The sequence below is a fragment of the [Pseudomonas] carboxydohydrogena genome, from assembly GCF_029030725.1.
In the GTDB taxonomy this organism is placed as follows: Bacteria; Pseudomonadota; Alphaproteobacteria; order Rhizobiales; family Xanthobacteraceae; genus Afipia; species Afipia carboxydohydrogena.
The window spans coordinates 1-57,451 of sequence record NZ_CP113162.1 but is presented as its reverse complement, the minus strand read 5'-3'; the positions used below and the strand labels follow the sequence as shown (position 1 = coordinate 57,451).

The window sequence follows — 57,451 nt, the reverse complement described above, 5'->3', positions numbered from 1 at the left end:
GCATCAGTCCGACTTCGGTCATCATCGCGTCGAAGTCGAATTCCGGGATTTGGTAGGTGATCTTGGGCGCGAGCGGCAGCGTATCCGGCAGGTCGATGCCATGGAGTGCGGCAAGCATCACCGCCGCTGCCTGATAGCGCTCGATGATAGGTCCGGGCGGATCGCCCTGCACGAACGTCGCGCCACCGAGATCCTCGAGCAGCAGAAAACCCGCATCGAGATCGGCGTGATACACCGCGGGCGCGGAGAAACCCTGGCGGCGAAGGCCGTTGGCGAGCGCGACGAAGGGGCGGACATCTTCGGCGAGATGCACGGCGGCGCTGTAGGATTTGCCGTTGTGGATCGCGGGGCCGTCGGGGCGCGGCGGCGAATTCATCAGCACCAGCGAACCCTGGTCGCCGATCACGCGCGCATAGGAGCGCGTCGAGGCGTCGCCCGCCATGCGTTGCCGGTCAGAGGTGGCATGACCGGACAGATCGAGGAAACGCCGCAGCGCCGCGAGGCGCGCGACCTTGGCGACGGCTTCGCCGTGCCCGGTGATTTCGGCGGCGCGCGCCGATGAGCCGAGCGAGGGCCTGTGGCTGAAGGCGATGTCGATGCGGTCGTCAGGCATCGCTTCGGGCGCGCGTTCGGGCCACTCGATCAGCGCCAGCGTGCCCTCGGGCAACGGCGAAAGCCCGATCTCCTCCAGTTCTGTCGCGTCGGCGATGCGGTAGAGATCCGCATGCAGCACGGGGCAGGGCGGCAGATCGTAGGTTTGTGTCAGCGTGAAGGTCGGGCTCGGGACTTCGTAGGTCTCGTCGCCCGCCAGATAGCGGATCATCGCGCGCGCCGCGGTGGTTTTGCCAGCCCCGAGATCGCCGGACAGCGTGATGGTGTCGCCGGGGCCGACCAATAGCGCGAGATCGGCCATCAGCTGGGCCGTCGCGGTCTCATTGGGAAGGGCAACCGAGAAGGATGTGGGTTCGGTCATTCAGCGGCGCTGCGGTGGGCGGTCTGGTCGGCGGGGAATTCGCACGTCACCGTAGTGCCTTCACCCACCACCGAGTCAACCCTCACCCGGCCGCCATGCAGTTCGACAAAGGAGCGCACCAGCGACAGGCCAAGCCCTGCGCCACGATGGCGCGAGCCGTTGGCGCGGCTTTCGAACCAGTCGAACACCTTGTCGCGGACGTCGTCGGGAATGCCGGGACCGGCATCGGCGACGGCGCAGCAGATCAGGCCGTTCGCGCGCCACGCGCTGAGGCGGACGGTGCCGTTGGTGGGCGAGAAGCCGATCGCGTTGGCGAGCAGGTTGTAGAAAATCTGCACGATGCGCCGCTCGTCGGCGATGAAGCCTGCGACGGATGGATCAATATCGATCACGAGCCGGATGTTGTCGTGCACCAGGCGATCCTGCAATCCGGCGGTCGCTTCCTCCACGGTCTTGCGCAGATCGACCGGCCCGAGGTCGAGCGTCATCGCGCCAGCGTTGATGGTGGCGAGATCGAGAATATTGTTGATGATCGCGAGCAGCGCATTGGTCGAGGTGGTGATGTAGTTGAGATACTCGCTCTGCTTCACCGTCATCGGCCCGGTCGCGGGGTCGCTGAGGAAGTGGGCAAAGCCGATGATGGTGGTCAGCGGCGAGCGCAGTTCGTAGGAAACGTGGTGGACGAAATCCACCTTCATCTGGTCGGCGGCCTCCAGCGCATCGTTGCGTTCGCGCAGCGCGCGCTCCACGTTCACGCTGTCGGTGACGTCTTGGAAGGCCAGCATGGTGGCGCCGTCAGGCAGCGGCATCGTGGTGCAGTCCAGCACGCTGCCGTCCTTGCGCTCGATCCGGGTTTGCAGCGCGGCGCGGCTGTCGATGCCGGTGATGGCGGCGCGGATGGTTTGCCATGTTGCGGCATCCTCGAACAGCGGCCTGCACCATTGCTCGATGGTCTCGATGTGAGGCTGCTGCCGAAGCGCTTCGGTTGAGAGTTTCCAGAGCTGCGCGAAAGGCGGGTTGAACAATTGCGCGCGGCCATTGCCGCCGAACACCGCAACCGCCTCCGACAGGTTGTCGAGCGTCTCGCGCTGGACGCGTAGCAGCCCGTCGTGCTGGCGCTGTAGCTTGAGGCTCTCGGTGACATCGTCGAACAGGTAGGTCACGCCGCCTTCGGGATTGGGCGTGGTGACGATGCTGACCGCGCGCCCGTCCGGCAGGTACCAGGTTTCCTTGGCGGGTTCGATGGCGCGGTAGGCTTCGTGCAGGCGGGCCTTCCAGGCCCGGAAATCCGGCTGCTCGGAAATCTTGCGCTCGGCGCGCAGTTTTTCCAGCACGCTGGAATCGCTCGGACTGGAATCGAGGAACGCGCGGTCGAGATCCCACAGCCTGCGGTAGGAATCGTTGTAGAAGGCGAGGCGCTTGTCGGCATCGAACACGGCGACGCCGGAGGAGAGCTGATCGAGCATCCGCCGGTGCGCATCCGCCATCCGCGTCAGGGCATCCTTGAACGCGACGGTTTCGCTGCAATCGACCGCCATGCCGACGCTGCCATCGGCGACATTGCAGGCGAATATATCGAAGATGCGGCGCTCGCCCCCGATCGCGACCGGCAGGCGCGCGCGATAAGGCTTGCCTTCGGCAAGAGTCCGGCGCATCGCCGCGCGGTCCTCGCTGTCGAGCAGTTCGATGCCGTGTTCGACGGCGTCGGACGAATTTGCCGCTTCCGCCGCGCGGGCATAGGCGGCATTGGCATAGCGCAGCGTGCCGTTGGCGCGCCTCGCCCACAGGGGATACGGGATTTCGGCGGCGAAGGCGCGCAGGGCGTCGGTTTCTTCGATGAGGTGCAGGTGACGTTGCGTCATCTCCGCGAGTTCGAGCCGCACGCCGCTCAACTCGCGAATGCGCACGATCGCCTGCCCGCCGACCGCGCGCCCTATCGCCTCGATGGCGCGGCCGTTCGAGGCGGACATTGTCAGCAGGAAGCTCTCGCCGCGCTCACGCAAAGCATCGACGGCATGGTCCATCGCAAGCGCCTGCTCGGGCAATAGCCAGGTGCCGAACGCCAGAACGCGTTGGGCGGCCGCAGCCTGGCCCTGTGGCATCAGCAATGCGATGTCGCCGGTGATGTCGGGCCGCTCGTCGCCGGCGGACCACGCAATCAGGACCTGCGGCTCGGCGAACAGCAAGGCGCGCAGGCGATCGGATTCATGTTGCAGCGATTGGTTGTCGGCGCGCAGTTGCGCCTCCATCGCTTCCGCGCGTAGCCGCGTGCGCATCAAAAGGATCGCCGACACCACCGAGAAGCAGAGGACGGAGACGGAGAGCGCGAGCCCCGTGATTTCGGGCCGGCTCAGGCTGCCGAGGATGGCAAGTGTGGTGTCGATGGCGCCATTCCCCGCGGCGTGTGCGGGAACCGTTCCTGCGAGGATGGCGAAGCCGCCCTGCACGATCGACGTGCATGACAACAAGCTTCGACGCATCGTCCCAAGGACGCCTGACATTCCTGATTCTCAACCACCGCCCGCGAATCAAAACACAATAACCTCCCGGGGACTCGGGGGGTAAGAGTCCAGACCGTGAACGTGGATGTAGAACGTCGATTAGCGGCGTGCCGTCGGGAGAGAGCGGCGAATTCAGCGCCCCGTGGAGCCGAAACCGCCCGCGCCGCGCGCGCTCGGCGGAAGTTCCCCGACAGGCTCGAACGCCACCTGCACCACCGGCGCCACCACCATCTGCGCGATGCGCTCGCCGCGCCGGATCGTGAAGGGTTCATCGCCATGGTTGATGAGGGGCACGCCGATCTCGCCGCGATAGTCGGCGTCGATAGTTCCCGGCGAATTGAGAACGGTCACGCCGTGCTTGACGGCGAGGCCCGAGCGTGGGCGCACCTGCGCCTCATAGCCCGCGGGCAGAGCGATCGCGAGTCCGGTCGGAACCAGCACGCGCTGGCCGGGCGCAAGCTGCATCGGCTTGTCCTCCGGCACGGCGGCCAGCAGATCGAGACCGGCGGCGTGTTCGGTCTGGTAGGCGGGCAGGGCAAGGCCCTCGCCATGCGGCAGTTGGGTGACGGCGATCCGCAGCGGTCCGGTCATGGGCGTGGAATGCTTTCGGTGGGAGAAAATGTTTCGGCGATCCGGGCGATCAGCCGGGCCGCGACCTCGTCCTTGCTCATGGCGGGCCAGATTTCCGGCGCGGCGTGGTCTTTCATGAAAACCTGCACGGCGTTGCTGTCGCCGCCCATGATGCCGGTCGCGGGCGACACATCATTGGCGACGATCCAGTCGCAGCCCTTGCGGGCGAGTTTCGCAGCAGCGTTGTCCGCGACATGCTCGGTCTCGGCGGCGAAGCCGATCACCAGCGGCGGCCGGTTCGATGCGCGTCTGGCGATGGTGGCGAGGATGTCGGGATTTTCCACCATGTCGAGCGGCGGCATGCCGTGCGCGGTTTTCTTGATCTTCTGCGCGCCCGCATTGGCGACGCGCCAGTCCGCGACGGCGGCGGCGAAGATCGCGATGTCGGCGGGAAGCGCGCGTTCGACCTCGGCGAGCATGTCGCGCGCGGCTTCGACGCGAATGGTCCTGACGCCTGCGGGATCGGGCAGGTTCACCGGACCGGAGACCAGCACCACCTCTGCGCCTGCGGCCGCTGCGGCGGTGGCGATGGCGTAGCCCTGCTTGCCGGAGGAGCGGTTGGCGATGTAGCGCACCGGGTCGATCGGCTCGTGCGTCGGGCCTGCGGTGATCAGTACGCGGCGGCCTTTGAGTGTTTGGGCCTGTGAAGGCTTTAGCAGAACAAGCGCGCGTGATGCGATCTCCACGGGCTCCGCCATCCGGCCGAGGCCGGCTTCGTTGGCTTCCGCCATCTCGCCGCGATTGGGGCCGATGAGAACACGTCCGTCACGGGCGAGCTGTGCGACGTTGCGTTGCGTGGCGGCGTTATTCCACATCGCCGGATTCATCGCGGGCGCGATCAGCACGGGCTTGTTGGTTGCAAGCAGAACGGCGCTGGCGAGATCGTCGGCGAGGCCATTCGCCATCTTCGCCATCAGGTCGGCGGTGGCGGGCGCGACTATCACGAGATCGCAATGGCGCGCGAGGCGAATGTGTCCGGCGTCGAACTCGCTCTGCGGATCGAACAAATCGGTGTAGCAGCGGGTGTTCGCGAGCGCGCTGGCGCTCAATGCGGTGACGAATTTTTCCGCCGCGCGTGTCAGCACGCAGCGAACCTCGCAGCCGCGCTCTTTCAGGCGGCGAATCAGGTCGAGCGCCTTATAGGCGGCGATGCCGCCGCCGATGATGAGGGTGACGCGGTGGCGTGTCTGTCCCGGCTGGGATCGTGGCGCTTCCGGTGAGGAGGGAAGCGGGGGGAGTGCCGCCGGTTCACTGTGTGTCGCGGCCTGCCGCAGGATGACCCGCACCTCGTCCTCGACCGAGCGGCCGCTCTGGGCCGCGCGCAGCTTCAGCGCGGTCTTGATGTCGTCGTCGAGCTTGCGGACGGTCAGGCTGGCCATGCGTCAGCCTAGCATTTGATTGCAATGCAATCAAATGTACTCAAAAATGATTGCAATCAGCGCGACAGCCAGAGAAATACGAGCAAACTCAAAGCGATAATCCAGAGCGCCACGGTCTCCCAGCGCCGGTGATGGGCCTGCTGGCGGCTCAACGCGGCGATGGTCTGGGGCGATAGCACCAGTCCTTCGCGCGTCATTCCCTCGAACTGCTCAAGTGCGGCGACCGAGCGCGCCGCGATGGCGGGCAGGCCCGAGAGAATGCGGCCAAGGTCGCCCGCTCCGCTCGCGGCCTGCTGGATGCGGCCGAGCGGACCGAGATTGCGCTCGATCCAGTCGCGCACCACGGGTTCGGCGGTCTTCCAGATGTCGAGCTTGGGATCGTAGGAACGCGCGACGCCTTCCACCACCACCATGGTTTTTTGCAGCAGGATCAGTTCGGGCCGCGTGCGCATGTCGAACAGGCCGGTGACCTCGAGCAGCAGCGTCAGCAGCTTCGCCATCGAGATTTCGTCGGCGGCGCGGTTGTGGATCGGCTCGCCGATGGCGCGAATGGCTTGCGCGAAGTTCTCGACCGAATGATGCGAGGGCACGTAGCCTGCCTCGAAATGCACTTCGGCGACGCGGCGATAATTGCGGGTGATGAAGCCGTAGAGGATTTCGGCGAGGAACTGCCGCTCCTTCAGCCCGAGCCGGCCCATGATGCCGAAATCGACCGCCACCAGCCGTTCGTCCTTGTCGACGAACAGATTACCCGGATGCATGTCGGCGTGGAAGAAGCCGTCGCGCAACGCGTGGCGCAGGAAATTCTGGATCACCTTGCGCCCGAGCGCGGGCAGGTCGATGCCCGCCGCTTCCAGCCTCGCGCGATCGTTGAGCGCGATGCCCTCGATCCATTCCATCGTCAGCACGTTGTGGCTGGTGCGATCCCAATCGACAACAGGCACGCGGAAGTCGGTATCCTCGCGCGTGTTCTCCGCCATTTCGGAGAGCGCCGCCGCCTCGATGCGCAAATCCATTTCCATCGCGACCGAACGCGCCAGCGTCTCGACAATCTCGGTCAGCCGCAGACGCTGCGCCTCCGACGAAATTCCCTCCGCCTTGCGGGCGGCGTAGCGGAAAGCGTTGAGGTCGTTGTTGAAGCGCGCGCCGACATGCGGGCGCAGAATCTTCACCGCGACGGAGCGCGTGCCGTTGGCATCCTTCACTTCCGCGCGGTGCACCTGTGCGATGGAGGCGGCGGCGACCGATTCGCCGAAATGCGAAAACACCGATGAAACGGGCTTTTCCAGCCCGGATTCAACCACGGCGATGGCCTGACTCTGCGGGAAAGGCGGCAGGCGATCCTGCAAATTCTCAAGGTCTCGCGCCATCGCCACCCCGACCACATCGGGACGGGTGGCGAGAAACTGCCCGAGCTTGACGTAAGTCGGGCCAAGCCGCGTCAGCGCGTGCGACAGCCGCGCGCCGGATTTGGTGCCACGGCGCTCGATCAAGCGCGCAATACGGATCGCTCCCTGCGCGGGCGGCGGCAACGGCGAGGAATCGACGATGCCGAACACGCCTTCGCGCGCGAACACGAAGGCTGCGTGCGTCAGCCGGACGATATGCGTCAGAGAAGCGATCACAGGCGCCAGCCCGAATGCAGCGCGACGATGCCGCCCGAAAAAACCTCGTGGGTCACACGCGCGAATCCGGCTTCGCGGATCATCTCCGCGAAGGTATCGGGCTTCGGAAATTGCCGGATCGATTCCACCAGATAGCGATAGGATTCGGCATCGCCCGTCACGGCCTTGCCGATCTGCGGAATGACGTTGAACGAGAAGATGTCGTAGATCCTGTCGAGGCCCGGCATGGTGACCGAGGAAAATTCCAGGCAGAGAAAGCGCGAACCGGGCTTCAGCACGCGCCAGGCTTCGCGCAGCGCCAGCGGAATCTGCGGCACGTTACGGATGCCGAATGCAATGGTGTAGGCGTCGAAATTCCTGTCGGGGAAGGCGAGCGCTTCTGCATTGCCCTCGACGAAATCGACGCGATCATCCAGCCCTTGCGTCTGTGCCCGCTCGCGGCCCACCGCCAGCATGTCGGTGTTGATGTCGCAGACGGTGGAATGGAAATTCGGTCCTGCCGTTTTCGCCGCGCGGAAGGAGATGTCGCCGGTGCCGCCCGCGACGTCGAGCATTCTGAAGGGGGCATCCCCGCGCGGCGGATTCAGCGTCTCCACCATCAGATTCTTCCAGACCCGGTGCAGCCCGCCCGACATCAGGTCGTTCATCAGGTCGTAGCGCCTGGCGACATTGTGGAAGACCTCGTTGACGAGGCCCTGCTTTTCGCCGGGCGAAACCTCCCGATAGCCGAAATGTGTCGAATTATCTGGCGCTTGGCTCATGTTGGGCTCTCCGGCGGGCACCATAGCGTGGCGGGCGCAATCGCGCTATCACCTTGGGCGCTCAAGGTGAATCCGAAATGCCCGAATTACCCGAGGTTGAAACGGTTCGTCGCGGTTTGATACCCGCCATGGAAGGGGCGCGGATCGTCCGTGTCACGGCCCATCGGGGCGATTTGCGCTTTCCGCTGCAAAAGGATTTCGCCGCCCGCCTCAATGGCCAGAAAGTGACCGGACTGGGGCGCCGCGCCAAATACCTTCTGGCCGATCTGGAGTCGGGCGAGGTGCTGCTGATGCATCTCGGAATGTCCGGTTCGTTCCGGGTCACGCTGGGCGATGGCGGCAAGATTCCGGGCTCGTTTCATCATCCGCGCAGCGAGAACCGCACCCACGACCATGTCGTGTTCGAAATGGGCAATGGCGCGACGATCTCGTTCAACGATCCGCGCCGTTTCGGCTACATGAAGATCGTGCCGCGCGCCGATCTCGAGGACGAACCGTTTCTCAAGGCGCTGGGGCCGGAGCCGCTCGGCAATGCGTTCGATGCCGCGATGCTGGCGCGGGCCTGCGCGGGCAAGAAGACGTCATTGAAGGCGGCCCTGCTCGACCAGCGCGTGGTCGCGGGGCTCGGCAACATCTATGTCTGCGAGGCGCTGTTTCGCGCGCATCTGTCGCCGAAGCGGCAGGCGTCCACGTTGGCGGTGAAAAGTGGCGCGCCGGCCGATCATGCCGTGCGGCTTGTCGCCGCGATTCGCGCCGTGCTGAACGCGGCCATTGAAGCAGGCGGCTCGTCGCTGCGCGACCATCGCCAGACCTCGGGTGAACTCGGCTATTTCCAGCACTCGTTTCAGGTCTACGATCGCGAGGGCGAACCATGCCGCACGCGCGGTTGCCGTGGTACCGTGAAGCGGTTCACCCAGAACGGTCGCTCGACGTTCTGGTGCCCGAGCTGCCAGAAGTAGGTTGATCTCATGCTGACCTCCGAAGAACTCGAACGCTATGCCCGCCACATCGTGCTGCGCGAAGTCGGCGGACAGGGGCAGGCCGCGCTCAAGGGCGCGAAGGTGCTGGTGATCGGCGCGGGCGGATTAGGTGCGCCAGCGCTGATGTATCTCGCGGCTGCCGGCATCGGCACGCTCGGCGTGGTCGATGACGACACGGTGACGCTGTCGAACCTGCAACGCCAGATAATCCACGCCACGCCCGATGTCGGCCGGATGAAAACGCAGAGTGCTGCCGACAGCGTTCGCGCGCTCAATCCGCATGTCGAATTCGTCACGCACGAGACACGCCTCACAGCTTCAAACGCGATGGAGATGATCGGCGGCTACGACATCGTCGTCGATGGTTCGGATAATTTCACCACGCGCTATCTCGTTTCCGACGCCTGCTACCTTGCGAAAAAGACGCTGGTTGCAGGCGCGCTCGGGATTTTCGATGCGTCGCTGACGACGATTCGCGCGCATGAGAGGAACGAGGCGGGCGAATTCAACCCGACCTATCGCTGCCTGTTTCCGGAAGCGCCGCCGCCCGGCACGATTCCGACCTGCGAGGAGGCGGGGCTTGTCGGCGCGTTCGCGGGCGTGCTCGGCTCGATGATGGCGCTAGAGGCGATCCGCGAGATCGTCGGCTTCGGCGAGGGGCTGGTCGGACGATTATTGATGATTGATGCGCGCGCGATGCGGTTCGAGACGCTGCGCTACGCGCGCGATCCTGCCAATCCGCTCAACGGCGATCATCCTGCGATATTCGATTTGAGCGGGCACAAATAATCTGAATGTGTCCCCGCCTTCGCGGGGACGACGAAAGTCAGAGCATCCCCGGCAGCACGCGATCCGGCGGCTTGTGGCCGTCGAGGAAGGTGCGGATGTTGATGATGACCTTCTCGCCCATATCGACGCGGCCCTCGATCGTGGCCGAGCCCATATGCGGCAGCAGCACGACCTTGTTGGCCTTGGCGAGGCGGGCGAGTTTCGGGTGCACGGCGGGCTCGTGCTCGAACACGTCGAGCGCCGCGCCCGCGATCTCGCCGTCCTCGATCAGCTTCACCAGCGTCGCCTCGTCGATGATCTCGCCGCGCGCGGTGTTGATGATGTAGGCGTCCTTGCGGATGAGCTTGAGGCGGCGGCCCGACAACAGGTGATAGGTCGCGGGCGTGTGCGGACAGTTCACCGAGATGAAGTCCATCCGCGCCAGCATCTGGTCGAGGCTTTCCCAGTAGGTCGCGCCCAACTCTTCCTCGATCGCCGGGCTGACGGGGCGGCGGTTATGGTAGTGAATCTGCATGCCGAACGCATGCGCGCGCCGCGCCAGCGCCTGGCCGATGCGGCCCATGCCGATGATGCCGAGCCGCTTGCCGCCCAGGCGATGGCCGAGCATCCAGGTCGGCGACCAGCCGGCCCAGTCGCCATTGGTGAGAATGGCCGCGCCCTCGATCAGCCGGCGCGGCACGGCGAGGATCAGCGCCATTGTCATGTCGGCGGTGTCCTCGGTGAGAACCTTCGGCGTGTTGGTTACGGTGATGCCGCGCGCGACGGCGGCCGCGACGTCGAGATTGTCCACGCCGTTGCCGAAATGGGCGATCAGGCGCAGCTTGCCGTTGGCGTGGCTGAGAATGTCGGCGTCGATCTCGTCGCTGACGGTCGGCACCAGCACGTCCGCGTTCTTGACCGCGTCGATCAGCTGGGCCTTCGTCATCGGGACATCATCGATGTTGAGCCGGGTGTCGAACAGCTCGCGCATGCGCGTTTCGGTGCTGTCCGGCAATTTGCGCGTAACGACGATCAGCGGCTTTTTCTTACCCGACATTGCTCATCCTCGAGACCGGATTGCCCGGCGTTCAGTCCGCATTAACCGGCGTGTTCGAATGTACAAATTGGACTCCGGCTACAGGGTTTCCCGGTCCTATGCCCAAGATGTCCCGTGTTGAAGGCTTCGGTCCTCTCTATCAGAAGGCCGGATCAAGACAAGAACCAGGATGGCCCGGCGAAGGCGGTTGCGGGGATGTGGCCCGCGCCTCGTCCGAACGTCTAAGGCCATGGTGCTGCGGTTAAATTACGGAATGCGGATGATGGAATTACGATCTTCGATCTGGGCGATGCTGATGGCGCTCGCAACCTGGGGAATGACGGGCGGAACCGGGCATGCGGCCAAGGATGTGCAGACCACGAGCGGGTTGCCGGTGCCGCGTTATGTCAGCCTCAAATCCGACCACGTCAATGTCCGGGTCGGCCCCACCAAGGATCAGGACGTGAGCTGGATCTACACCCGCGCGGGGCTGCCGGTGGAAGTGACGGCGGAATTCGAGAACTGGCGGCGTGTCCGCGATTCCGAGGGCTCGGAAGGCTGGGTGTATCATTCGCTATTGTCCGGCCGCCGCACCGCCGTCGTCACCATGAAGACAAAGGGCGAGCTTGCCGCGCTGCGGGATGATCCGAGCGAGGACAGCGCGGTCTCGGCGCGCCTCCAGGCGGGCGTGATCGCGCAGGTGAAGCGCTGCACCGGAAAGTGGTGCCGTATCACCGGCGACGGATTCGACGGCTGGATCGAGCAGCAGCGGCTGTGGGGCGTCTACGCCGACGAGAAGGTGAACTGACCGGCCGTCCCGCCAACGAACAGACCAATAAAAAACGCCGCTCGAATTATTCGTGCGGCGTTTTGCTTGAAAGACGGATGTCGATGCGGCGCAGCGCGCCGTTCAGCGCTTCTTGCGCAGCCGCACGACCATATCGACGCGGCTGATTTCGTAGCCTTCCGGCACGTCCGGCATCTGCTGAAGCATCAGGTTCTGGTCGGGAATGTCGACCAGCTCGTGATTGCCTTCGAGATAGAAGTGGTGGTGCGCGGTGACGTTGGTGTCGAAATAGGTCTTGGTGCCATCGACGCTGACCTGACGCAGCAGGCCCGCTTCGGTGAGCTGGTTCAGCGTGTTGTAGACGGTCGCGAGCGACACCGGCACCTTGGCGAGCGTCGCTTCCTCGTACAGCATTTCCGCGGTCAGGTGGCGGTCGCCCTTGCCGAACAAAAGCCAGCCGAGCGCCATGCGCTGGCGGGTGGGGCGCAGTCCGACAGATTGCAACATTTCGTTGACGTCATGCCACGGGCAGCCGGTGAGTACCGGTGCATGGCCATGAACGTATCCATGGACGTGACCGGCATCGGTGTGCCCCTCATGCTCGGTGCTGTCGATCTCGCTCACTTTTTCGGACCCCTGAAATACGCAACGCTTGGAAACTAAGTTTCCTAAGATATGCACCATCGTAGCGAAGGATGCAACTACATGCAAGTTTTTCGCAACTGGATCAAACACTTTGATCGAGGGTTCCGGAAAACCAATCGCCGCTTTGCCTGGCTGAAATGGCTATGTTAGGACCGGTTCGCAACCGGCATCGGGCCGATTGGGGGAGATTCGATGCGCGAGCGGCAAAACAGCTATAATTACGAGGACTTGCTGGCTTGCGGCCGCGGCGAATTGTTCGGTCCCGGGAATGCCCAGTTACCGTTGCCGCCGATGCTGATGTTCGACCGGATCACCGAAATTTCGGATACCGGCGGCGAATTCGGCAAGGGAGTGATCCGGGCGGAGCTCGACGTTAAACCGGACCTGTGGTTTTTCGGTTGCCACTTCAAGGGCGACCCCGTGATGCCGGGCTGCCTCGGCCTCGATGCGCTGTGGCAGATGGTCGGCTTTTTCCTCGGCTGGACGGGCGGCGCCGGGCGCGGGCGCGCGCTTGGGCTCGGCGATCTGAAATTCTCCGGCCAGGTGCTGCCGAATGTCACCAAGGTTCAGTATCACATCGACATGAAGCGGGTGATGCGCTCCAGGCTCGTACTCGGCGTGGCCGATGGCTGGCTTTCGACCGATGGCGAGATTATCTATCGCGCCAGCGACCTGAAGGTCGGGCTTTTTCAACAGGACGCGCCGGCACAGGCCGGAAAGTAATTCAGTGCGGGAGGCGCCTGGATTAAACTTCCAGGCCCGGTGAACGGCCGGACACAAGGCCAAACACGGAATCAGGTGAGGCGATCATGCGGCGAGTTGTCGTCACGGGGATGGGGATTGTCTCGTCCATCGGAAACAACACTCAGGAAGTTCTGGCGAGCCTGCATGAGGCGAAGCCGGGAATCACGCGCGCGGATGAATACGCCAGGCTTGGATTCCGCTCGCAGGTGCAGGGCGCGCCGACCTTGAATCCGGCCGAAGTGGTGGATCGCCGCGCGATGCGTTTTCTCGCGGAAGGCGCTGCCTGGAATCATGTCGCGATGGATCAGGCGATCCGCGATTCCGGCCTTGAGGAATCGGATGTGTCCAACGCGCGCACCGGCATCATCATGGGATCGGGCGGGCCTTCGGCGCGCACCATCGTCGAAGCCGCCGACACCACCCGCACCAAGGGGCCCAAGCGTGTCGGCCCGTTCGCGGTGCCCAAGGCGATGTCCTCGACCGCGTCGGCGACGCTTGCGACCTGGTTCAAGATCAAGGGCGTGAACTATTCGATCTCCTCGGCCTGCGCGACCTCGAACCATTGCATCGGCAATGCGTACGAGATGATCCAGTACGGCAAGCAGGACGTGATGTTCGCGGGCGGCTGCGAGGAACTCGACTGGTCGCTCTCGGTGCTGTTCGACGCGATGGGCGCGATGTCGTCGAAATACAACGACACGCCATCGACCGCATCGCGTGCCTATGACGTCAATCGCGACGGTTTCGTCATCGCCGGTGGTGCCGGTGTCGTGGTGCTGGAAGAACTGGAGCACGCCAAGGCGCGCGGCGCGCGGATTTACGGCGAGATCGTCGGCTATGGCGCGACCTCCGACGGTTACGACATGGTTGCGCCCTCCGGTGAGGGAGCCGAGCGCTGCATGCGCATGGCGCTCTCCACCGTGAAGGGGCCGATCGATTACATCAATCCGCACGCGACCTCGACGCCCGCGGGCGACCCGCCGGAAATCAACGCCATCCGCAAGGTGTTCGGTGCGGGCGACAAGTGTCCGCCGATCTCCGCCACCAAATCGCTGACCGGGCATTCGCTCGGGGCAACCGGCGTGCAGGAGGCGATCTATTCGCTCTTGATGATGAACAACGGTTTCATCTGCGAGAGCGCCAACATCCAGGAGCTGGATCCGGCGTTCGCCGACATGCCGATCGTGCGCAAGCGCATCGACAATGCCAAGGTCGGCACTGTGCTGTCGAACTCGTTCGGCTTCGGCGGCACCAATGCCACGCTGGTGTTCAAGCGGCTGGATGCGTGATCTTTCAGCCCGTCCGTCTGGATGGGCTTTCATTTGCTAGGACGAATCGATGCCGAAACTGATGCAAGGCAAGCGCGGGCTCATCATGGGCGTCGCCAACGATCACTCGATTGCCTGGGGCATCGCGAAAACGCTCGCCGCGCACGGCGCGGAGCTTGCGTTCACCTATCAGGGCGAGGCACTCGGCAAGCGAGTGAAGCCGCTCGCGGAATCGCTTGGCGCCAAGCTCGTTCTGCCCTGCGATGTCGAGGATATCGCCAGCGTCGATGCGACGTTCGATGCGATCAGGAGCGCATGGGGCAAGATGGATTTCGTCGTCCACGCCATCGGCTTCTCCGACAAGAACGAATTGAAGGGTCGCTACGTCGACACCACGCGCGCGAACTTCTCGCGCACCATGGTGATCTCCTGCTTCTCCTTCACCGAGGTGGCGGCGCGCGCCGCGAAGCTGATGACGGACGGCGGCGCGATGGTGACACTGACCTTCGGCGGCTCGACCCGCGTGATGCCGAATTACAATGTGATGGGCGTCGCCAAGGCGGCGCTGGAGGCATCGACCCGTTATCTTGCCGCCGATTTCGGCCGCGACGGGATTCGCGTCAACGCGATTTCGGCGGGGCCGGTGCGCACGCTGGCGGGCGCGGGGATCGGCGATTCGCGCGCGATGTTCGCGTTCCAGCAGAAGCATTCGCCGCTCGGACGCGGCGTCACGCTCGATGAATTGGGCGGCACCGCACTGTACCTGTTGTCGGACCTGTCGGGCGGCGTCACCGGCGAGACGCATTTCGTCGATGCCGGTTACAACATCATCTCGATGCCGCATCCCGATGCGCTGAAAAGCGACAACGGCGCAGACTAGGCTGTCAGTTTCGCCGCGGTCTGAAACGCGGGCCGCGCGGCGCAGGCATCGAGATAGCGGTCGAAGTTCGGCCGCGTCGGCACCATCCTGAACATGCGGATGGCATAGTTCATGCCCGCGCCGATGGCGACGTCGGCGGCCGTGAAGTCGTTGCCGAGCAGCCACGGACCTTTCTCCAGAGCGTTATCGAGAACATCGAAGGTCTGCGTGGTGCTGCCCCATGCGGCGCTGACGGATGGAATCTCGAGCTTGAGATAGGCTTGCAGGATCGCAGGCTCGATGCAGCTTGGCGCGAAGAACAGCCATTGCAGATATTTGGCGCGGCGCGGATCGCCGACGGGTGGCGCGAGCTTTGATTGCGGATAGCGGTCCGCGACGTAGGCACAGATCGCGGCCGACTCCGCCATCACGGCATCGCCATCGGCCAGCGCAGGCACCTTGCCCATCGGATTGATGGCGAGATACTCCGGCGTCTTGTTCGCTCCGGTGGAGATGTCGGTCAGCACGCGCTCATAGGGCTCGCCGGTTTCCTCCATCAGCCAGAGCGTGGTGAACGAGCGCGAACGCGGTGACCAGTAGAGCTTCATGATGGGAGCCTCCGGAACGGAATGTCGCGAATGCTTTGAGGCAACCATCAAAAAAGGGCAAGAGCGAGAAGGACCAATTTTCTGACGCGTTTTCTTCACGCGAACCGGTTCCCGCTTCGCTTGAAAACGCTATGAATAAAAAAACCTCCGCGAAAATCGCGGAGGTTTGTGTTTGATCGGCCTGGTGCCGATGTTATTCGGCCGCCTGCAACGTCTTCGGCTTGTCCGAAAGGTCGAAGCGGTCGGCGTTCATCACCTTGGTCCATGCCTTGACGAAGTCCTTGACGAACTTCTCCCTGGCGTCCGCGCTCCCATAGACTTCCGCCAGCGCGCGAAGCTGCGAGTGTGCGCCGAAGACGAGATCGACGCGCGTCGCGGTCCACTTCACCGCCTTGGTCGCACGGTCGCGGCCTTCATAGGTGTCGCCGGCGGGCTGCCACTCGGTGCCCATGTCGAGCAGGTTGACGAAGAAGTCGTTGGTCAGCGTGCCGGGCTTGTGGGTGAAGACGCCGTGTCTGGACTCGCCGAAATTGGCGCCGAGCACGCGCAGCCCGCCGACCAGCGCCGTCATCTCCGGCGCGGTCAGCGTCAGCAGTTGCGCGCGGTCCACCAGAGCTTCCTCGGGACGCATGAACTGATGCGCCTTGCCGATATAATTGCGGAAACCATCGGCGCGCGGTTCGAGCGGCGCGAAGGAGGCAGCGTCCGTCTGCTCCTGCGTGGCGTCCATCCGGCCCGGCGCGAACGGCACGGTGACGGATACGCCGGCATCTTTCGCCGCCTTCTCCACAGCGGCATTACCAGCCAGCACGATCAGGTCGGCGAGCGAGATCCTGTTGCCGCTCTCCTTCTGGATCGCTTCCAGCCTGGCGAGCACGGTTGCGAGTTGCTTCGGCTGGTTGACCTCCCAGTCCTTCTGCGGGGCAAGGCGAATGCGCGCGCCATTGGCGCCGCCGCGCTTGTCGGAGGTGCGGAAGGTCGAGGCGGACGCCCATGCCGTCGAGACGAGTTGCGGCACGGTGAGGCCGGAGGCGAGAATCTTCGCCTTCAGGTCCGCGATATCCTTGTCGCCGAGCGCCGCGCGGTCGTTGGCCGGAATCGGGTCCTGCCAGATCAGGATTTCCTTCGGCACCAGTCTGCCGCGATAGCGCACGCGCGGGCCCATGTCGCGGTGGGTGAGCTTGAACCAGGCGCGGGCGAAGGCGTCTGCGAACTGATCCGGATTCTCAAGGAAGCGCCGCGAGATCTTCTCGTAGATCGGATCGAAGCGCAGCGACAGGTCGGTGGTGAGCATAGTCGGGACATGCTTCTTCGACTTGTCGTGAGCATCCGGCGTGATGGCGGGCGCGTTCTTCGCCTGCCACTGATGCGCCCCGGCCGGGCTCTTGGTCAGCTCCCATTCGAACTTGAACAGGGTCTCGAAGAAGTTGTTGTCCCACTTCGTCGGCGTCTGGGTCCATGTCACTTCGAGGCCGCTGCCGATGGCATCGCCGCCCTTGCCGGTGCCGTGCTTGCTCTTCCAGCCAAGACCCTGATCCTCGAGGGCCGCGAGTTCCGGCGCAGGCCCGACCAGCGATGCATCGCCCGCGCCATGGGTCTTGCCGAAGGTGTGACCGCCGGCGATCAGCGCGACGGTTTCCTCATCGTTCATCGCCATGCGGAAGAACGTTTCGCGAATGTCCCTGGCCGCCGCGATCGGGTCGGGCTTGCCGTTCGGGCCTTCCGGGTTGACGTAGATCAGGCCCATCTGCACGGCGGCGAGCGGCTCGGACAGCTGGCGTTCGCCGCTGTAGCGTTCATCGCCGAGCCATGTGCCTTCCGGCCCCCAATAGAGTTCTTCCGGCTCCCACACATCGGCGCGGCCGCCTGCAAATCCGAAGGTCTTGAAGCCCATGGACTCCAGCGCGACGTTGCCGGTGAGGACGATGAGATCGGCCCATGAGATCTTGCGGCCGTATTTCTGCTTGATCGGCCACAGCAGCCGGCGCGCCCGGTCGAGCAGCACATTGTCCGGCCACGAGTTCAGCGGTGCGAAGCGCTGCTGTCCGGCACCCGCGCCGCCGCGCCCGTCGGTGATGCGATAGGTGCCCGCCGAGTGCCACGCCATGCGGACCATCAGGCCGCCGTAGTGGCCGAAATCGGCCGGCCACCAGTCCTGGCTGTCGGTCATCAGGGCATGCAGGTCCTTGATGACGGCATCGAGATCGAGGCTCTCGAATTCCTTGATGTAGTCGAAGCTCTCGCCCATGGGGTCGGCGGCGGGCGTATGGCCGTGCAGAATGCCGAGATCGAGATGCTCCGGCCACCAGTCGCGGTTGCTGCGGCCCCTGCCGTGCATCACCGGGCATTTGCCCGCGTTTTTGTCGTCGGTTTTGGCGTCCATGGATTCTCTCCGGGTGCTTCGTGATTTTGATTGTCCGCCGCGCTGTCCGGCTGCGGTGCGTGCCGCAATTTCCGCGCTTTGACAGGCAGCCAATTTGACGGGTTTGTATGTCGGGAGTTTGGATTTATTCCAATATTAGGTCTAGTCGAATTGCCTTTGGCTCCTGATAAGATAATCTGATCGGCATGATCACCTTGAAACAACTGCGATATCTGGCCGCGCTGGCGCAGCATGAGCATTTTGGCCGCGCGGCGGAGGCGTGCGCGGTGACGCAGCCCGCGCTCTCGATGCAGATCCGCGATCTCGAAGGGGAACTGGGGCTGGCGCTGGTGGAGCGCCGTCCGGGCGCGGTGACGCTGACCGATGCCGGACGGGAAATCGCAAGGCGCGCTGACGACGTGCTGGCGAAAGCGCGAGACCTCGTGGATTTCGCGCACCATCGCGCGCGCCCGCTCGCGGGGCGGCTCACGCTCGGCATGATTCCCTCGCTCGCGCCTTACGCGCTGCCGAAATTCCTGCCGCTCCTGCAAGCGCGCTTTCCCGACCTGCAACTTGAGTTGCGCGAGACGCAGACGCGGCAAATGCTGGACGAGGTGAAAAGCGGGGCGCTCGATGCCGCCATGCTGGCGTTGCCGGTGCAGGAGAACGACATCGACAGCATGGCCCTGTTCGATGACCCCTTTCTGCTCGCGGTGCCGGCGAACGATCCGCGCGACGAAACAAAGCGCGTCGTGGCGGGTGACATCGAGCAGGAGCGCCTGATCCTGCTCGAGGACGGCCATTGTCTGCGCGATCAGGCGCTGGCGTTTTGCGCCACCGCTTCCGGCGGCCGCAACGCGGGCGGCATGACGTTCGGCGCGAGCAGCCTTGCGACGGTGATGCAGATGGTCGCGAGCGGCTATGGGATCACGCTGATTCCGCAAATCGCCGCCGATGTCGAATTGCGGGATGAGCGCGTGAAGATATTGCGGTTCAGGGAGCCGCAGCCGGGGCGCAGCATCGGCCTTGTGTTTCGCCGCACCTCGCCGCGCAAGCAGGACTTTCAGGTTCTCAGCGATCTGGTAAAGGAATGTTTCGCGCCGCGCCGCGACAAAAGAAAAGGCGGCTGAAACCAGCCGCCTTTTGTCATTCGGCGTAACGCTTCAGAGCGTCAGCGTCCCGGCTTTTGCTGCGGCGTAGCGTTCGCCGATCTTCTGCCAGTTCACCACGTTCCACCACGCCTTGAGATAATCGGGGCGGCGGTTCTGATAGTTCAGATAATAAGCGTGCTCCCAGACGTCGTTGCCGAGCAGCACGCGCTTGCCGTACATCAGCGGCGTATCCTGGTTGGGCAGCGCCTCGATGCTGAGCTTGCCGTCCTTGGTGACGGTGACGAACACCCAGCCGGAGCCGAACTGGCCGGCACCTGCGGTATTGAACGCCGTCTTCATCTTGTCGAGATCGCCGAAGTCGCGGTTGATCGCCTCCAGCACCTCGCCCGCCGGCGCGCCGCCGTTCGGGCCCATGATCTCCCAGAACATCGTGTGGTTGGCGTGGCCGCCGAGATTGTTGCGGACGCCGACGCGGATGGCGTCCGGCACGTTGACGAGGTTGGACAGGATGGTTTCGATCGGCGTGGTGCCGAGCTGCGGCGCGGTCTTGGCGAAATTGTTCATGTTGGCGACGTAGGCGCCGTGATGCTTGTCGTGGTGGATTTCCATGGTCTTCGCATCGATATGCGGCTCCAGCACGTTGGTCGCGTATGGCAGCGGCGGCAGCTTGAAGGGCCCCTCGGCGGCAGCGGACGCGGCGGGGGCAGGGGCGGCTTGGGCGAAGGCGAGGCGGGGCAGGGCGGCAGCGGCGGCGAGGCCGGCGGCACTGGTGAACAAATGACGGCGGGAAAGGCGGATCATGCGGACGTCTCCCTGATTGATCGGCGCGACCATCGTCGCGCGATTTGTGAGGCTACGCCAGCACCGCTGCGGGCGTTGCTGTATCCCAACAAAAAAGAGGCGGCAAAATGCCGCCTCTTCGCAAATTTTTGATTGCCGGAGCGTTTGCCTTACTCGGCGGCCGGGGCGTTCTCGGCCTTCTGCTTGGCCTCGAGGTCCTCGCCGGTGGTCTGATCGACCGCCTTCATCGACAGGCGGACCTTGCCGCGATCGTCGAGGCCGAGCAGCTTGACCTTGACCTTGTCGCCTTCCTTGACGACGTCGGAGGTCTTCTGCACGCGGTTGGCCGCGAGCTGGCTGATGTGAACGAGGCCGTCCTTGGGGCCGAAGAAGTTCACGAACGCGCCGAACTCCATCACCTTGACGATGGTGCCGTCGTAGATGTGGCCGACTTCCGGCTCCGAGGTGATCGACTTGATCCACTTGATCGCCGCGCGGATCGATTCGCCATTGGCGGAAGCGACCTTCACGGTGCCGTCGTCCTCGATGTTGATCTTGGCGCCGGTCTTCTCGACGATCTCGCGGATGATCTTGCCGCCGGTGCCGATCACGTCTCGGATCTTGTCGGTCGGGATCTGCAACACCTCGATGCGCGGCGCATGTTCGCCGAGCTCCGCACGCGCGACGGTGAGGGCCTTGGCCATCTCGCCGAGGATGTGCATGCGGCCGTCCTTGGCCTGCGTCAGCGCGATCTTCATGATCTCTTCGGTGATGCCGGCGATCTTGATGTCCATCTGCAACGAGGTGACACCCTTGTCGGTGCCCGCCACCTTGAAGTCCATGTCGCCGAGATGATCCTCGTCGCCAAGGATGTCGGAGAGAACCGCGAAGCGCTTGCCTTCGAGGATCAGGCCCATCGCGATGCCCGCGGTCGGCCGCTTCAGCGGCACGCCGGCATCCATCAGCGCCAGCGACGATCCGCAGACGGTCGCCATCGAGGAGGAGCCGTTCGACTCGGTGATCTCCGAGACGACGCGCAGCGTGTACGGAAACTCGTGATGCGCCGGCAGGACCGGATGGATCGCGCGCCAGGCGAGCTTGCCGTGGCCGATTTCGCGGCGGCCCGGCGAGCCGATGCGGCCCGTTTCACCGACCGAGAAGGGCGGGAAGTTGTAGTGCAGCAGGAACGTCTCCTTGTACGTGCCAGAGAGCGCGTCGATGAACTGCTCGTCCTCGCCGGTGCCGAGCGTGGTGACGACCAGCGCCTGGGTTTCGCCGCGGGTGAATAGCGCCGAGCCGTGAGCGCGCGGCAGCACGCCGACTTCCGCCACGATCGGACGGACGGTCTTGACGTCGCGGCCGTCGATGCGGACGCCGGTGTCGAGGATGTTGTTGCGGACGACGTCGGCTTCCAGTTCCTTGAACACGCCGGCGACGCGGAGCTTGTCGAATTTCGGCTCCTGACCCTCGGGGAAGAAGTGGTCCATGACCTTCTTCTTCACCGCGCCGACCGCCGCATAGCGATCCTGCTTCACCGGGATCGCATAGGCCTTGCGCAGCTCGGATTCGCCGACCGCGCGCATGCCCTTGTCGATTTCGCTGTTGTCGATGGTCTCGATCTCGCGCGGCTCCTTGGCGGCCTTCTCGGCGAGGTCGATGATCGCCTTGATGACCGGCTGGAAGTGCTTGTGGCCGAACATCACGGCGCCGAGCATGACTTCTTCCGGCAATTCCTTGGCCTCGGATTCGACCATCAGCACCGCGTCGGCGGTGCCGGCGACGACGAGGTCGAGCTGGGTGTCGGCCATCTCGTCAAGCGTCGGGTTCAGGATGAACTCGTTGTTGACGAACGCGACGCGCGCGGCGCCGACCGGACCCTGGAACGGAACGCCCGAGAGCGTCAGCGCGGCGGAAGCGGCGACCATCGCGACGATGTCCGGATCGTTTTCCATGTCGTGCGACAGCGTGGTGACGATCACCTGGGTGTCGCAGCGATAGCCCTTGATGAACAAGGGGCGGATCGGACGGTCGATCAGGCGGGAGACCAGCGTTTCCTTCTCGGAGGGACGGCCCTCGCGCTTGAAGTAGCCGCCGGGAATGCGGCCCGCCGCGAAGGTCTTTTCCTGATAGTTGACGGTGAGCGGCAGGAAGTCGATGCCGTCCTTCGGCGTCTTGGCGGAGACGACGGTCGCGATGACGACGGTCTCGCCATAGGTGGCGATCACGGCGCCGTCGGCCTGACGCGCGACCTTGCCGGTTTCCAGCTTGAGCGGACGTCCGCCCCAGTCGAGTTCGACGGAATGGATATTAAACATTCGAGTTTTCTTTCATCGTTTTCGGAAAATCAGGCGCGGCCGGGAAAATGCAAAAGCCATGCGCAAGATTGCGAGACGTTGAGCGCGATGCGTCAGCGTCCGGCGATCCTGCCATGGCTTCTGGATTTTACGATGGCTGCCATCCTTCCGATGGTGCGGGCATCTTGCCCGTCAGACCCAGCCGCCGGATTGCTGCTGGGCTTCACGCAAGCAAGCCATGCTTTGCGTGTTCGTACAGTGTCGGCCGTCGCCGGATGCGAATTGATGTTCGCTCCGGTGGCGGCCGGGAGCGCGGCTTTAGCGGCGGATGTTGTGCTTCTCAAGCAGCGCCTTGTAACGCGCCTCGTCCTTCTTCTTGACGTAGTCGAGAAGCGAACGGCGCGTGGAGACGAGCTTCAGGAGGCCACGGCGGGAATGGTTGTCCTTGCTGTGGGTCTTGAAATGCTCGGTGAGGTTGGCGATGCGCTCGGAGAGGATCGCAACCTGAACTTCCGGCGAACCCGTGTCGCCGGCCTTCTTGGCATTGGTCTTGATGACTTCCGCTTTACGTTCTGCGGTAATCGACATCGTCAATATCCTTAACTGCGGTCCGGGTTCGCAACGAGCCCGGTGAGGTTGAACACACGCCTGGGGATGAGTTCGCCATTGCCAATCTCGGCGAGGGCCAGAAGCCTTCCTCCGACGGTGACATAGACTGTGCCGTTTAGAATTGGCGCATCCCGTCCGCGCAACAAAACCGCCTGGCCTCTTGCAAGCCTTGCGGCATCCGCCCGAGTGACGGCCAGTGCCGGGATGTCGTCCAGCGCGGTCTCAACGGGCAAAAGCGCGTCGGCGAGGCTGCCCTCGCCAGACGCGGCTCTATCGCACAAAGCCTCCAATTCCGCCAGCGGAATCATGTCGTCCTCGATGAACGGGCCGCACTGGGTGCGCCGGAGCGCCGAAATATGGCCGTAACAGCCCAAAAGGCGGCCCATGTCCCGGGCCAGCGCCCGGACATAGGTTCCCTTGCCGCATTCGGTCTCGAACACCGAATGATCGGTATCCGGTTGTTCTGTAAGGACTAATTCGTGAATCTCGACCTCGCGGGGCTGCAGCGCGACGGTTTCGCCGTCGCGGGCGAGGTCATAGGCGCGCTCGCCCTGGATTTTGATGGCCGAGAACTGCGGCGGGGTCTGCGAAATCACGCCCGTGAATTGGGGCAGCAGCGCCCGGATGGCCTCGGCGGAGGGGCGGGCGTCCGAGGTCTGGGTCGGGCGGCCCTCGACGTCGTCGGTGTCGCGTTCCTCGCCCCAGCGCACCGTGAAGCGGTAACGCTTGCGGCCGTCCATCACGAACGGGACCGTCTTGGTGGCTTCACCGAGCGCGATCGGCAGTCCGCCGGATGCGAGCGGATCGAGCGTGCCCGCGTGGCCGACGCGTTTGGCGTTGAACAGGCGCTTGAGCACCGCGACCGCGTGGGTCGAGGTCATGCCGACCGGCTTGTCGAGAATGACCCAGCCGTGAACGTCGCGGCGGTCGCGCTTGACCTGCTGCTTCTTCTGGCGCGGACGATTGCCGTCCGCGCGATCCGGGGCGGGCGTATCCGGCGAAATATTTTTTTCAGAGGCCGCGTGCGAATCGCCATGCGGCGCTTCGCGCGTGCCCTGAGCGGGTGTTGCAGTCATCAGGTGTCGTCCGAATCGTGGTTGAGATCTTTCTGGACCGCAGGTGTTCGCAATAATTTCTCGATCCGTTCCGCTTCGTCGAATCGCTCGTCGGTGCGGAAGCGAAGATCAGGTGCGAATTTCAGGTTAACGCGATGCGCAACCTCGCCGCGCAGAAATTTCTTGTTGTGCGCGAGTGCTGCGATCACCGCATCCGTGTCGTGCCCTCCGAGCGGCATCACATAGACGGTCGCGAGCTTGAGATCGGGCGACATCCGCACCTCGGGCACGGTGATGATGTGGCCGCTCAGGGTGTCGTCATGCACGCCGCCCTGCGAAAGGATGTCGGAGATGGCATGGCGGATCAGTTCGCCGACGCGCAACTGGCGCTGCGAGCCGCCGCCCGGTGCGGATGATGAAGATTTGCCGCGCTGGTGACGGGGCATGAGTTGAATTCCTGATATGAGAAGCGTCATGCCCGGGCTTGACCCGGGCATCCATCTTCTCTGTTTAAGTATAGCTTTCAGGCGGTGGATTGCCGGGTCAAGCCCGGCAATGACAGCCCCGTTTATTTCAATGCGCCCGTAAGGTTTGGACTTACAGGGAGCGCTGAATGGTCTCCACGCGATAACATTCGATCACGTCGCCAGGACGCATGTCCTGATAGTTCTCGAACGACATGCCGCATTCCTGACCGGCGACGACTTCCTTGGCGTCGTCCTTGAAGCGCTTGAGCTGCGACAGCTTGCCCTCGTGGATCACGACGTTGTCGCGGATCAGGCGGACATTGGCGCCGCGCTCGACGGTGCCGTCGGTCACGCGGCAACCGGCGATCTTGCCGACCTTGGAGATATGGAAGACCTCCAGCACTTGCGCGTTGCCGAGCATGGTTTCGCGCAGCGTCGGCGCGAGCAGGCCGGACATCGCCTTCTTCACGTCGTCCACGAGGTCGTAGATGATGTTGTAATAGCGGATCTCGATGCCGTCGCGCTTGGCGAGCGCCGCCGCTTCCTTGTTGGCGCGGACGGAGAAGCCGATGATCGCGGCGTTGAAACCTTCCGCGAGCGTGACGTCCGATTCCGAGATGCCGCCGACGCCCGCATGCAGGATGCGCGCCGCGACTTCCTCGGTGCCGAGCTTGTCGAGCGAGCCGATGATGGCTTCGAGCGAGCCCTGCACGTCGGCCTTCACCACCAGTGGGAAGTCCTTGCGGCCCGAGGTCTTGAGCTGGCTCATCATCTGTTCGAGCGAGCCGCGCATGCCTGCGGAGGTCGCCGCCGACTTCTCGCGCTTCTGGTGGGCGCGATATTCGGTGACCTGACGGGCGCGGGCTTCGTTCTCGACCACCGCGAGGCGGTCGCCGGCTTCCGGCGGGCCGTTGAAGCCGAGGACTTCGACCGGCATCGAAGGCCCGGCTTCCTGAATGGTCTGGCCCTGATCGTTGATGAGGGCGCGTACGCGGCCCATTTCCGCGCCCGCGACGATGATGTCGCCGACGCGCAGCGTGCCGCGCTGCACGAGCACGGTCGCGACCGGGCCGCGGCCGCGATCGAGCTTGGCTTCGATCACGGTGCCTTCGGCCGGGCGATCCGGATTGGTCTTGAGTTCGAGCAGTTCGGCCTGCAACGCGATCATCTCGAGCAGCTTGTCGAGATTGGTCTTGTTCTTGGCCGAGACCTCGACATCGACAACTTCGCCGCCGAAGGATTCGACCTGGACTTCGTGCTGCAACAATTCGGTGCGCACGCGCTCGGGCTTGGCATCCGGCTTGTCGATCTTGTTGATCGCCACGATCATCGGAACCTTGGCGGCCTTGGCGTGATTGATGGCCTCGATGGTCTGCGGCATCACGCCGTCGTCGGCGGCAACGACGAGGATGACGATGTCGGTGACCTTGGCGCCGCGCGCGCGCATCGCGGTGAACGCGGCGTGGCCGGGGGTGTCGATGAAGGTGATCTTCTTGCCGCTCTCGGGCGAGGTCACCTGATACGCGCCGATGTGCTGGGTGATGCCGCCGGCTTCGCCGGACACCACGTTGGCCTGACGCAACGCGTCGAGCAGCGAGGTCTTGCCGTGGTCGACGTGGCCCATGACGGTGACGACGGGCGCGCGCGGCGTGGTGTCGGAAGCGCGGTCCTCGGCGACGTCGAACAGGCCTTCTTCCACGTCGGATGCGGCGACGCGCTTGACGGTGTGGCCCATTTCCTCGGCGATGAGCTGCGCGGTATCGGCGTCGATGGTGTCGGTGATCTTGACGAGCTGACCCTGCTTCATCAGCAGCTTGACGAGATCGACCGAGCGCTCCGCCATGCGGTTCGCCAGTTCCTGCAACGTGATCGCTTCAGGAATGATGACTTCGCGAACCAGCTTTTCCTTCGGCTCGTTCGACTGATGGCCCTTGGTCAGGCGCTGGGTGCGGCGGCGGAACGAGGCGATCGAACGCTCGCGCACGTCGTCGGCATTCAAAGCGGTGGTCAGCGTCAGGCGGCCGCGCTGCTTGGCGGGGCCGGGCTTCTGCGTGGTTTTCGGTGGCGTGACGGCGCGGATCGCACCGCCGGGTCCGCGACGGACGCGCGGCGCCTCGTCTTCATCGGAGCCGTCGGCGGCGACAGGGGCGCGCGCGGCCGGTGCACCGGCGCGTGCGGCTGGCGCCGCAGCCGTGGCCGTAGCCGGCTTGGCCTCGGCTTCGCCGAACCGCTTCTTGGCTTCGCGCTCGGCCTTGGCCTTGGCCTCGGCCTCGACGCGATGGCGCTCTTCCTCGGCCTTGCGGCGGGCTTCGGCAGCCTCGCGTTCCTGCTGCTCCTTGTATTCCTTGGTGTTACGGCGCGCGGCTTCCGCTTCCGCGGCGCGGCGTTCTTCTTCCTCGCGCACGCGTGCATCGGCGAGCGCGTGAGCGCGCGCGCTTTGCTCGTCATCGGTCAGGGTGCGCAGAACCATCCCGGAGGGACGGGCGGGAGCCTTCGGCGCGGGCGCGCGTGGTGCGGCGGGAGGGGCCTTCGGCGCGGCAGGAGCCTCGGCGACAGGGGCCGGTGCGGCATCGCCCGCGAGGCGGCGCTTGGTTTTCTTCTCGACCACCACCGATTTGCTGCGGCCGTGGCTGAAGCTCTGGCGCACCACGCCGGTCTCCGTGCGCGGTTTCAGCGACAGAGTTTTCGAACCGACGCTCAGCGGCTTGTCGCCAGGGTTTTTCGTATCAGCCATTCAACAGTCCAATCTCGTTCGGTGCGCCGCGACGCGGCCCGTTAGTTGCCATCCGTCTTGCCGTCTCCCGTGCCGTCCGCGTTGCGAAAACGGTCGAGGGTTCGCCAGCGGGACAGGAAGGTTTTCGTCGCAGGCCCTGAAAGCAGGGCTGCATGTACCACATTTGAGCGCCCAAGGGCCAAATCCAATTCGTCGGTTGTGAAGCCCTGAATCCTTGGTGAATCGGCCATTTGCGGGTTTTTCCCCGCGGCGGCGGCCGATTTGGCGGCGAGTTTGCGAATTCCGTCGTCCGCGCCGTCGCTGGCGTGGATCAGGGCCACGGCCGCTCCGGCCGCGATCGCATCCTCGACCTTGCCGTAACCGCAGACGATTTCGCCTGCCTTGCCCACCATCGCGAGCGCATCGAGCGCGCCGCGCGCCAGCAGGGTATCGGTCAGCGCCGCGAGGTCCGGCGGCAGCGTGACGACGCGCCTGAACGCCTTGGCGAACAGGCCGCGTTTCGCCGCTTCACCGACCATGGCCCGCGACAGCGACACCCACAGCCCCCGGCCCGGCAGCTTGCGCCGCACGTCCGGGACCACCTCGCCCGTGGGCGAGAGCACGAAACGGATCAGATCATCGGTGTCCTTCACCTGCCGCGAGACGGCGCACGTCCGCGCGCTCCCGGGCCTGGCCCGGGGACCGCGATCGAGGTCCGTTGTCTCGGAGGTGGCAAACATCGATGGGCATGTCCTTTACGCCGGATGATCTTCGGACGCGGCTTCTTCCGCTTCCGCAGGCAGGTCACTGGAAGACTTGGCGAGATCGGCTTCGGTGATCCAGCCAGCCGCGAGGCGCGCCTGCATGATGATCGCCTCCGCCTCGTCGCGCGATGTTTCGCTCGCATCGAGGAAGCCCGCATGCTTGACGGTCTCGCCGTCCTTGCGCTCCACCCAGCCGACCAGATCGTCGGTGGCGCAGCCGGCGAGATCCTCGACCGTCTTGACGTCGTTCTCGCCGAGCTTCACCAGCATCTTGCCGGTGACGCCCGGAATGTCCTTGAGGGCGTCATCGACGCCGAGTTCCTTGCGCTTCGCTTCCAGCTCGGCGTCGAGCTGTTCGAGATATTCACGCGCGCGGCTCTGCAATTCGTTGGCGGTTTCCTCGTCGAAGCCCTCGATGCCCGCGAGTTCGCGCACATCGACCAGAGCGAGTTCCTCGACCGAGGAGAAGCCTTCGGAGGCCAGCAACTGGCCGACCACTTCGTCGACGTTGAGGGCTTCCATGAACACGCGCGTGGAATTCTCGAAGTCCGCCTGGCGGCGTTCCGATTCTTCCTGCTCGGTCAGGATGTCGATGTCCCAGCCCGTGAGTTGCGATGCGAGGCGCACGTTCTGGCCGCGACGGCCGATCGCAAGGGATAATTGGGTATCCGGCACCACGACTTCAATGCGTTCGCGGTCTTCGTCGATGACGACCTTGGCGACTTCCGCAGGTGCCAGCGCGTTGACGACGAAGGTCGCGATGTCGGGCGACCACGGAATGATGTCGATCTTCTCGCCTTGCAGTTCGTTCACCACCGCCTGCACGCGCGAGCCGCGCATGCCGACGCAGGCGCCGACCGGATCGACCGAGGAATCGCGGGAAATCACGCCGATCTTGGCGCGCGAACCCGGATCGCGGGCGACCGCCTTGATCTCGACGATGCCGTCGTAGATTTCCGGCACTTCCTGCGCGAACAGCTTCGCCATGAACTGCGGATGGGTGCGCGACAGGAAAATCTGGGGCCCACGGGTTTCGCGGCGCACGTCGAAGATGTAAGCGCGGATGCGGTCGCCGTTGCGCAGCGCCTCGCGCGGCAGCATCTCATCGCGGCGCACGATGGCTTCGCCTCGTCCGAGATCGACGATGACGCTGCCGTATTCGACGCGCTTGACGATGCCGTTGACGATCTCGCCGATGCGGTCCTTGAATTCCTGATACTGCCGGTCGCGCTCGGCCTCGCGCACCTTCTGCACGATCACCTGCTTGGCGGACTGCGCGGCGATGCGGCCATATTCCAGCGGCGGCAGGGTGTCGGCGATGGTGTCGCCGATCTGCGCGGTCGGATTGGCGCGCTGCGCGTCCTTCAATGAGATCTGGTTGGCGGCGTTCTCGACCGTCTCCACCACCAGCATGTGGCGCGACAGGCGAAGCTCGCCCTTCTTGGCGTCGATCTCCGCATGCACGTCGGTTTCGGAACCGTAACGGGCGCGCGCCGCTTTCGCGATGGCGTCTTCCATCGCGGCGATCACGATTCCACGGTCGATCGACTTTTCGCGTGCGACGGCATCGGCGATTTGCAGCAGTTCCAGTTTGTTGGCGCTGACAGCGGCCATGGCTTACTCTCCTTCGTGGGAATCGGATAAGGCTGCGCGCCGTTTGGCGTCGGCTGCAAGCCTGTGAGCTTTGGTGTTCTGCGGCAGCGGCTTCTTCGCCGGTTTCCTGGCTGCCTTCTTGTCGGCTTTCGATTGATGCGGCTTCGCCTTGCCGCGCATTTCGCGCGCCTTTTGGGCGTGGGGCGGCGGAGGCGGCAGCACGCCTGCATTCTCAAGCTGCTCGCGTTCGGCGTCGCGGCCGCGGCGCATGGATTCGGCGATCAACTGGTTGGTCAGGACGAGATTGGCGCTGGCGATATCGGAAAGCGGCAACTGCACGTCCGCCTCCTGCGCGCCCTCGTGGTCCTTGGCGTCATCGCGCGTGACGCGCACGAGTCCGCCCTCGATGCCTCCCAGCGTGCCGCGAAAACGCTTGCGGCCGTCGTGCGGCACGGACATCTCGATCTTCACGAGGTGGCCGGTGTAGCGTTCGAAATCGGACTGGCGCACCAGCGGCCGGTCGATGCCGGGCGACGAAATCTCCAGCCGGTAGGCGCGCTGGATCGGATCGGCGACATCCATCACCGGCGACAGCGCCTTGGAGATGGCTTCGCAATCGTCGATCAGCATGGTGCCGTCGGGCCGCTCGGCCATGATCTGCACGGTGCAGCCGGCCTCGCCTGAAATCTTGATGCGCACCAGCTGATAGCCGAGACCCTCGAGCACCGGCTCGGCGACCGCCGCCACCCGCGCTGCGACACCCGGTTCGACCACCAGGCGGCGTTCGACCGCAGGCATAGTCTCGGCAGACATGGCGGTCTCGGGAATGGAAGCGGGTGCGGTCATGTCGGGCGTCAGCGGGTCCGTCTCTATGGTTAAGAAAAGGTTCCATGGCGTTGCCGGGGCAGCGCCGGTTTGTCGCGGCGGGAGGATCGCTTCTCCCGCGGCTCAGGCGATCGCGCCGGGTAACAAAAAAGAGCGGGTCCGGAAGGGCCCACTCTCCTACGTGATCGTATGAGATGATTAGTTGGCAGGGATATACGCCGTTTCCGGGCTCCCGGCAAGGGGTGGTGCGGGCAGGCGCCGCTGGCAGAGAGGAATTGAAGGGCCGGCTAAACCCTTCATTCATGAGCAGTCTCTAGATTGGAAACCGCGCTTGAACCCCGCGCGGACCCGATTTGATGGCAGCAACGTCCCTGATCCCCGAACTCGACGCGATCGCGAAAAGCGGCTCCGCGGAAAAGCGCGCGACCGCGATCACGAAGCTTGCCGAACTGTTCGTGCAGGGCGCTCCGATCTTCGGTCCGCAGCATGTCGAACTGTTCGACGGCATCCTGATCGGTCTCGTGCCTGCGGCCGAGCCTGCGGCGCGCGCCGGTGTGGCTGCGCGTTTTGCGAGCCTGTCCAACGCACCGCCCGGCGTCGTCAATTATCTCGCGCGGGAAGATGAAATCCGTATCGCGGGTCCTATCCTGAGCCGCTCGCCCCTGATCAACGAAGATCTGCTGATGGAGATCGCGCGCGCCAAGGGGCAGGCGCATCTCGCGGCGATCTCCGAGCGCGATACGCTTGCGGCACCCCTGACCGATGTGATCTTGCGCCGCGCCGATCGCGAAGTGGTGCGCGTGCTGGCGAAGAATTCCGGTGCTGCGTTTTCCACGGCCGGATATTCCGGCCTGATCAATCGCGCCGCCGATGACGGCGTGCTGGCGCTGTCGCTCGGCCAGCGCGAGGACATTTCGCCTGACGGCCTGAAGGAGTTGCTGTCGAGGTCGGTGGACATCGTGCGCCGCCGGATGTTCGAGACGGCGAAGCCGAAGCAGCGGCTTGCGATCAACCAGGCGATGCTGGAAATTTCCTCGGCGCCGCGCGCGCGAATGGTGAAGCGCGACTTCGCCCCGGCGCAGCGGCTTATTCTCGCGCTGCATCAGTCCGGCGGCCTGAACGAGGCGGCGCTCTTGAATTTCGCCAAGGAGCACAAATACGAAGAAGCCGTCGCCGCGCTTTCCGCGATGTCCGGCGTGCGCCTTGCGACGGTCGATCAGTTGATCCTCGGCGATCGCTACGATCCGATCCTCCTGATCGCGCGCGCGATCGGTCTCGAATGGGCGACGGCGCGCGCGCTGATCGTTCTGCGTCTGGGGCCGGGCAAGATGCCTTCGCCGCCGGATATCGAAGAAGCGCGCCTCAACTACGAGCGGCTCTCCACCACGACGGCGCAGCGCGTGCTGGTGTTCTGGCGCGCGCGCGAAAAATAAGCCCGCGAATTAAATCATCAAAGCCGCTGAAACCGCAGGTAAGTCGCCTTACGGCCTTCCCGTGTCGCCTTCGCGCCGTAGCGCGTCATGGTGTAGCCCGCCCATGGCGCGCGCCAGTCGCCGGCGCGCTCAGCAAGCCAGAGGAAATCCTCGGCGCGTTGCAGGTGCCACAGCGTCCATGACGTGTAGTCGTCGATGTCGCAGACGAAACGGAACTCGCCATGCGGCGTCAACGCACGCGCCATCGCCTTGATCGTGGCGTCCTGCACGAAGCGGCGCTTCCAGTGCCGCCGTTTCGGCCATGGGTCGGGATGGATCAGGTCGATCCGCGCCAGCGAGTGTTGCGGTACCCATGCGAGAAGCTCTGCGGCGTCGCCGGCGAACAGGCGGATGTTGGAAAGACCGCGCGCCTCGATCTGCGCGAGAATCTTCGCCATGCCGTTGACGTAGGGCTCGCAGCCGATGAAGCCGGTGCCCGGAAATGCCGACGCTTCGGCAAGCAGATGCTCGCCGCCGCCGAAGCCGATCTCAAGACGAACGGCATCGGTACCTGCGGGGAACAGCGCGGTCAAAGTTGCGGGCGGCGGCGCGCCGATGCCGAGCACAAGGCGCGGCAGCAAGTCCTCGATCAGCGAGGCGTGATGCGGGCGCAGCTTGTGTCCCTTGCGGCGTCCGAAAAAGGACCGCGAGGGCGCGTCATGGTTATGGTTGTCCGGCATGTCGGAGCGAGCCTTGCAGGAATGGAGCGCAGGAAATGACGCAAGGAAAATCCTGCATCATGGATGCTCGCAATAAAAGGCTCGGGGCAAAAAGGGAAATCGAAAATCGCAAGCCAAGCCTGTTGCAAGCCAAGCCTGCTGTCAGGACGGGTTCTGCGTTCCGGCGATCTGCTCGACGAGGTCGACGATGCTGCGGCGGAGCTTCGCGTCCGTGATCTTCGTGAATGCGCGCGTCAGAGCCAGCCCCTCGGAGGTCGCGAGAAAGTCCGAGACGTAAGCCGGAGAGGGCGCTTCGCCGAGGCCCTCGACGCTGGTGCTGTTGGTCGGTCCGCCCTCGAACAGAAACGAGACCGGCACTTGCAGGATATCGGCGATCTGATGCAGGCGGCTTGCGCCGATGCGGTTGGTGCCTTTTTCGTATTTCTGGATTTGCTGAAACGTTAGCCCGAGCGCATCGCCGAGCTTCTCCTGACTCAGTCCCAGCATGATGCGACGCATCCGCACGCGGCTGCCGACATATTTGTCAACCGGGTTTGGTGTTTTCGCCGACATCACAAGTTGTTCCCTGACCGACCGTGAAAAGGAGCACGATACTCTTCGAGTAAGCTGCTTTTTCGAATTTCGTCAAATTTCCGCTCTGACCCATATGGTCGCAATGGCCGATCGTGCCGACCATAGAGCAATTTTAAGCTGATAGAATGGGCTAAATAGAGTCGGAGCGGCGCCGTCTCATTATTTGATATTGATCCCGGCGAGATGAACGAGCGGCGGATTAATCTTCACGCCGGCGCCGGACGAGCACGACAAGCCCGGCAAACAAGACCATCACGCCGAGGGGGATATGCCGCCAGCGTGAAAAAACGGTGGGCGGTAACGCCACGGGTAGGGCGGAATCCAGAACGGCTTCTTGACCAAGCGCAAGGTGGCCGACCTCACGTCCCACGGGATCGATCACCGCGGAAATTCCGGTATTGGCGCTGCGTACGATCGGCAGCCCTTCCTCGATGGCGCGCAGGCGCGCCATCTGAAGATGCTGATAGGGGCCCGTGCTGTTTCCGAACCAGCCGTCATTGGTCAGGTTGACGATCCAGCCTGGCCGCTCGCCCGCGGGCACGATGGCATTGGAAAAGGCGACTTCGTAGCAGATCAGAGGGAGGACGCGCGGCGTGCCGGGAATGGCCATGGTGCGCCGGCGGGAACCCGGAATGAAGCCGCCTTGCACCTTGGTGATCTGCTGGAACCCGATTTTCTCCAGCATATTCTGGAACGGGAGGTATTCGCCGAACGGCACGAGATGAAGCTTATCGTAGACCGATAGAATGTCGCCGTCGTGGTTGATGACGTAAATCGAGTTGTAGGCCCGGGTCGGCTTCACGGCAGGCGACAGGTCGGGTGCGCGGACCGCGCCGGTGATCAGCGTGGTCTGCGGCGGCAGGAAGCCCGCGATCTTGGCAAGTTCCGCCGGTTCGCGCGTCAGGAAAAACGGAAATGCCGATTCCGGCCAGATCAGGATCGTGGCGTCGCGCACGCCGCTGGTCTGCGGGCCGGTGGCGCGGTCCGACAGCGCCATGTATTTCGCGATCACGTCGTCCTTGGCGGAGTAGTTGAACTTCACGTCCTGTTGCAGGTTCGGCTGCATCAGCCGCAGCTTCACGCCGCCGACGAATTGCGTCGGGTGTTGATCAAGCCGCCATGCGCCGTAGCCACCGCTTGCCGCGAGCAGGAGGATCGAGACGGCGAACGGCAGCCATGGCCAAGTCGTGCGGGCGCGATCGTCGATCAGGGTCGCGGGGCTGGCAAAGATCGCGATCGCGAGGAAACTCACGCCCCAGATGCCGATCAATGACGCGGCCTGCGCCATCGCCAATGGCTCGGCGAGCGCATAGCCGAACAGGTTCCACGGAAAGCCGGACAGGATATGGCCGCGCAACCATTCGCTGACGGTGAGCGCCACCGCGAGCGACAACAGGCGCGACCAATCCCTGGTCCAGATCAGCCGCGCCAGCGCGCAACCCGCCGCCATGAACAGCGCCAGCAGCGCGGGCAGCCCAAGGATCGCGAGCGGCAGCAGCCAGGCGAAGGTGTCGGCATCGACGAGGAGCGCGTTGCCGATCCAGTATAGTCCGGCGACGAAATAGCCGAGGCCGAACCACCACCCGGCGATGGCGGCGCTGGTCACGCCGCGCCGGCCGGTGCCGGTGCCGTCAATCAGCCACACCAGCACCGGGAAGGTGATGAACAAAACCGGCCATGCATTGAAGGGGGCCATCGCCAGCGCGGAGATCGCGCCCGCGGCAAGGGCGATAGCCGCGCGCCGCCAGCCCCAGCTCAGGATGATGGCGCGTGCTGGCGAATGCAGGGCGGTGGCCACGCTCATGGACTGGTCTCTCCACCCGGCGGCGATTTGGCAGGCGCCTGCTCGGCGGATGGTTCGCGGCGGCGTCCGTCGCGCGGCGGGCGGCCGCTGGCTTCTTCCTTGCGGATGCCGATGCGCACGCGCTTGACGCGGCGCGGATCGGCGTCGAGCACTTCGATCTCGAATTCGCCGGGGCCGGGAATGATTTCACCGCGCACCGGGAAGCGGCCGATCTGGTTGACCAGATAGCCGCCGAGCGTATCGACGTCCTCACCGGCCTCGCCGGCATCGAACGCCTCGCCGACCACGGACTTCACATCCTCAAGGCTGGCGCGGCCGTCGGCGATGAAGGAGTTATCGGCCTGGCGCACCACGGAGGGCGCTTCATCGCTGTCGTGTTCATCGTCGATCTCGCCGACGATCTGCTCGACGATGTCCTCGATCGAGACGAGGCCGTCGGTGCCGCCATATTCATCGACCACGAGCGCCAGATGAATGCGTGTCGCCTGCATCTGCGCCAAGAGGTCGATCGCGGGCATCGACGGCGGCACGTACAGAAGCTCGCGCATGATCGCCGCATCCGCCAGCGGAATGGCGAGATTGACGGATTTGAGGTCGAGGCCCGCCGGAAACGGCTTCTTGCGCCTGGCGTTGGCCTCGGGGTCCACCTTCGCCTTCGAGGTGATGAAGGCGACAAGGTCGCGGATGTGGACGATGCCCTCGGGTTCGTCGAGCGTGTCGTTGTAGACGACGAGGCGCGAATGGCCCGCGCTCTCGAACAGCAGCATCAGTTCGGCCAATGAAATGTCGCGGCGGACGGCGACGATATCGGCGCGCGGCACCATGACATCGGCGATGCGGCGATCGTGCAGCGACAGGATGTTGCGCAGCATGGTGCGCTCGACCGCGGTGAAGCTGGTCTCGTCGTCGGGAGCGGTGGCGTCAAGCACGACCTGAATATCGGCGCGCGCGGAGCCGGCCTTCCAGCCGAATAATGAGCGGATCGCGCGCGACAGCCAGGATTCGGCGGCCGGGCGCAGCACCTCGCCTTGTTGCACCGGCACGGGCAGCGTGGTGCTCGAAGGGATAGGTGGGGTCGCTGGGTCGTCGGAATCCGGGGGCACGTTAGGTCGCCTGATCGTTGATGAGGTAGGGGTCGGCGATGCCGAGGCTTGCCAGAATCTCGCGCTCCAGACCTTCCATCTCCTCGGCCTCAGTGTCGTCGAGATGGTCATAGCCGAGCAGGTGCAGGAAGCCATGAATGGCGAGATGACTCAAATGGTTTTGAAACGGCTTGCCTTCGGTCTCCGCCTCAAGGCGCGTCGTCTCATAGGCGATGGCGATGTCGCCGAGCATCAAGGGCTGCGGCGTTGCGCCGGGCGGCTGCGCGGCCGGAAAGGACAGCACGTTGGTCGCCTTGTCCTGCCCGCGCCATTCCTTGTTCAGTTCGCGGACGCGCGCATCGTCCGCCAGCATCACCGCGACCTCGGTGTCCTCCGCAGGCAGTTCGACCAACGCGGCGGCTGCGGCGATGGCGCGCTGGACGACCTCTTCGGCGTCAAGCTGCTCCTGCCAGCAATCGGCAGCGATCAGAATATCGGCGGTGGGAGGTTGCGGCATGATCTCAGGAGGGCTTGGCCGGAGAAGCCGTGCGCGGGCCGCCTTCATATGCGGCGACGATGCGCGCGACCAGTTCGTGACGGATCACGTCCTCGGCGGCGAACGTCACCTGCGCGATGCCTTCGACGCCGGCAAGAAGTTTCGAGGCTTCCGCGAGACCCGATTGCTGGCCGTTCGGCAGATCGACCTGGCTCGGATCGCCGGTGATGATCATGCGGCTGTTTTCGCCCAGACGCGTCAGGAACATCTTCATCTGCATCGACGTGGTGTTCTGCGCCTCGTCGAGAATGATCGCGGCATTGGTCAGCGTGCGGCCGCGCATGAAGGCGAGCGGCGCGATCTCGATCTCGCCGCTTTGCAGCGCGCGCTCGACGACGCGCGAATCCATCAGGTCGTAGAGCGCGTCGTAGATCGGCCTTAAGTAAGGATCGACCTTCTCGCGCATGTCGCCCGGCAGGAAGCCGAGCCGTTCGCCGGCCTCGACGGCGGGCCGCGACAGGATGATGCGATCGACTTCCTTGCGCTCGAACAACTGGCAGGCCTGCGCCACCGCGAGCCATGTCTTGCCGGTGCCTGCGGGGCCGATGCCGAACACGAGTTCGTTGCGCTTGAGCGCGCGGATATAGGCGTCCTGCGCGGCGGTGCGGGCGCGCACCGGGCGCTTGCGCAGGTTGATTTCCTCGAACGAGGTTTTTCCGGCGCGGGTTTCGAAATCGAACAGCGAGCCTTGCGCGAGGATGGCGCGGATCGCGCCCTCGACATCGCCATGGCTGATGTCGGTCGAGGCCAGCGCCTGCTTGTAGAGCGTTTCGAGCACGCGCCGCGCCGCGTCGCAGCCGTCGCGCGACCCCGCGATGGTGACATGGTTGCCGCGCGAATCAGCGACCACGCCGAGGCGGCGTTCGATCAGCGCGAGGTGCTGGCCGTAGGGTCCCACCAGCGCGGAGGCGGCACGGTTGTCGTCGAAGGCGACGACGATCTGTGTTTCCGGTGAGGAGGAAGGGTCGCGATCGGGTTTGCGGCCGGGAGCGAGTGAAGGTGAATCCGCTGCGCTTTTAGGCAAAGGTTTCAGACTCCGTTGCAAGGATCGGTGAAGGGGCTGCGTCCGCCGCGTTCGCGTGCGCGAGCCTGCCCTTGAGGCTGTAGCGCTCCAGACTGTCGATGGTGACCGGCAGAACCTGGCCGATGATGTCGGCGGGGGCCATCACATGCGCCGGTTGCAGATAGGCGGTGCGGCCGACGATCTGACCCGGCTCGCGCGCCGCGCGCTCGAACAGCACCTCGACGGTGCGGCCAATGGCAGACCTGTTGAAACTCGCCTGCTGGGCGTCGATCAGGGCCTGAAGCCGCGCCAGGCGCTCGTCCATCACCGCTGCTGGAACCGCCAATGGAACAGCCAAGGCCGTGTCCGTCTCCTGCATGTCCGCCGCCGGGGTGCCCGGACGGGGCGAATACTTGAACGAATAGGCGCCAGCGTAACTGATTTGTGTGACGAGTGCGAGAGTGTCGGAAAAATCCCGGTCGGTTTCACCCGGGAATCCGACGATGAAGTCCGAGGAAAAGGCGATGCCCGGAGACGCTTTCCGGAACCGCTCGATGACGCGGATGTAATCGGCCGCGGTGTGCTTGCGGTTCATCGCCGCCAGAATCCGGTCGGAGCCGGATTGCACCGGCAGATGCACGAACGGCATCACGGCGGGAATGTCGCGATGGGCCTCGATCAGTGAATCATCCACGTCGCGCGGATGGCTGGTCGAATAACGCAGCCGGGCGATGCCCGGGATCGCGGCGAGGCGATGCAGCAGGCGGCCGAGCGGCCATGTCAGACTGTCGGGCCCTTCGCCGTGATAGGCGTTGACGTTCTGGCCGATCAGCGTGATCTCGCGCACGCCGTTGTCGGCGAGCCGCTTCACGTCATCGACAATGGCGGCGACCGGCCGCGACACTTCCATGCCGCGCGTGTAGGGCACGACGCAGAAGGTGCAGAACTTGTCGCAGCCTTCCTGCACCGTGACGAAGGCCGAGACGCCGCGCGCGCGGATCGCGGCGGGTTGCGGCGCGGGCAATGATGAGAATTTATCCTGAATAGGAAATTCGGTTTCGATCGCGGGCGCGCCGCTGCGCGCCTTCGCCAGAAGTTTAGGCAGATTGTGATAGCTCTGCGGACCGACCACGACATCGACGGCGCTGGCGCGCCGCGTGATCTCCGCGCCCTCGGCCTGCGCCACGCATCCGGCGACGGCGATCTTCATGTCGCGGCCCGCGCGCTCGGCTTCTTCCTTCATCACCCGCAGGCGGCCGAGTTCGGAGAATACTTTCTCCGACGCCTTCTCGCGGATGTGGCAGGTGTTGAGGATGACGAGATCGGCCTCGCTGGCGTCCGCCGTCTCCACGAACCCCTCGGGCGCCAGCGTGTCCACCATGCGCTGCGCATCGTAGACGTTCATCTGGCAGCCGTAGGATTTGATGTGCAGCTTGCGCGGCGGCGTCATGAGGTCCGGTTGGTTGCGGCGATGGCGGAAGGAGCAGGTTCTTCCGCGTCTGGCGCTTCAAATATAGCGGATCGGGGGCCGAATCCAGCAATCGGGGGCCTCAAAACCTGCTGAAATCGATGGAAATTCAGCTTTTGTCGTCGTCGAGCGGGACGCAATACAGTTCCAGACGGTGGTCCACCAGCCGGTAGCCGAGTTTGCGGGCAATTTCGGTCTGTAGCGTCTCGATCTGCTCGGAGGTGAACTCGATCACCTTGCCGTCGCGCAAATTGATGAGATGGTCGTGATGGTTGTCCGGCACCTGCTCGTAGCGCGCGCGGCCTTCGCGGAAATCGTGACGCTCGATGATGCCCGCATCCTCGAACAGCTTGACGGTGCGGTACACCGTCGAGATCGAGATCTTGTCATCGACCGCGACGCAGCGGCGATAGAGTTCTTCCACATCCGGATGATCGGTGGATTCCGCCAGCACGCGCGCGATGACGCGGCGCTGCTCGGTCATGCGCATGCCGGTCGCGGCGCAGCGCGACTCGATGTCGGTCGATGTCGAAGCAGGTACGGGTTTCACGACTGGCATGGATGCCATTTTGCCATTTGAGAGCTACGACGACAAGTCGCGGCGCATCACGATGGCATTTAATTGAGCACCGCTGTCATCTTTATAATAGCGCTCACGCCGGCCCACGGTGCTGAAACCAGTCCTCGCATACAGCGCGCGCGCGGGGCGGTTGTTTTCCTCGACTTCGAGAAAAACCGTCCGGATGCCGGCCCCCGCGAGATAGCCGAGATGGGTCTGGACCAGCGGGCCGGCCAGGCCGCGGCCGCGCAGGTTCGGCGCGATCGCGACCGACAGAATTTCCGCCTCGTCCGCCGCCATGCGCGAGAGAATGAAGCCCGCGACGGTGTTGCCCATCCGCAGCCTGTGTGCGAGCACGCTGCGGTCGGCCAGCAATTGCTCGAATTCCCCGGCATCCCATCCGCGATGGAAGGATGCCTTGTGCAGCCGCGCCAGAGCAGGCGCGTCACGCAAGTTCGCGGGTTCGACCGCCGCCGCGCCGCGCGTGGAAAACAGCGACAGGAATTTCGAGACGAGGCCCGCCATCAGCGTTGCGCCAGTTCGGCCCTGGTCTTGGCGTCGGGCGCGCGAAGATAATAAGGCCGTGGCGGCGCTTCATCGGGCACCACGCTGGCGCCGAGCCATGCCACCCATGCGATGTCCGGTGCCGCCTGCCGGTTGACCGATGCGGGCGAGGCGAACTCCGGAGGCCATTTTTCCGCGATCATGTCAGCCGCATCGCCGACAATATGCGCGGCGCCGAAGCGGGCGGCGCGGTACACGTCCTCAAGCGGCATGATGGCGGGCTTGATCAGGGTGGTGCCGTCGCCTGAAAAGGCCTGGGCATAGACATGGCCATGGCGGGCATCGATCGCGGCGATCACCGGCGTTTCACTTTCTCCGTCGATCAGCGGCGCGGCATAGGCGGCAAGCGTGGTGATGCCGACCACGGGCCGGTTGGCGGCGAGGCCAAGCCCGCGCGCCGCCGAAATGCCGACCCGCAATCCGGTGAAGCTGCCGGGGCCGACCGTGACCGCGATCCGGTCGAGCGCGGCATAGGAGACTACGGACGCCTTCATCACCTCGTCGATCATCGGCATCAGCGCTTCGGCGTGACCGCGCTTCATCGGCAGGCTCTGCCGTGCGCGGAAGATTTCCGCCTCGGTGTCGAGCACCGCGGCAGCGCAGGATTCCAGCGCGGTATCGATGGCGAGGACGAGCATGATGGGCGAATAAGGTTTTCGTGAAAGGGCTAAATCGCAGGCCCAAAAGCCTGCCGGGGTATGCAAGCATTCAGAAAAATAAATGGCCGGGTCAAGCCCGGCCATCGTCAAATCGTCGCGCGCGAGGAAGGCTTACATCGGCCTCACTTCGACAACGTCGGGCACGTAGTGCTTGAGCAGGTTCTGGATGCCGTGCTTGAGCGTCGCGGTCGAGGACGGGCAGCCCGAGCAGGAGCCCTTCATGTCGAGGAAAACGATGCCGTCCTTGAAGCCGCGGAAGGTGATATCGCCGCCGTCGCTGGCGACCGCCGGGCGGACACGGGTCTCGATGATGTCCTTGATGATGGTCACCGTTTCGGCATCGGCCTCGTTGAAAAATTCCTCGGCGTGAGGTCCGGCATCCGGCTGCGCGCCGTCGGCGAGGATCGGCCCGCCGGACATGTAGTGCTCCATGATGGTGCCGAGGATCGCGGGCTTGAGGTGCTGCCAGTCGCCGTCGTCCTTGGTGACGGTGACGAAATCGGAGCCGTAGAACACGCCGGTCACGCCGGGGATGTCGAACAGCTTCACGGCCAGCGGCGAGCGCGCGGCGCTGTCGCGGCTGGTGAACTCCATCGTGCCGCCTTCGAGCACGGCGCGGCCGGGCAGGAATTTCAGCGTGGCGGGATTGGGGGTAGCTTCGGTCTGGATGAACATGGGTGTCTCCAACGCATCGCCGGTTCAAGGCCGGCGCGATCGGGTTGCGATGCCTTCTCCTAGCAGATGGCGTGGCGAAAAGCACGGTCAAGACGGCAACGCGGATATGCGACCGCAAAATAGGGTCAGGAACGGACGGCTGGGGCCGAAATGTCGCGGAAATCCGGGCTATTTCGGCTGCACGAAGCCGACGATGTCCTTCACCGCCTTCATGGTCTCGAACGCGATGGCGCGGGCGCGCTCCGCGCCCTTCACCAGCACGGCGTCGACATGGCCGGGGTCCTGCATCAGCCGCTTCATCTCGGCGCCGACCGGGCCGAGCTTGTCCACGGACAGATCGACCAGCGTCGATTTGAAACCCGAGAACTGTCCGCCGCCGAATTCGCGCAGCACGTCGGCCTTGGTGCGGCCGGAGAGTGCCGCGTAGATGCCGACGAGATTGTCGGCCTCGGGGCGCGCCTTGAGGCCGTCTTCTTCCGAGGGGAGCGGTTCCGGATCGGTCTTGGCCTTGCGGATCTTCTGCGCGATGGCGTCGGCGTCGTCGGTGAGGTTGATGCGCGAATAATCCGACGGGTCTGACTTCGACATCTTCTTCGATCCGTCGCGCAGGCTCATCACGCGCGTCGCCGGGCCGGTGATGAGCGGTTCGGGCTGCGGAAAAAATTTTGCGTCGTAGCCCTTGGCGGCGATGGACTCCGAGAAATCGTTGTTGAACTTCTGCGCGATGTCGCGCGCCAGTTCCAGATGCTGCTTCTGGTCCTCGCCGACCGGCACATGGGTCGCGCGATAGACGAGAATGTCCGCCGCCATCAGGTTCGGATAGGCGTACAGGCCGACGGATGCGTTCTCGCGATCCTTGCCGGCCTTCTCCTTGAACTGGGTCATGCGATTGAGCCAGCCGAGGCGGGCGACGCAGTTCAGCACCCACGCGAGTTCGGCGTGCTCGGCGACCTGGCTCTGGTTGAACACGATATGCTTGTCGGGATCGATGCCGCTGGCGAGAAATGCCGCCGTCACCTCGCGGATGTTGTGCGTCAGCTCAACCGGGTTCTGCCACACCGTGATCGCGTGCAGGTCCACCACGCAATAGATGCAGTTGTGAGTCTGCTGCAATTTCACGAAATTGACGATGGCGCCGAGATAGTTGCCGAGGTGCAGATTGCCCGTCGGCTGGACGCCCGAAAAAACCCGCTGGATCGCTGTCATGATATCGTTCCCGAGCAAGCGCCGCTGAAGGCTTCAACCTGCTTCCGCCGCTCACTTGCCACGAGGGCTGCGGTCGCGCAAGTCGCCGAAAGCCTCGCCCCAGCTTACGACATTGAACAGATCGAGCAGCAGCCCGTAGAACGAAATGCCGGCCGCCACCATGCCGCCTAGAATCGTGAGGCGCGGGAAGAACGGGGCGTTCGCCGTCAGGTCCGCGACGAAATATTGCGAGGTGAAAAGCGTCAGCCCCATGATGGCGGCGCACAGCGCGATGCGCGGCAGCCGCCGCCGCGCGTCGTCGTCGATGGAGAAGCCGAACGAGGATGCCCAGCATCCTGTCAGGATCAGGGCACAGACCCATGCGCCGAGCGAGATGCTGGCGGCGATGCCGGAAACGCCGAAGCGATGATCGACGAGAAGGCCCGCGATCACCGCGCTGGCGATGCCCGCGAGCGTGGCGAGAAGCGGCGTGCGCGTGTCCTCGCGCGCGAAAAAGGCGGGCGCCAGAACCTTCACCAGAACGTAGGCGGGCAATCCCAGCGCCAGCACCGACAGCGCCTGCGCGGTGGCGGCCGTGTCGGTCGCGGTGAATGCGCCGTGCTGGAACAGGATGCCGATGATCGGCTCGCTCAGCAGGATCAGGCCGAGCGTGGCGGGCAGCACCAGTCCGACGGCGAGTTCGATGCCGCGCGATTGCGCGTGGGTGAGGGCGGCGCGGTCGTTGTTCTGGATCGCATGGGTGAATTCCGGCATCAGCACGGTGCCCATGGCGACGCCGACCATGCCGAGCGGCAATTCGATCAGGCGGTTGGCGAAATAGAGCCATGATACAGCCGCGGGCGAGCTGGAGGCGATGATCGCGCCCGCGACGATCAGGAATTGCGGGCCGGAATTCGCGATCATGCCGGGCACCGCCTTGCGGTAGAAGGCGCGAATCTGCGGATTGAAGGAAATGCGAATGGGCGCGGCAAGGCCCGCCCGCCATGGCCTGCGCTGGATCAGCACCAGCATCTGGAAGCAGCCGGCGACGCCGACCGCGCCCGCGATGATCGTCGCGGAGGTCTGCGCATCGTGATGCCACACCAGCAGCGACAGGATGATGGCGATCATCATGATGTTGAACAGCACCGGCGAGAACGCGGTGAGCAGAAATCGCCGTTCGGCGTTGAGCGCGCCCATCATGACGGTAATGGGGCCGACGAAGGCGAAGTAGGGCATCATCAGCCGCGTATTATCGATGGCGAGCTGCATGGTCTGTTGGCCGATGAAGCCCGGCGCCATCACCGCGATCACGAGCGGCATCAGTCCGGTGAACACCACGGCGATCCCGATCAGGATCAGGCACAGGCTGCCCATGACTTGCCCCGCGAAAGCGGTCGCTGCGATCGCACCCTCGCTGTCGCGCAGCCGCAGATAGATCGGCACCAGTGCCGCGTTCAGCGAGCCCTCGGAGAGCGCGCGGCGAGCGACATTGATGAATTGCAGCGCGACCAGAAAGGCATCCGCCACGGGGCCCGCGCCAAGCAGGGCGGCGATCAGCGTGTCGCGGAGAAAACCCAGGACCCGCGAGATCAGCGTTCCGGCGGAAACCGTGAGGATGTGGCGGATCATCGGCGTTTTTGGAAGTGGTCGAAGGTTCGGCTGCTTGCTGGCAGAGGGTTTGTCGTGATAGGTCGCGCTGGCGTTCAAACCGCCGCGAATACCTCCATCTCTTACCAGCTTTAGCCGGTTTCGGCCTCATTCCGCAGGATTAATCTTAATGAACAGCGCCAAATACGATGTTCTCGGCATCGGCAACGCCCTTTTCGATATTCTGGTGCGGGTGGACGACAAGTTCCTGACCGACCACGGCATGACCAAGGGGTCGATGGCGCTGATCGACGAGGCGCGGGCCGCCTCGATCTACAGCGATATGGGCCCGGCCACGGAAGTGTCCGGCGGCTCTGCCGCCAACACCATTGTCGGCATCGCCCAGCTTGGCGCGCGCGCGGCCTATGTCGGCAAGATCAAGGACGATCAGATCGGCCGGCTCTATGCGCACGACATCCGCAGCGCCGGCGTTGCGTTCGGCACGGCGGCCGCGACGCAGGGCCCTGCGACCGGATGCTCATATATTCTGGTGACGCCCGATGGCGAGCGCACCATGAACACCTATCTCGGTGCGGCGCAGGATCTGTCGGCGGCCGATATTGTCGAGGATGAGATCGCGGCGGCGTCCATCGTCTATCTCGAAGGTTATCTGTGGGACCCCAAGGACGCCAAGGATGCGTTCGTGAAAGCCTCGCAGATCGCGCACAAGCATGGCCGCAAGGTTGCGCTCACTCTTTCGGATGCGTTCTGCGTCGGCCGCTATCGCGATGAATTCATCGGCCTGATGCGCGACAAGACCGTCGATCTGATCTTCGCCAACGAGGCGGAGTTGAGCTCGCTCTACAACACGCAGGACTTCGATGCGGCGCTTGCGCAGTTGCGCAACGATGTCGCGCTCGGTGTGGTGACGCGCAGTGAGAAGGGCTGCGTGGTCGCGGCGAAGGAGGGCATCACCGCCGTCTCCGCGTTTCCGGCGAAGAACGTGATCGACACCACCGGTGCGGGCGATCTGTTCGCCGCCGGCTTCCTGTTCGGTCTTGTTCGCGAGGCCGGCTATGAGCAGGCGGGACGGCTGGGCGCAATGGCGGCGGCGGAGGTGATCCAGCACATCGGCGCGCGGCCGCAGACCTCGCTGAAAGAGCTGGCGCAGAAGCACGGATTGCCCGTGTAATAAGGAACTTTAGCCCTTCACGAACGCGCGAGATTCTTGAATCGGGCGTTCGCGAGAGCCATATCCGGAACGAATCGAACCTTGCGGGGTTGAACCGCACTAATCGATATGACCTGTTCTGGATTAACCTTTTTGAGGCGACGATGATTACGACCTGGGGCGAATGGAAGCGCTATCCGACGGCAGCGCGCGGCGACAAACTCGAAGCGCCCATCGGCCCCGGAATTTACGAAGTGCGTGTTGCGTCGACCGGAGCGTTGTTCGCGTTCGGCGCGGTCGATAACGTCGCCGAGGCGCTGGCGCGCGTGGGAATTCCGTCGCGTTCGCTGAAATCGTTTTTCATCCGGCGCGATGCGATCGTGCTGCCCAATCTCGAATATCGCATCTGCGCGACCGACACCAGGGAAGCGGCGAAGATCGCGGCCGAGCGGATGATCGGCCGCCGCGAAGCCTATCTGTCGGGCGCGGCCTGAGCCTTCATCACGTCTCGGGTTACGCCGCGCCGCTCAGACCGGCCTTGGTCTGAAGCCGTTTGCGCACGACGCTTGAGGCTGCGATGACGCCCTTCTCGACGAACGCCTCATGGTTGGCCTCGATGTCGTCGAGGTCGTAGCAGTAATTCACCATCAGCCCGTGCGATTGCTTGAGACCCTTGGCCGAAGTGTCGCCGAGATAATCGAGTTTCTCCAGCCGCGCGCCGTTGCCGAGATGGAAGCGCGCCACCGGATCGGCGGCGCGTCCGCGCTTGTCCTTGGCTTCGAGAAAATAATAGGCCGCCGCCGCCAGCATCACCGGCTTGACGCGTTCGGCTGTCGCTGGATCGTTGATCCAGCCGGGCTGGTCGATGGCCATGAGCGTTTCCTTGTCGGCGGCGTCGAGGGCTGCCGAATTATCCGCCGCGCGCTCGCGCGCCAGCCATGATGCGAAGCCCGGCACCGGCGACAGCGTGACGAAGGTGTTGAGGTTCGGCCATTCGCGTTTCAAATCCTCGACCACCTGCTTGATCAGGAAATTGCCGAAGGAAATGCCGCCGAGGCCGCGCTGGGTGTTCGAGATCGAGTAGAACACGGCCGTGGTCGCCTGCTGCGGATCGATCGGCGTGCGCGCGTCTTCGAGCAGCGGCGCGATGGCGCCGGGAATTTCCTTCGTCAGCGCGACCTCGACGAAGATCAGCGGCTCATCGACAAGGCGTGGATGGAAAAAGCCGTAGCAGCGCCGGTCCGCCGGCGCGAGGCGGTTGCGCAGATCGTCCCAGTTCCTGATCGCGTGCACCGCCTCGTAGCGGATGATTTTTTCCAGGATGTTGGCGGGCGTGGTCCAGTCGATCCGGTGCAGCACCAGAAAGCCGCGATTGAACCATGATGCGAACAAATGGACGAAATCGTTATCGACCGGGCGCAGTTGCGGATGTTCGGCAAGATGCGTCAGGAGTTCTTCGCGCATCCGCACCAGCGCGGCGGTGCCGCCGGGCGCGAGGTTGAGGCGGCGGATCAATTCCTGCCGCCGAGGCTCCGCGGCGTCATGCAGGTCGCTGACGGCAGCCGGGCTCATTCCCTCGGCGCGCACCTTTTCGATCGCGCGCTCGATGGCGTCGCGCTCGGGGCCGAACAGACCGGCCAGCGCGTCGAGGAAGGCGAGACGCTGCTCGGGGGTTGCTGCTTCATAACCGGCGAGCAGCGCCTGCGCGAGCGCGACGCCGGTGGCTTCGCCGCGACGGGACAGCAGGGTTTCACCAAGCTCCGCGAGTTCGCCGTCGGCGATGCGGTGCGGCGATGTCTGCGTCAACCCGCGGATCAGGTCGCGACCGCGATCGGTCAGGGTGCCGAGCAGATTGGTGAGAAAGGCGCGGTCGAATGTCAGACTTGGCATTGGTCGGGCGTCTCCGCTCATGAGGCAATATGGTTCGTCATTCCGGCAGGGGAATGAATTCTGTTTCCTCGGGCACATGCGCGAAGCGGCCCGTCTTCCAGTCCTGCTTGGCCTGTTCGATGCGCTCGCGGCTCGAGGAGACGAAATTCCACCAGATATAACGCGGCCCCTCCAGCGCGGTGCCGCCGAGGAACATCATTTTTGTGGGCGTCACCGCATTGATGGTGATGCGGTCGCCGGGGCGGAAGATCAGAAGGCGCGGCGCTTCATAACGCTCATGCGCGATCTCGACCTCGCCTTCGACGAGATAGACCGCGCGCTCCTCATGGTCGGCGTCGAGCGGCGCGCGCGATCCGGCATCGAGACTGACCTCGGCGTAGAACCATTCGGAGGTCTGATCGACCGGCGACGCCGCGCCGAACGCCTGGCCCGCGATGATCCGCGCTTTCAGTCCGGTGTCGCTGACGAGCGGCAGGCTGTCGGCGCTGTAATGCTGGAAGGAGGGAGGGATTTCCTCACGTCCGATCGGCAGCGCGATCCAGCTTTGCAGGCCGAGCATTGTCTGCCCGTTGGCGCGCGGCACGTCCGGCGTGCGTTCGGAGTGCGCGATGCCGCGCCCGGCGGTCATCAGGTTCATCGCGCCGGGCTTGATCTCCTGAATGTTGCCCTCGCTGTCGCGATGCATGATGCTGCCGTCGAACAGATAGGTGACGGTGGCAAGTCCGATATGCGGATGCGGGCGCACGTCCATGCCTTGCCCTGCGATGAATTGCACCGGACCGAAATGATCGAAGAAGATGAAGGGGCCGACCATCTGCCGCTTGCCGTGCGGCAGCGCGCGCCGGACGGCGAAACCGTCGCCGAGATCGCGGGTGCGCGGCACGATCACGAGTTCGAGCGCGTCGCAGGATTGCGGATCGCCGAGGATCGGATCGTTGGAAGGCATCCAGCTCATCGCACATCTCCCTGGCAAGGACGCGCGATTATACATTCTCCGCGTCCGGGGGCGAGGCCGGGGTATCCTGAACTATGGGCGGACTGGACATTGTGTCGGGCGGCCGGGTTCCCTGGAGCTTGAAAGACAGCGCAGGCTGCTGTCTGCAAGAATGTGGAACCGATACCGCCAGCGCGCGGAGCTCAATCGATTCGGCGGAACATCCGCCGATCAAATCAATCGACTCGCAACATGTTCGATGCAAGAATTGGTAACCAATGTTCGTATAAATAGTAACAAGAACTGCTTGTGGATATTTTATTTATTCGGCCTTGAGAGCCGCGCGCAGATCACGGAGGCGTTGTGAACGCGCCAGATGAGATCAAGAACAGCTTTCGTATTTTGATCGAAAGCGCGCCGGACGGATTCTTTGTTCACGATGCCCAAGGGCGCATCCTCGACGTCAATGAGCGATCTTGCATCGATCTTGGCTACACGCGCGAAGAACTTCTCAGGATGTCGATCAGCGATATCTCCCGTGGGGCTCCGGCCGCGCAGAATCTGATCCAGTGGGCGGAAGCGCCACCCGGCATGGCCATGACGTTTCGCGAAGCGGCAAGGCGCAAGGATGGTTCGGTCTTCCCGGTCGAGATTAGTGTCACCTGCCAGATGGTGGCGGGGCGCAAATTGTTTCTTGGTCTTGCGCGCGATCTCACCGAGAAGGAGGCGGCGGCGATAGCCATCTCCGAATTGAACAGGACCCTGGAAGGGCGTGTCGAGCGGCGCACAAGGGAACTGCGTGAGGCGCAGGAGAAACTTCAATCCGTCATGGACAGCGCGCAGGATGGAATTTTCCTGCAAGACGAGGCAGGCCGCTTCCAGGTTTTGAGTCGTAGCGCGGAAAGACTAAGTGGAGTGTCGCAGGCCGAGGCGCTGGGTAAAACCGTGATCGATCTTTTTGGCCCGGAGATTGGAGAGTCGCTGCGACAGGAGGAAGAAAAAATTCTTCTGACCGGACGGACGGCGGTCAGCGAGCAAACCTTTATTGTCGGGAAAGGAAGCAGGACGCTCCTGATGAGCCGGAGCGCGCACCGCGATCACGCCGGTGTCATCGCAGGGCTGGTTACCATTGCTCACGACATCACTGATCTCAAGCAGAACGAGCATCGAATCCGCGAGGAGCACGAGCGCCTGCTGCTGGCGGCGCGCGTCGGCGGTCTTGGCATCTGGGATTACGATCTGGAGCGGGATGAGCTGTATTGCGACGAGCAATGGTACCGCATCATGGGGCGCGATCCGCAAAAGCCGATCCATTCGATCGCCGAATTCCGGACGTTCATTCATCCCGAGGACGTCGATCGGGCGACGGAAGTGGAGGAGACGGCGGCACGTTTGCGCGCCGACAAGACGAACTACGGAATCGTGTTCCGGATCGTGCGGCCGGATGGTAGCATCCGCTGGGTGAGATCGGCGGCCGCGATCCCGGACCGCGCGACGGGAGTCTCTAGCCGTGCGATTGGGTTCGTCATCGATATCACCGAAAGCTGGCTCGCGGAGCAGCAATTAAAGGACCGCAATCTGTCGCTACAGAAAGAGCGCGCGGAGCTGCTGCGCCTCGGAGAAGAACTCGGCAAGCAGGTCCTACAGGATCCGCTGACAGGCATCGCGAACCGCCGTTTTCTGGATCAGGAACTGGAGAAAGCCTGTCTACAGGCCTTCCGCCTTCAGCAGCCGGTCACCGTGGTCATGATCGATGTCGATTTTTTCAAGAAGTACAACGACCGTTACGGGCATGCGGAAGGTGATGGGGCTTTGAAGGCCGTGGCCGGAATTCTCGCTTCCGTTGCACGCAGGCCCTACGATCTGGCGGCCCGCTATGGCGGTGAAGAGTTCGTGTTGTTGTTGCCGGGCATGGACCGTCCCGAGATGGTGCTGGGGCGAATCTCGGAAGCCCTCGCGGAGCTCCGAATTCCGCATGAATCGTCTTCGGTCTCGCCTTATCTGACGCTGAGCTGCGGATGCATGGTCGTCGTCCCGCCCGCGCGGCCAAACCCAGCCGAGCTTTTATCGAAAAGCGACCGCGCGCTTTATCAGGCCAAGGCGGAAGGACGAAACCGTTACGTGATTATGCGCGATTGAAGGATCCCGCGACGGCGCGGTGTATCGGGCGATGCTATCCGTAGATGCGAAAGCTTTTAGAAGTTGGCAGCCGTAGTTTCGCACCCGATTCTGAACACGTTCCTCACGCGGTGCCACCGGAGCCGTTCGGCCGGGCCTCGTGTTTCGATTCATTCTTCGCTTTGGTCTTGGGGCCGAACGGCCAAAAGGCGAAGGCGAATACGATGAGGGCGGCGAGCCCCGTCGCAACGAAGGTCTGGATAACGCTGAAATTGAGGGCGTCGCGCGACACGAACAGCGCAGTGATCGGAGCGGAGAGAAACAGCAGGAGGCGAACAAACAACGACATGATGACTCCTTCAGGTGCTTCCGGAGATCGATCGGCCGGATGCGCCGCGCGCGCATCCGATCCTGCCGAGATTCTCGATCTGGATAGCGCGGCAAGGGGTCGGAACGAATTGATGTCGGTCAAGAATCCATCACGAACGTGGGGAAGCGACATCGGGGCGCAGTTCGCCCGGCCTGCTCAAGCTCTCATGCTCAAGACAGGATCATCGGCCGGATGGGTCCGGTGCCGATGAAGGGAATTCAGACGTCCACGTTGGCGTCGAGCGAGTTGTCCTGAATGAACTCGCGGCGCGGCTCGACGATGTCGCCCATCAGCTTGGTGAAGATGTCGTCGGCGGCATCGACCTCGCGGATCTTCACCTGCAACAGTGAACGCGCGTTGGTGTCCAGCGTGGTCTCCCACAACTGGTCGGGGTTCATCTCGCCGAGGCCTTTGTAGCGCTGATAGGCGACACCCTTGCGCCCTGCGTCTGTGACGGCCTCGAACAGGCCGACCGGGCCGTGGATCGCCGTTTCGGAATCCTTGCGGCGGAGCATGGCGCTGCGCGGGTAGACGTCCTGCAACGAGGGAGCAAACTCGTCGAGCCTGCGGGCTTCGGCGGAGGACAGAAGCGCGTCGTCGATCGCCGCGATCTCCCGCACGCCGCGCACGGTGCGTTCGAAGGTGAAACCCTGTCCCTCGGTGAAGACCCCGCTCCAGCCGCGCTCGACTTCGTCCGCGAGCGCATCGAGACGCTTGGCGATGTAATCGGCGGCGGCGTTGGCGGTCTCGGGGTTGCCAATCACGCCCGTGTTCAGCACCCCGGCGATCGCGGCCTGTTCCACCACGCTGCGGTTATAGCGCGAATGAATGTTGGCGAGCAGTCCGCGAATGGTGCGGGCATCCTCCACCAGCGTTTGCAGGTCGCGGCCCTTGCGCTCCTCGCCGGTGGCGAGCTTGAGAATGCAATCGTCGAGGCCGGTCTCGATCAGATAATCCTCGAGCGCGCGCTCGTCCTTCAGGTACTGCTCGGATTTGCCGCGCGTCACCTTGTAGAGCGGCGGCTGGGCAATATAGAGGTGCCCGCCCTCGATCAGCGACGGCATCTGGCGGAAGAAGAACGTCAGGAGCAGCGTCCGGATGTGGGCGCCATCGACGTCGGCATCCGTCATCACGATGATCTTGTGGTAGCGCAGCTTCGACAGGTCGAAATCGTCGCGGCCGATGCCGGTGCCGAGCGCGGTGATCAGCGTGCCGATCTGCTCGGAGGAGAGCATCTTGTCGAAGCGCGCGCGCTCGACATTGAGGATCTTGCCGCGCAGGGGAAGCACGGCCTGGAATTCGCGGTTGCGGCCCTGCTTGGCGGAGCCGCCCGCGGAATCGCCCTCGACGATGAAGAGTTCGGACTTCGCCGGATCGCGTTCCTGGCAGTCGGCGAGCTTGCCGGGCAGGGAGGCGATGTCGAGCGCGCCCTTGCGGCGGGTGAGATCGCGCGCCTTGCGCGCGGCTTCGCGCGCGGCGGCCGCCTCGATCACCTTGCCGACGATGGTCCTGGCCTCGGTCGGATGTTCCTCGAGCCAGGCGGAGAGCGAGGCGTTGAGCACGTTCTCGACCACCGGGCGAACTTCGGAGGAGACCAGCTTGTCCTTGGTCTGCGAGGAGAATTTCGGGTCCGGCACCTTCACCGAGAGAACGGCAGTGAGGCCTTCGCGGCAATCGTCGCCGGTGAGCGCGATCTTTTCCTTCTTCGCCATGCCTTCGGCATAGCCGGTGATCTGGCGCGTCAGCGCGCCACGGAAACCGGCGAGGTGCGTGCCGCCGTCGCGCTGGGGAATGTTGTTGGTGAAGCAGAGCACGTTCTCGTGGTAGCTGTCGTTCCACCACATCGCCACTTCGACGCTGATGCCGTTCTGTTCGGCACGCATCACGATCGGGGTATCGACCACGGCCTTCTTGTTGCGGTCGAGGAATTTCACGAAAGCCTCAACGCCGCCCTCGTAATGCAGTTCCTCGCGTCGCTCGACGGCGTGGCGCTTGTCCGACAGCACGATATGAACGCCGGAATTGAGGAACGCCAACTCGCGCAGGCGATGCTCCAGCGTGTCGAAATCGTAATCGGTGTGGGTGAAGGTCTCGGTGGAGGCGAGGAACGTGACTTCCGTGCCGCGCTTGCCGTTGGCATCGCCGACCACCGCGAGCGGCGCCACCGCGTCGCCGTGCTTGAACTCGATATAGTGTTCCTTGTCGTTGCGCCAGATGCGCAATGCGAGCTTGCTCGACAGCGCGTTGACGACCGAGACGCCGACGCCGTGCAGTCCACCGGACACCTTGTAGGAATTCTGGTCGAATTTTCCGCCGGCATGAAGCTGGGTCATGATGACCTCGGCCGCGGAAATGCCTTCGCCCTTGTGAATGTCGGTCGGGATGCCGCGGCCGTCATCGTACACGGTCACCGAATTGTCGGGATTCAAGGTGACTTCGACGCGCGTGGCGTGACCGGCGAGCACTTCGTCGATGCCGTTGTCGACGACTTCGTAGACCATGTGATGCAGGCCGGAGCCGTCATCGGTGTCGCCGATATACATGCCCGGACGCTTGCGGACCGCGTCGAGACCCTTCAGGACCCGGATCGATTCGGCGCCGTATTCGGCAGCCGGTTCGGAGGGCGACTTGCGGGCGGGTTCGCTCATGAAAGGCCTTTGCGGAAGGACGAATACGCGCCTGAAAAACGAGGCTGCGACATGTTGATTTGTGACACGAAACGGGGGCTGCGCCTAGGACAAAGTAGATGCACTCAAGTTATTGAAAAAATAGTATTTTTTAGCCGTTTTTCAAGGCCTCAAACGGGCCGTTCAAGGGCGCGCAAAAAGCCTGATTCGCGGGCTGTTCAGAAGCCGTTTTCGAGGATGCTTTTTCGTCATTGCGAGGAGCCCTTGCGACGAAGCAATCCAGTTTTTCTGGATTGCTTCGCTTCGCTCGCAATGACGGCTTCAAGATCCATGCGGTCTAATCGCGCCGTCCTCGACATCGAACCGGTCCGCGCGCGCCCCCGCTTCCGCGAAGGCGGCCGGGTCCGCGCCGGTCATCCAGACCTGCGCGCCGAGGATCGCGAGTTCGTCGAACAGAGCGGCGCGGCGGCGCGGATCGAGATGCGCCACCACTTCATCGAGCAGCAACAGCGGCACGATGCCGGTCATCTCGGCGACGAGGCTTGCATGCGCGAGGATCAGGCCGATCAGCAGCGCCTTCTGTTCGCCGGTCGAGGCGTCTTTCGCGGGCATCTCCTTCGGCGCGTAGATCACATGCAGATCGGTGAGGTGCGGTCCGTTCAGCGTGCGCCCGGCGGCGGCATCGAGCAGGCGGCTCTTGCGCAGGATATCGCGGTAGCGATCCTCCACCGCCGTGGCGGGCTCATTGGTTAGAGCGTTTTCCATCCAGCCGTCGAGCGTGATGCGCGCGGACGGGAATGCCGAGGTCGCGCCGCGCGCAGCCAGCATCGCGCTCAATCGCTGCAAGGTATGGCCGCGCTGGGCGGCGACCGCGACGGCAAGCTCGGCGGTCTCGCGTTCGATCGCCTCGCACCAGTGCGGGTCGAAATTGCGGTCCTCCAAAAGGCGGTTGCGCGAGCGCAATGAGCGCTCCAGCGCGGAGACGCGCGAGGAATGATCCTTGTCGATGGCGAGCACGAGACGGTCGAAGAAGCGCCGCCGCTCGGATGCGGGACCCGTGAACAGGCCGTCCATCGACGGCGTCAGCCACACCATGCGCAGATGCTCGCCGAAAGCGCTGGCGGATGAAACCGCTTCGCGGTCGATGCGGATGCGGCGCTTGACGCTGCCGTCTTCCCCTGATGGTGCGTCGATGCCGGTGCCGAGCGTGGCGAGGCCGCCCGCGCCCTCGACCTCCGCCGCAACCGCCCAAGAGCCGTTGCCGCCGTCGCCCGCGCGGTTGGCGATGTCCTCGAACCGCGCGCGGCGCAGGCCGCGTCCGGGTGCAAGCAGCGAGATCGCCTCGAGACAGTTGGTTTTTCCCGCGCCGTTCGGCCCCACCAGCACCACGAGATCGCCGCGCGGCGCGAGGCTTGCCGCGCGATAGCTGCGGAATTGCGTAAGGCTGAGGCGCAGGATGCGGGAGGAGGTCATGGGCAACTTATGTTCGTCATGGCCGGGCGTGTCCCGGCCATCCACGTCTTGAATACGTCTCGGACATCGAATGGCAAAGACATAGATGCCCGGCACAAGGCCGGGCATGACGAGCATGAGTGAAGGCAAAAGCCCTCACACCCGCATCGGCATCAGCACATAGAGCGCGTCGCGGTTGGCCTTGTCCTGGATGAGCGTCGGCGAGCCGGGGTCGGCGAGCTTGAGCACCGCGGCGTCGCCCTGAATCTGGGCGGCGATGTCGAGCAGGTAACGCGAGTTGAAGCCGATATCGAGCGGATCGGAGGCGTAGTCGACCTCCAGTTCCTCGGTGGCGCTGCCGGAATCCGGATTGACCACCGACAGCACCAGCTTGCCGGCGGACAGCGCGAGCTTCACCGCGCGGCCGCGCTCGCTTGAAATCGTGGAGACGCGATCGACGGCGGCTTCGAAATCGCGCTTGTCGACGATCAGTTCCTTTTCGTTGTTCTGTGGGATGACGCGGCCGTAATCGGGGAAGGTGCCGTCGATCAGCTTCGAGGTCAGCACCACATTCGCGAGCGTGAAGCGGATCTTGCCCTGCGATAGCTCGACCGAAATCTCGGCTTCATTGTCCTCGATCAGGCGCTGCACTTCGCCGACCGTCTTGCGCGGCACGATCACCCCCGGCATTCCGGCGGCGCTTTTCGGCAGCGGCAGGTCGAACTGTGCGAGACGATGACCGTCGGTCGCGACCGCGCGCAGCGTCTGCTCCTTGGCGGAGCCCGCGGCATGCAGATAGATGCCGTTGAGGTAGTAGCGGGTTTCTTCCGTCGAGATCGCGAACTGGGTGCGGTCGATCAGGCGCTTGACGTCGGCGGCGGTGAGCGTGAACGAATGCGTCATCTCGCCCGCCGCGAGATCGGGGAAATCGCTTTCCGGCAGGGTTTGCAGGGTGAAGCGCGAGCGCCCCGCGCGGATCGCCAGCACCGCGCGCTCGCCGTCGCTTTCCAGCACGATCTGCGAACCGTCCGGCAATTTGCGCACGATATCGTGGAACATATGCGCGGGCACGGTGGTGGAGCCGCCGGTGGCGATCTCCGCCGGCAGGGTTTCGGTGACCTCGAGGTCGAGATCGGTCGCCTTCAGGCTCAGCTTGGCGTTCTCGGCGCGGATCAGCACGTTGCCGAGGATCGGAATGGTGTTGCGGCGTTCGACCACGCGGTGGACGTGCCCGAGGGACTTCAACAGTTGCGCGCGTTCGACCGTAACTTTCATGACACTCCGCCTGCCATCGATCATGGAAAACCGGGCAGCCGCGAAGGCGCGCCGGTCATGGCACCGCGCAGAGCGGGCAGGGCGCCCGCCCCTGTCGCGGGGCGGGTAAAGTGCCGTGAATGGCGGGATTTCGCAAGAGAGCGCCCGCCGAATTAACGGCCCGATCCCCCTGTTATTATTCCTGCAACTGCCGTTTCAGAAGTTCGACCTCATCGGACAGCGCAATATCCTTGGACACCAGCGCCTCGATCTTGCGCACCGCGTGCAGCACGGTGGTGTGGTCGCGACCGCCGAACCGGCGTCCGATTTCCGGCAATGAGCGCAGCGTCAGGGTCTTGGCGAGATACATCGCCACCTGACGCGGGCGCACCACATTGGCGGTGCGGCGCGAGGACAGCAGGTCCGAGCGGCTGACATTGTATTGCCGCGCGACGACGCGCTGGATGTCCTCGATCTTGACCCGGCGCGGCTCCTGCGGACGGATCAGGTCGCGGACCTCGCGCTCCGCCATCTCCAGCGTCACCGAAGTGGAATTCAGCTTGGAATGGGCCAGCAGGCGGTTGATCGCGCCCTCCAGGTCGCGGCCGTTATGGGTGATGGCCTTGGCGAGATAATCCAGCACCGGCAGCGGCACGTCGAAGCTCGCATGATGGGTGCGGGCGGCGGAAACGCGCGACTTGAGGATTTCGAGGCGCAGCTCCTCGCCGAGCGCGCCCATCTCGACCACGAGGCCGCCCGCAAGGCGCGAGCGCACGCGATCATCGAGGCTTTCCAGATCGGACGGCGGACGATCCGCCGCGATCACCACCTGACGCCCGGCGTCGATCAGCGCGTTCAGCGTGTGGCAGAATTCTGCCTGAGTCGACTTGCCTTGCAGGAATTGCAGATCGTCGATCACCAGCACGTCGATGCCGCGCAGCGCTTCCTTGAAGGCCAATGCGGTCTGCGTCTTCAGCGCCGCGACAAAGCCGTACATGAATTTTTCGGCGGTGAGATACAGCACCTTGCGGTCAGCCGAATTGCCGGCCCAGGTCACCGCTTGCAGCAGATGGGTCTTGCCGAGGCCGACGCCCGCGTGGATGTAGAGCGGGTTGAACATCACGTTGTCACCACGGCGGCCTTCGGCGACCTGACGCGCGGCGGCGAGCGCCAGCGTGTTGGAGCGGCCGCCAACGAAGGTCGCAAACGTCAGGCGCGGATCGAGCGGCGAGCCGCCGAGCGCTTCATGGCTGGCCGACACCGGCACGGTTGCAACCGCGCGCAGTTCGGACGGACGGTGTTCGTGCTCGCTCAACCGTTCCTCGACGCTCGTTCTGGCGTCCTTGACGACGGCGGGAGCGCGGACCGGTGTGCGCACGGTCAGGTCGATGCGATGGACGTCGGGCAATTCCGCCTGCCAGCAGCTCAGCACGCGGTCGGCGTAATGGGTCTGGATCCAGCTCTTGAGGAAGCGTGTCGGCACCGACAGATGCACGCTTTCTCCACCAACGCGCTCAAGATCCATGCGCGCGAACCAGCTTGAATAAACGTCCTCTCCCACCGTCGAGCGCAGCCGCCCTTTGACGCGAGTCCAACGATCCTGTTCGATGCCTTCTGCGATTGCCAT

General features: G+C 64.2%; 50 protein-coding genes (1 of these 50 cut by a window edge). 11 read left to right on the top strand and 39 right to left on the bottom strand.

Features of this window, described 5'->3' with window-relative positions:
- From tsaE to ubiE, 6 genes are all read right to left on the bottom strand, one after another.
- Positions 1-973, bottom strand: the 5' portion of a protein-coding gene (gene tsaE, locus AFIC_RS00250) for a tRNA (adenosine(37)-N6)-threonylcarbamoyltransferase complex ATPase subunit type 1 TsaE (RefSeq protein ID WP_275247205.1). Its footprint begins 557 nt before the window's first position; 973 of the gene's 1,530 nt are visible here — the first part of the coding sequence; its start codon is at positions 971-973; its stop codon lies beyond the left edge, outside the window.
- Positions 970-3,474, bottom strand: a complete 2,505-nt coding sequence (locus AFIC_RS00245) for a sensor histidine kinase (RefSeq protein WP_275247204.1) — start codon at positions 3,472-3,474, stop codon at positions 970-972. The genes tsaE and AFIC_RS00245 overlap by 4 nt, the downstream gene beginning before the upstream one ends.
- A 132-nt stretch (positions 3,475-3,606) precedes the next feature.
- Positions 3,607-4,065: a dUTP diphosphatase gene (dut, locus tag AFIC_RS00240; protein ID WP_275247203.1), complete on the bottom strand. Its 459-nt coding sequence runs from the start codon at positions 4,063-4,065 to the stop codon at positions 3,607-3,609.
- Complete coding sequence (gene coaBC, locus AFIC_RS00235) at positions 4,062-5,483, bottom strand: bifunctional phosphopantothenoylcysteine decarboxylase/phosphopantothenate--cysteine ligase CoaBC (protein ID WP_275247202.1); 1,422 nt, start codon at positions 5,481-5,483, stop codon at positions 4,062-4,064. The genes dut and coaBC overlap by 4 nt, the downstream gene beginning before the upstream one ends.
- Positions 5,484-5,539: 56 nt before the next feature.
- Positions 5,540-7,108, bottom strand: coding sequence for a 2-polyprenylphenol 6-hydroxylase (gene ubiB / locus AFIC_RS00230; RefSeq protein ID WP_275247201.1), 1,569 nt, complete (start codon positions 7,106-7,108; stop codon positions 5,540-5,542).
- The gene (gene ubiE / locus AFIC_RS00225) at positions 7,105-7,869 is read right to left on the bottom strand and encodes a bifunctional demethylmenaquinone methyltransferase/2-methoxy-6-polyprenyl-1,4-benzoquinol methylase UbiE (protein ID WP_275247200.1); all 765 of its coding nucleotides are present in this window, start codon (positions 7,867-7,869) and stop codon (positions 7,105-7,107) included. The genes ubiB and ubiE overlap by 4 nt, the downstream gene beginning before the upstream one ends.
- A 77-nt stretch (positions 7,870-7,946) precedes the next feature.
- On the opposite strand from ubiE, the gene mutM reads away from it, so the two are divergent.
- Positions 7,947-8,828 carry a bifunctional DNA-formamidopyrimidine glycosylase/DNA-(apurinic or apyrimidinic site) lyase gene (gene mutM / locus AFIC_RS00220; protein WP_275247199.1) on the top strand — a complete coding sequence of 294 codons (882 nt, stop codon included), beginning with the start codon at positions 7,947-7,949 and terminating at the stop codon, positions 8,826-8,828.
- A 9-nt stretch (positions 8,829-8,837) separates the two neighbouring features.
- Positions 8,838-9,638: a HesA/MoeB/ThiF family protein gene (locus AFIC_RS00215; RefSeq protein ID WP_275247198.1), complete on the top strand. Its 801-nt coding sequence runs from the start codon at positions 8,838-8,840 to the stop codon at positions 9,636-9,638.
- A gap of 37 nt (positions 9,639-9,675) precedes the next feature.
- Here the strand turns inward: AFIC_RS00215 and AFIC_RS00210 are convergent, their stop codons facing one another.
- A complete protein-coding gene (locus AFIC_RS00210) occupies positions 9,676-10,674 on the bottom strand; it encodes a 2-hydroxyacid dehydrogenase (RefSeq protein WP_275247197.1) in 999 nt (332 codons plus the stop codon).
- 295 nt (positions 10,675-10,969) lie between these two features.
- Here AFIC_RS00210 and AFIC_RS00205 point away from each other — a divergent pair, with 295 nt between their 5' ends.
- Positions 10,970-11,461, top strand: a complete 492-nt coding sequence (locus AFIC_RS00205; protein WP_420833405.1) for an SH3 domain-containing protein — start codon at positions 10,970-10,972, stop codon at positions 11,459-11,461.
- Positions 11,462-11,563: 102 nt separating this feature from the next.
- Here AFIC_RS00205 and irrA read toward each other — a convergent pair whose 3' ends face one another.
- A complete protein-coding gene (gene irrA, locus AFIC_RS00200) occupies positions 11,564-12,064 on the bottom strand; it encodes an iron response transcriptional regulator IrrA (protein ID WP_275247196.1) in 501 nt (166 codons plus the stop codon).
- 213 nt (positions 12,065-12,277) lie between these two features.
- On the opposite strand from irrA, the gene fabA reads away from it, so the two are divergent.
- The 3 genes from fabA (at position 12,278) to fabI (ending at position 14,977) form a co-directional block, all read left to right on the top strand.
- Positions 12,278-12,808, top strand: coding sequence for a 3-hydroxyacyl-[acyl-carrier-protein] dehydratase FabA (gene fabA, locus AFIC_RS00195; RefSeq protein ID WP_275247195.1), 531 nt, complete (start codon positions 12,278-12,280; stop codon positions 12,806-12,808).
- A gap of 86 nt (positions 12,809-12,894) precedes the next feature.
- Positions 12,895-14,118 carry a beta-ketoacyl-ACP synthase I gene (gene fabB, locus AFIC_RS00190; protein ID WP_275247194.1) on the top strand — a complete coding sequence of 408 codons (1,224 nt, stop codon included), beginning with the start codon at positions 12,895-12,897 and terminating at the stop codon, positions 14,116-14,118.
- Between the two features lie 49 nt (positions 14,119-14,167).
- Entirely contained in the window at positions 14,168-14,977 is an 810-nt protein-coding gene (gene fabI, locus AFIC_RS00185; protein ID WP_275247193.1) for an enoyl-ACP reductase FabI, read from the top strand.
- Here fabI and AFIC_RS00180 read toward each other — a convergent pair.
- Together AFIC_RS00180 and katG are read right to left on the bottom strand one after the other, a co-directional pair.
- Entirely contained in the window at positions 14,974-15,567 is a 594-nt protein-coding gene (locus AFIC_RS00180) for a glutathione S-transferase family protein (RefSeq protein ID WP_275248762.1), read from the bottom strand. The genes fabI and AFIC_RS00180 overlap by 4 nt on opposite strands.
- A gap of 190 nt (positions 15,568-15,757) precedes the next feature.
- Positions 15,758-17,947, bottom strand: a complete 2,190-nt coding sequence (katG, locus tag AFIC_RS00175; protein WP_275247192.1) for a catalase/peroxidase HPI — start codon at positions 17,945-17,947, stop codon at positions 15,758-15,760.
- 185 nt (positions 17,948-18,132) lie between these two features.
- Here katG and AFIC_RS00170 point away from each other — a divergent pair, with 185 nt between their 5' ends.
- Positions 18,133-19,056: a LysR substrate-binding domain-containing protein gene (locus AFIC_RS00170; protein WP_275247191.1), complete on the top strand. Its 924-nt coding sequence runs from the start codon at positions 18,133-18,135 to the stop codon at positions 19,054-19,056.
- Positions 19,057-19,089: 33 nt separating this feature from the next.
- Here the strand turns inward: AFIC_RS00170 and AFIC_RS00165 are convergent, their stop codons facing one another.
- The 9 genes from AFIC_RS00165 to rimP all read right to left on the bottom strand — a co-directional run bounded on the left by AFIC_RS00165 (position 19,090) and on the right by rimP (position 30,159).
- On the bottom strand, positions 19,090-19,839 hold the full coding sequence (locus tag AFIC_RS00165) for a superoxide dismutase (RefSeq protein WP_275247190.1): 750 nt from the start codon (positions 19,837-19,839) through the stop codon (positions 19,090-19,092).
- Positions 19,840-19,988: 149 nt separating this feature from the next.
- Entirely contained in the window at positions 19,989-22,133 is a 2,145-nt protein-coding gene (gene pnp / locus AFIC_RS00160; protein ID WP_275247189.1) for a polyribonucleotide nucleotidyltransferase, read from the bottom strand.
- A 297-nt stretch (positions 22,134-22,430) separates the two neighbouring features.
- The gene (gene rpsO / locus AFIC_RS00155; protein ID WP_009338792.1) at positions 22,431-22,700 is read right to left on the bottom strand and encodes a 30S ribosomal protein S15; all 270 of its coding nucleotides are present in this window, start codon (positions 22,698-22,700) and stop codon (positions 22,431-22,433) included.
- Between the two features lie 11 nt (positions 22,701-22,711).
- The gene (gene truB, locus AFIC_RS00150; RefSeq protein ID WP_275247188.1) at positions 22,712-23,797 is read right to left on the bottom strand and encodes a tRNA pseudouridine(55) synthase TruB; all 1,086 of its coding nucleotides are present in this window, start codon (positions 23,795-23,797) and stop codon (positions 22,712-22,714) included.
- Positions 23,797-24,222 carry a 30S ribosome-binding factor RbfA gene (rbfA, locus tag AFIC_RS00145; protein ID WP_275247187.1) on the bottom strand — a complete coding sequence of 142 codons (426 nt, stop codon included), beginning with the start codon at positions 24,220-24,222 and terminating at the stop codon, positions 23,797-23,799. Before rbfA ends, truB begins: the two co-directional genes overlap by 1 nt.
- 151 nt (positions 24,223-24,373) lie before the next feature.
- Positions 24,374-26,977 carry a translation initiation factor IF-2 gene (gene infB / locus AFIC_RS00140; RefSeq protein ID WP_275247186.1) on the bottom strand — a complete coding sequence of 868 codons (2,604 nt, stop codon included), beginning with the start codon at positions 26,975-26,977 and terminating at the stop codon, positions 24,374-24,376.
- Between the two features lie 41 nt (positions 26,978-27,018).
- Positions 27,019-27,696, bottom strand: coding sequence for an RNA-binding protein (locus tag AFIC_RS00135; protein WP_275247185.1), 678 nt, complete (start codon positions 27,694-27,696; stop codon positions 27,019-27,021).
- Between the two features lie 15 nt (positions 27,697-27,711).
- Positions 27,712-29,334: a transcription termination factor NusA gene (gene nusA, locus AFIC_RS00130; RefSeq protein ID WP_275247184.1), complete on the bottom strand. Its 1,623-nt coding sequence runs from the start codon at positions 29,332-29,334 to the stop codon at positions 27,712-27,714.
- Positions 29,335-29,337: 3 nt separating this feature from the next.
- On the bottom strand, positions 29,338-30,159 hold the full coding sequence (rimP, locus tag AFIC_RS00125; protein ID WP_275247183.1) for a ribosome maturation factor RimP: 822 nt from the start codon (positions 30,157-30,159) through the stop codon (positions 29,338-29,340).
- A 335-nt stretch (positions 30,160-30,494) separates the two neighbouring features.
- Between rimP and AFIC_RS00120 the strand changes: the two genes are divergently transcribed.
- Positions 30,495-31,571 (top strand): DUF2336 domain-containing protein, encoded by a 1,077-nt coding sequence (locus tag AFIC_RS00120; RefSeq protein WP_275247182.1) that lies wholly within the window; start codon positions 30,495-30,497, stop codon positions 31,569-31,571.
- Between the two features lie 17 nt (positions 31,572-31,588).
- Here the strand turns inward: AFIC_RS00120 and trmB are convergent, their stop codons facing one another.
- The 13 genes from trmB to murJ all read right to left on the bottom strand — a co-directional run bounded on the left by trmB (position 31,589) and on the right by murJ (position 44,050).
- On the bottom strand, positions 31,589-32,290 hold the full coding sequence (gene trmB, locus AFIC_RS00115) for a tRNA (guanosine(46)-N7)-methyltransferase TrmB (protein ID WP_275247181.1): 702 nt from the start codon (positions 32,288-32,290) through the stop codon (positions 31,589-31,591).
- Between the two features lie 141 nt (positions 32,291-32,431).
- A complete protein-coding gene (locus AFIC_RS00110; protein ID WP_275247180.1) occupies positions 32,432-32,842 on the bottom strand; it encodes a helix-turn-helix domain-containing protein in 411 nt (136 codons plus the stop codon).
- A 220-nt stretch (positions 32,843-33,062) separates the two neighbouring features.
- Entirely contained in the window at positions 33,063-34,667 is a 1,605-nt protein-coding gene (gene lnt, locus AFIC_RS00105; protein WP_275247179.1) for an apolipoprotein N-acyltransferase, read from the bottom strand.
- Entirely contained in the window at positions 34,664-35,770 is a 1,107-nt protein-coding gene (locus AFIC_RS00100) for a hemolysin family protein (RefSeq protein WP_275247178.1), read from the bottom strand. Before AFIC_RS00100 ends, lnt begins: the two co-directional genes overlap by 4 nt.
- Before the next feature lies 1 nt (position 35,771).
- Positions 35,772-36,266 (bottom strand): rRNA maturation RNase YbeY, encoded by a 495-nt coding sequence (ybeY, locus tag AFIC_RS00095; protein WP_275247177.1) that lies wholly within the window; start codon positions 36,264-36,266, stop codon positions 35,772-35,774.
- Between the two features lie 4 nt (positions 36,267-36,270).
- Entirely contained in the window at positions 36,271-37,329 is a 1,059-nt protein-coding gene (locus AFIC_RS00090; RefSeq protein WP_275247176.1) for a PhoH family protein, read from the bottom strand.
- Positions 37,322-38,758 carry a tRNA (N6-isopentenyl adenosine(37)-C2)-methylthiotransferase MiaB gene (miaB, locus tag AFIC_RS00085; RefSeq protein WP_275247175.1) on the bottom strand — a complete coding sequence of 479 codons (1,437 nt, stop codon included), beginning with the start codon at positions 38,756-38,758 and terminating at the stop codon, positions 37,322-37,324. The genes AFIC_RS00090 and miaB overlap by 8 nt, the downstream gene beginning before the upstream one ends.
- Positions 38,759-38,885: 127 nt before the next feature.
- Positions 38,886-39,335 carry a Fur family transcriptional regulator gene (locus AFIC_RS00080; protein ID WP_275247174.1) on the bottom strand — a complete coding sequence of 150 codons (450 nt, stop codon included), beginning with the start codon at positions 39,333-39,335 and terminating at the stop codon, positions 38,886-38,888.
- Between the two features lie 24 nt (positions 39,336-39,359).
- On the bottom strand, positions 39,360-39,860 hold the full coding sequence (gene rimI, locus AFIC_RS00075; protein ID WP_275247173.1) for a ribosomal protein S18-alanine N-acetyltransferase: 501 nt from the start codon (positions 39,858-39,860) through the stop codon (positions 39,360-39,362).
- Positions 39,860-40,537, bottom strand: a complete 678-nt coding sequence (gene tsaB, locus AFIC_RS00070) for a tRNA (adenosine(37)-N6)-threonylcarbamoyltransferase complex dimerization subunit type 1 TsaB (protein WP_275247172.1) — start codon at positions 40,535-40,537, stop codon at positions 39,860-39,862. The genes rimI and tsaB overlap by 1 nt, the downstream gene beginning before the upstream one ends.
- Positions 40,538-40,669: 132 nt before the next feature.
- Positions 40,670-41,233 (bottom strand): NifU family protein, encoded by a 564-nt coding sequence (locus AFIC_RS00065; RefSeq protein WP_275247171.1) that lies wholly within the window; start codon positions 41,231-41,233, stop codon positions 40,670-40,672.
- Positions 41,234-41,401: 168 nt separating this feature from the next.
- A complete protein-coding gene (gene trpS / locus AFIC_RS00060; protein ID WP_275247170.1) occupies positions 41,402-42,439 on the bottom strand; it encodes a tryptophan--tRNA ligase in 1,038 nt (345 codons plus the stop codon).
- A 51-nt stretch (positions 42,440-42,490) separates the two neighbouring features.
- A complete protein-coding gene (murJ, locus tag AFIC_RS00055; RefSeq protein WP_275247169.1) occupies positions 42,491-44,050 on the bottom strand; it encodes a murein biosynthesis integral membrane protein MurJ in 1,560 nt (519 codons plus the stop codon).
- Positions 44,051-44,198: 148 nt separating this feature from the next.
- Between murJ and AFIC_RS00050 the strand changes: the two genes are divergently transcribed.
- Both AFIC_RS00050 and AFIC_RS00045 read left to right on the top strand, forming a co-directional pair.
- Positions 44,199-45,200, top strand: coding sequence for an adenosine kinase (locus AFIC_RS00050; RefSeq protein WP_275247168.1), 1,002 nt, complete (start codon positions 44,199-44,201; stop codon positions 45,198-45,200).
- 143 nt (positions 45,201-45,343) lie between these two features.
- Complete coding sequence (locus AFIC_RS00045) at positions 45,344-45,673, top strand: hypothetical protein (protein ID WP_275247167.1); 330 nt, start codon at positions 45,344-45,346, stop codon at positions 45,671-45,673.
- Positions 45,674-45,692: 19 nt separating this feature from the next.
- Here the strand turns inward: AFIC_RS00045 and AFIC_RS00040 are convergent, their stop codons facing one another.
- Together AFIC_RS00040 and AFIC_RS00035 are read right to left on the bottom strand one after the other, a co-directional pair.
- Positions 45,693-47,069: a malonyl-CoA decarboxylase gene (locus AFIC_RS00040; protein WP_275247166.1), complete on the bottom strand. Its 1,377-nt coding sequence runs from the start codon at positions 47,067-47,069 to the stop codon at positions 45,693-45,695.
- 37 nt (positions 47,070-47,106) lie between these two features.
- Positions 47,107-48,024 (bottom strand): pirin family protein, encoded by a 918-nt coding sequence (locus AFIC_RS00035; RefSeq protein WP_275247165.1) that lies wholly within the window; start codon positions 48,022-48,024, stop codon positions 47,107-47,109.
- Positions 48,025-48,366: 342 nt separating this feature from the next.
- Between AFIC_RS00035 and AFIC_RS00030 the strand changes: the two genes are divergently transcribed.
- Positions 48,367-50,142, top strand: a complete 1,776-nt coding sequence (locus AFIC_RS00030) for a sensor domain-containing diguanylate cyclase (protein WP_275247164.1) — start codon at positions 48,367-48,369, stop codon at positions 50,140-50,142.
- A gap of 103 nt (positions 50,143-50,245) precedes the next feature.
- Here the strand turns inward: AFIC_RS00030 and AFIC_RS00025 are convergent, their stop codons facing one another.
- The 5 genes from AFIC_RS00025 to dnaA all read right to left on the bottom strand — a co-directional run bounded on the left by AFIC_RS00025 (position 50,246) and on the right by dnaA (position 57,451).
- Positions 50,246-50,593, bottom strand: coding sequence for a hypothetical protein (locus AFIC_RS00025; protein WP_275247163.1), 348 nt, complete (start codon positions 50,591-50,593; stop codon positions 50,246-50,248).
- 116 nt (positions 50,594-50,709) lie between these two features.
- A complete protein-coding gene (gyrB, locus tag AFIC_RS00020) occupies positions 50,710-53,139 on the bottom strand; it encodes a DNA topoisomerase (ATP-hydrolyzing) subunit B (RefSeq protein ID WP_275247162.1) in 2,430 nt (809 codons plus the stop codon).
- A gap of 300 nt (positions 53,140-53,439) precedes the next feature.
- Positions 53,440-54,591: a DNA replication/repair protein RecF gene (gene recF, locus AFIC_RS00015; protein WP_275247161.1), complete on the bottom strand. Its 1,152-nt coding sequence runs from the start codon at positions 54,589-54,591 to the stop codon at positions 53,440-53,442.
- A 135-nt stretch (positions 54,592-54,726) separates the two neighbouring features.
- A complete protein-coding gene (gene dnaN, locus AFIC_RS00010) occupies positions 54,727-55,845 on the bottom strand; it encodes a DNA polymerase III subunit beta (RefSeq protein WP_275247160.1) in 1,119 nt (372 codons plus the stop codon).
- A gap of 175 nt (positions 55,846-56,020) precedes the next feature.
- The gene (gene dnaA, locus AFIC_RS00005) at positions 56,021-57,451 is read right to left on the bottom strand and encodes a chromosomal replication initiator protein DnaA (RefSeq protein WP_275247159.1); all 1,431 of its coding nucleotides are present in this window, start codon (positions 57,449-57,451) and stop codon (positions 56,021-56,023) included.

Excerpts from the sequence above, each read along its gene's own strand:
- AFIC_RS00245 (WP_275247204.1), bottom strand. The coding sequence starts at position 3,474 with ATGTCAGGCGTCCTTGGGACGATGCGTCGAAGCTTGTTGTCATGCACG.
- dut (WP_275247203.1), bottom strand. The coding sequence starts at position 4,065 with ATGACCGGACCGCTGCGGATCGCCGTCACCCAACTGCCGCATGGCGAG.
- coaBC (WP_275247202.1), bottom strand. The coding sequence starts at position 5,483 with ATGGCCAGCCTGACCGTCCGCAAGCTCGACGACGACATCAAGACCGCG.
- ubiE (WP_275247200.1), bottom strand. The coding sequence starts at position 7,869 with ATGAGCCAAGCGCCAGATAATTCGACACATTTCGGCTATCGGGAGGTT.
- mutM (WP_275247199.1), top strand. The coding sequence starts at position 7,947 with ATGCCCGAATTACCCGAGGTTGAAACGGTTCGTCGCGGTTTGATACCC.
- AFIC_RS00215 (WP_275247198.1), top strand. The coding sequence starts at position 8,838 with ATGCTGACCTCCGAAGAACTCGAACGCTATGCCCGCCACATCGTGCTG.
- AFIC_RS00210 (WP_275247197.1), bottom strand. The coding sequence starts at position 10,674 with ATGTCGGGTAAGAAAAAGCCGCTGATCGTCGTTACGCGCAAATTGCCG.
- AFIC_RS00205 (WP_420833405.1), top strand. The coding sequence starts at position 10,970 with ATGGCGCTCGCAACCTGGGGAATGACGGGCGGAACCGGGCATGCGGCC.
- fabA (WP_275247195.1), top strand. The coding sequence starts at position 12,278 with ATGCGCGAGCGGCAAAACAGCTATAATTACGAGGACTTGCTGGCTTGC.
- fabB (WP_275247194.1), top strand. The coding sequence starts at position 12,895 with ATGCGGCGAGTTGTCGTCACGGGGATGGGGATTGTCTCGTCCATCGGA.
- fabI (WP_275247193.1), top strand. The coding sequence starts at position 14,168 with ATGCCGAAACTGATGCAAGGCAAGCGCGGGCTCATCATGGGCGTCGCC.
- katG (WP_275247192.1), bottom strand. The coding sequence starts at position 17,947 with ATGGACGCCAAAACCGACGACAAAAACGCGGGCAAATGCCCGGTGATG.
- AFIC_RS00170 (WP_275247191.1), top strand. The coding sequence starts at position 18,133 with ATGATCACCTTGAAACAACTGCGATATCTGGCCGCGCTGGCGCAGCAT.
- AFIC_RS00165 (WP_275247190.1), bottom strand. The coding sequence starts at position 19,839 with ATGATCCGCCTTTCCCGCCGTCATTTGTTCACCAGTGCCGCCGGCCTC.
- pnp (WP_275247189.1), bottom strand. The coding sequence starts at position 22,133 with ATGTTTAATATCCATTCCGTCGAACTCGACTGGGGCGGACGTCCGCTC.
- rpsO (WP_009338792.1), bottom strand. The coding sequence starts at position 22,700 with ATGTCGATTACCGCAGAACGTAAAGCGGAAGTCATCAAGACCAATGCC.
- truB (WP_275247188.1), bottom strand. The coding sequence starts at position 23,797 with ATGACTGCAACACCCGCTCAGGGCACGCGCGAAGCGCCGCATGGCGAT.
- rbfA (WP_275247187.1), bottom strand. The coding sequence starts at position 24,222 with ATGCCCCGTCACCAGCGCGGCAAATCTTCATCATCCGCACCGGGCGGC.
- infB (WP_275247186.1), bottom strand. The coding sequence starts at position 26,977 with ATGGCTGATACGAAAAACCCTGGCGACAAGCCGCTGAGCGTCGGTTCG.
- AFIC_RS00135 (WP_275247185.1), bottom strand. The coding sequence starts at position 27,696 with ATGTTTGCCACCTCCGAGACAACGGACCTCGATCGCGGTCCCCGGGCC.
- nusA (WP_275247184.1), bottom strand. The coding sequence starts at position 29,334 with ATGGCCGCTGTCAGCGCCAACAAACTGGAACTGCTGCAAATCGCCGAT.
- rimP (WP_275247183.1), bottom strand. The coding sequence starts at position 30,159 with ATGACCGCACCCGCTTCCATTCCCGAGACCGCCATGTCTGCCGAGACT.
- AFIC_RS00120 (WP_275247182.1), top strand. The coding sequence starts at position 30,495 with ATGGCAGCAACGTCCCTGATCCCCGAACTCGACGCGATCGCGAAAAGC.
- trmB (WP_275247181.1), bottom strand. The coding sequence starts at position 32,290 with ATGCCGGACAACCATAACCATGACGCGCCCTCGCGGTCCTTTTTCGGA.
- AFIC_RS00110 (WP_275247180.1), bottom strand. The coding sequence starts at position 32,842 with ATGTCGGCGAAAACACCAAACCCGGTTGACAAATATGTCGGCAGCCGC.
- lnt (WP_275247179.1), bottom strand. The coding sequence starts at position 34,667 with ATGAGCGTGGCCACCGCCCTGCATTCGCCAGCACGCGCCATCATCCTG.
- ybeY (WP_275247177.1), bottom strand. The coding sequence starts at position 36,266 with ATGCCGCAACCTCCCACCGCCGATATTCTGATCGCTGCCGATTGCTGG.
- miaB (WP_275247175.1), bottom strand. The coding sequence starts at position 38,758 with ATGACGCCGCCGCGCAAGCTGCACATCAAATCCTACGGCTGCCAGATG.
- AFIC_RS00080 (WP_275247174.1), bottom strand. The coding sequence starts at position 39,335 with ATGCCAGTCGTGAAACCCGTACCTGCTTCGACATCGACCGACATCGAG.
- rimI (WP_275247173.1), bottom strand. The coding sequence starts at position 39,860 with ATGGCGGGCCTCGTCTCGAAATTCCTGTCGCTGTTTTCCACGCGCGGC.
- tsaB (WP_275247172.1), bottom strand. The coding sequence starts at position 40,537 with ATGCTCGTCCTCGCCATCGATACCGCGCTGGAATCCTGCGCTGCCGCG.
- AFIC_RS00065 (WP_275247171.1), bottom strand. The coding sequence starts at position 41,233 with ATGTTCATCCAGACCGAAGCTACCCCCAATCCCGCCACGCTGAAATTC.
- trpS (WP_275247170.1), bottom strand. The coding sequence starts at position 42,439 with ATGACAGCGATCCAGCGGGTTTTTTCGGGCGTCCAGCCGACGGGCAAT.
- murJ (WP_275247169.1), bottom strand. The coding sequence starts at position 44,050 with ATGATCCGCCACATCCTCACGGTTTCCGCCGGAACGCTGATCTCGCGG.
- AFIC_RS00050 (WP_275247168.1), top strand. The coding sequence starts at position 44,199 with ATGAACAGCGCCAAATACGATGTTCTCGGCATCGGCAACGCCCTTTTC.
- AFIC_RS00045 (WP_275247167.1), top strand. The coding sequence starts at position 45,344 with ATGATTACGACCTGGGGCGAATGGAAGCGCTATCCGACGGCAGCGCGC.
- AFIC_RS00040 (WP_275247166.1), bottom strand. The coding sequence starts at position 47,069 with ATGCCAAGTCTGACATTCGACCGCGCCTTTCTCACCAATCTGCTCGGC.
- AFIC_RS00035 (WP_275247165.1), bottom strand. The coding sequence starts at position 48,024 with ATGAGCTGGATGCCTTCCAACGATCCGATCCTCGGCGATCCGCAATCC.
- gyrB (WP_275247162.1), bottom strand. The coding sequence starts at position 53,139 with ATGAGCGAACCCGCCCGCAAGTCGCCCTCCGAACCGGCTGCCGAATAC.
- recF (WP_275247161.1), bottom strand. The coding sequence starts at position 54,591 with ATGACCTCCTCCCGCATCCTGCGCCTCAGCCTTACGCAATTCCGCAGC.
- dnaN (WP_275247160.1), bottom strand. The coding sequence starts at position 55,845 with ATGAAAGTTACGGTCGAACGCGCGCAACTGTTGAAGTCCCTCGGGCAC.
- dnaA (WP_275247159.1), bottom strand. The coding sequence starts at position 57,451 with ATGGCAATCGCAGAAGGCATCGAACAGGATCGTTGGACTCGCGTCAAA.